We start from the raw sequence: 55216 nt of genomic DNA on the forward strand, positions 1-55216 counted from the left end.
CGGCCGCGTGACGCTGTGTGCGGCGACCCGCGCCAGGTCGAGCACCAGAGCCTCGTCGACCTCGGTGTCCACGTCGAGGACGTCGCTGAGCTCGTCGATCCAGTCGTGGAGGTTCACCTCCACAGATTCGCGGCATCGCCCGGGTGTCGCAACCCCTCGGCGGTCTCACAGGTCGCGCAGGTCGGCCCAGGTGTCCACGTCGCGGCCCTCGTCACCGGCCGGCGACACCAGCCCGAGGTCGAGGGCGGCGAGCAGCGACCGCATCGACATGCCGTGCTGGGCCTCGTGGCCGGGGCGCACCTCGTCGAGCCGGCCGGCGTCGAGCACGCCGGCGAGCTGGCGACGGCCCTCGGCGTCGCAGAGGAACGCCCCGTCGCGTCCGGCCGCCGCCTCGTGCAGCCGGCGGAACGTCCACGGCGTCACCCGCGGCATGTCCACGGCCAGCACGCCGAGGGTCGTCGGTCGCTGTACCAGCGCGTCGTACCCCGTCAGCAGCGCGGCCGCCGGGCCGCCGAACCGGGGGTTCTCGCGGCAGAAGGTCACCGGTCGTGTCGTCCGCACCGGATCGCCCACGACCACCACCTCGTGGGCGTCGAGCAGGGCGCCGATCGCGTGCTCGAGCAGCGACTGCCCGGCGTGCTCGATCGACGCCTTGTCGGCTCCGTCCATGCGCACCGCGCGGCCGCCGGCCAGGACGATCGCCGCAAACGTCATGTGTGGCAGTCTCGCACCGTGGCCACGTTGCGAGTCGCCCTCGTCCAGCACGCCTCCGGCCTGGAGCCGGAGGGCAACCGGGCGCTGCTCGGCGAGCTGGCGCCGACCGGCGCGGACCTCGTGGTCTTCCCGGAGGCGTTCGCCCGCGACTTCGGCGCGGCCGGCTCCGACGTCAGCGCGTACGCCGAGCCGGTGGACGGCCCGTTCGCGACGGAGGTCGCCCGGGTGGCCGGCGACCTCGGGTCGACCGTCGTCGCCGGCATGTTCGAGCGCGGCGAGGACCCCGGTCGTCCCTACAACACCCTGGTCGTCCGGGGCGCCGCCGAGGCGACGTACCGCAAGATCCACCTCTACGACTCGTTCGGCTACCGTGAGTCGGACCGGCTGACCGGCGGACCGACCGCGCCGGTGGTGCTCGACCTGGCGGGCTTCCGGGTCGGCCTGATGACCTGCTACGACCTCCGCTTCCCCGAGCTCGCGCGGGCCCTCGTCGATGCCGGCGCCGAGGTGCTCGTGGTCCCGGCCGCCTGGGTCTCCGGCCCGCTCAAGGTCGACCACTGGCGGACGCTCGTGCGCGCCCGGGCGATCGAGAACACGGCGTTCGTGGTGGCCGTCGGGCAGCCCGGCCCGCGCCACACCGGGCACTCGCTCGTCGTGGACCCGCTGGGCGAGGTGCTCGCGGAGGCCGGGGAGGGGCCCGAGGTGCTCACCGGCGTGCTCGAGCACACGGTCCTCGAGGGGGCCCGCAGGACCAACCCCTCGCTCGCGAATCGGCGAATGTAACGTTCCTGCCCGTGTCGTCCAGGTCCGCTCCCCGCCGTCGTGCAGAGCGCTCGTCGCGGCGTCGGAGCCGGGCCGCCCGCACCACGCCGGACCCGCGGCCGGCGCCGGTCGCGCCGGTCGCGCTGCCTGCCCCCGTCGACGCGCCGGCCCCGGAGCCGGCATCGCCGGTCGTCGCCGAGGACCGGGCGGCCGCGCCGGAGCCGGAGTCGCGGCCGTTGACCCGGCGCGCCCGGTTCGCCCGGACGCGGTGGCCGTTCGTCATCTGGCTGCTGGTCGTCCTCGCCGGCGTCGGGGCGCTCGTGTCGTGCCGCCTCGAGGTCGGCGCCGACTGGGTGTGCGGCGCCGGGGCAGTCGCGGTGTCGACGGCGTACTCGTGGGCCCTGGCGGTCCGCTGCGGCGGCCGCCCGGTCGTGGTCGGGGCGCTCGCCCTGGTCCTGGGTCTCGCCGCCGTGCTCAGCGACGACGACTCGCTGCGCACGGGGGCCGCCGTGCTGACCTGCGTGGTCGCCGCGGTCCTGGCGGTGATGGCGACCGCGCCGACGGTGCGCTTCGTCGGGGCGATCCGCGAGGTGGTCCTCGCCCTGGTGCTCGCGGCGGTCGGCGCGATGGCGACGGTCGGCTTCGAACCGGTGGTCCGGGTGGCGCGCTTCGAGTACGTCACGCTCGGGTTGTCGTTGCTCGGCTCCTTCGCCGTCGTCTACCGCCTCGGCGCGGGCCTGCACGGGCTCGGTCGTCGGGGTGTGGTCATCGTGCTGATCGGCAGCGGCGTGCTGGCGATCACGCTGGCGTACGCCGAGCTGCTCCGCCGCTACGGCACCCCCGGGCTGGTCGGCAACCTGCTCGACGTCGTGGTCTGGTCGCGCGACACCCTCGGCGCCTTCCCCCGCCCGCTCGAGACCGTGCTGGGCATCCCGGCACTGGCCTGGGGCGTGCACATGCGCGCGCGCCGCCGTCAGGGCTGGTGGGTGTGCGCGTTCGGCGTCGCCGCCACCGCACCCGTCGCGCAGGGGCTCGTCAACCCCTCGATCACGCTCGTCGAGAGCGCGCTCGCCGTGACCTACGGCGCGGTCGTCGGGCTGTTGATCGGGTACGCCGTGATCCGCATCGACCTCGCGTTCACCGCGCCGCGCGGGCGCCGTGGCCGACGGGCAGAGGCGGCCGCCGCCCTGCGGCCCGAACCGCCTCGTACCCGGGCGCTCCTCTGAGCCCGGACTCGCGGCCGAGCTCCAGGTCGACGGCGAGCGCGGCGCCGCCGTGCAGGTCGGCCGGCGGCACGATCAGCTCGCGTGCGACCACCACGTCGACGTCGGCGGCCGGAACCACCACGATCCACAGCGAGCCGTGGTGCGCCACCGCGAGCTGGCCGGGGTGGTAGGCCGGGGCGCAGCCGCCGAGGTCCGCCGCGATGATGCTGGTGACGCCGCGGGAGCGGGCCCGGTCGAGGCGCCGGCGCGAAACCGACCGCGGGCCGAGGACCTGCGTCGGCGGGCCTACGGCGAGCCGGACGCCGGCGGTCCACGGGTGGACCACGTCGAGCCGGGTGGAGATCGGGGCGTCGTCATGGCGGTGGTAGGTCTCGTGACCCGCCTCGCGCATCTTGCGCCACCACGCCTCGCGGTGGTGCCGCCGGCCGACAGCGGCGCCGACGTACACGTCCGCCCCGAGCCGGACGGCGGCGTCGAGGTCGTCGCACACGTAGGGCTGCGGCAGCAAGTCGCCGCCGACCGTGGCCAGGGCGGCGCGGAGGCGGAGTGTCGTCACACCGGGAGGAGGTGCGCCCGGCCGGGCCAGATACCGGCGGTGCACGGGGTACGCCGCGGTAACGGCTAGGTTCGCACCATGCCCCGCGAACAGGTGACCGAGGTCGTGGCCGAGATGGTGGCCAACGTGATGAGCGTGGCGGTCGCGCCGGGCGACCGGGTGGCGGCCGGCGACACGGTCGTGCTGCTGGAGTCGATGAAGATGGAGATCCCGGTGCTCGTGGAGGCGCCGGGCGCCGTGCGTGCGGTCAAGGTCGCCCCGGGCGACGTCGTCCAGGAGGGTGACGTGCTCGTGGAGGTCGTCACCGGCTGACGGGCCCCGCGCAGGCGACCGGCGAAGGTCTCGAGACATCCCGTCGCGCGGCTCCTCGACCTCGCTGCAGACTCTCAGCCTTCGCAGGCTCAGGCTGAGGCAGCAGAAGCAGAGGGGGCGGGATTCGAACCCGCGGTGGGTCTCCCCACGACCGCTTTCAAGGCGGTTCCGATCGGCCACTCCGGCACCCCTCCGTGCCCGGACCCAGGTCCGGCACGCGTGCAGTCTATGGCCGCGCGGCCCGTGGTCCCGGACGGGCTACTCGGAGCCGCCGAGCTCGAGCTCGACCTCGTCGTAGGCGAGGTCGCTGAGCCGCTGCGCGTGGTGGCCGACGTCGACCAGCAGTCGCTGCAGCTCCACGTGCACGACGCCCGGGTCGGGGTGCTCGAGCACCTGCGAGCCGAGGGTGCCGATGCGGGCGAGCAGGCTGTTGCGCTCGCGCAGCACGCTGCCCTCGCGGGCGGCGGTCCACCCGTCGGCGCCGGAGCCGGTCTCGGCGACGAGGGCGTCGCGGACGGCGGCCATCTCCTGGCGGACCCGCCAGCGCCACTGCCCCGTGGAGACCCCGGGCCGGCGGCGGGCGTCGAGCACCCGACCGAGGCTCTGCAGCGCGGCCGACAACCCCGTGGTGGTGACGGTCATGACAACCTCCCGGCGGCCCGGAGCGGTGGGGGGACTTCCGAGTGTGAACCTCGCGAGCCCGGGCGACAACCCGCCGTCGGTCCCGAATGCGATGTCTTGTTCAATCAGGTCATGCCTTCCGCCGACCGTCGTCCCGGTCCCGCCGACGTCCCCGCGGTGTCGGAGTACCGGTTCGCGCCCGGGGTCGCCGCCCGGCTGGTCGGCGGGCTGCTCGTGCTGCTCGCCCTCCTGCTGGTCGTCGTCACCGTCGTGGTCGCCGTCGCGGGCCTGCCGGTCCTCGTGCTCGGCGTCGTCGCCGTGATCGGCGTGGTCGGCGTGCTGGCGGCGGGCAACCTCCTCACCCGCCGCGTGCCGGTGGTGCACTTCGGGCCCGACGGCTACCGGGTGCGCCTGGTGCGCGGTGTGGGGGTCTCGTCCGCCGCCTGGACCGACGTGCGGGAGGCGGTGACGGCGTCGCCCGACGGGCTGCCGGTCGTCGTGCTGAGGCTCGAGGACGATCGCGCCACGACGATCCCGGTCACGGTGCTCGACGTCGATCGCGAGCAGTTCGTCCGGGAGCTCCAGGCCCACCTCCAGCGCGGGCAGGGGATCACCCCGCTGTCGTGAGCCCTCGCGAGGCGGCGGTGGGATCGGCTCCGTCCCGGGTGTCGGGAACCGAGCCGGAGTCACCGCCGTCCGTCGCCAGCCCCGTCGGTCGCAGGCAGGTGAGCCCTGATTCGGCGGGTGCCGGTCGGTCCTTGTAGCCTGTGCAGGCTGTCGGGAGGCGTCGCCTAGTCCGGTCTATGGCGCCCGCCTGCTAAGCGGGTTGAGGGCAAACCCCTCTCGCGGGTTCAAATCCCGCCGCCTCCGCCAGTGACACGACCCCCTCCGCGCCTGCGCGCGGAGGGGGTCGCCGCGTTGTAGGGTCGGGTCCTTCACTCATCTCGGGGAGCCCTCGGCCGTTCGTGGCCCCGGCTCTTGCGCGTTCCTGCGGCGCTGCGCATCGTTGCAGGAAGTTGCATTGCACTTATATGAGGCACCGTTTGGTGATGCCGTCGTCCGGCCATGCCGGATCATTGAGGTACCGGGCCAACCGTGGGGCCCGATGAGCACAGAGGTGGGCAAGGATGAAGATTGCGCGCAAGATCGCGTTCGTGGTGGCGACAGCGACCCTGAGTGTCGGCCTGCTGGGGATCTCGGCTCCCGCCCACGCCGACTTCAGTTGGGGCATCGGCTCGGCCCGCCGCTGACGGACAACCAACCTGAGGCGGAGCCGGCCGCACCCCCACGTCGCCAGGCTCCGAGGCTCACCCCCCAGAGCCCGCCTCACTGATTGAGGGCAGTGGTCCGTCGGACCACTGCCCTCAATCATTCTCGCGGGGGTCGTCGTCCGGCCCGCTCCCGTCGACGCCGGGCCCGAGGCGACCCAGCGAGTAGCCGAGCTGGAAGCGGGTCTCCGCGTCGAACTCCTCCTTGAGGTCGGCCACGTAGCCGGCGTAGGTCCGCGGGCTCACCCCCAGCCGCTTCGCCGAGACCGGGTCGGAGTGCCCCTCGATGAGCATCCGCATGGTCATCGCCCGCTGCTCCTCCGCGATGCCCTTGACGACCGACGCCTCCTGGCTGGTGAACGGGCGGGCCCGCTCCCAGGAGCGCATGAAGACGTCGACGAGGTAGGCGACGATGGTCGGCTCCCGGATCGCGAGGGCGGTGCCGCGGTCCTCGGTCGACGGGATGATCGCCGTGCGTCGGTCGACGACGATCATCCGGTTGAAGAACTCGTCCTGGGTCCGCACCTCCGCGCCCAGGGGCGCCAGCGCCTCGACGTACTCCCGGGTGGCGGTGCTGCGCCGGGCGCTGTGCTGGTAGAGGGTCAGGATGCGAACGCCGCGCTCCAGCATCTCCTTCTCCGCCAGCAGCGAGTCCTCCAGCCCCTTGCCGGTGTCGCGACCGGTCTGCGGCTGCGCGGTGAGCACCTCCTCCTCCGCCTCGGGTACGACCGTGTGCAGGTAGGAGCTGATCGAGTCGCCGTGCAGGTAGCGGAAGGGCCCCCGTTCGGAGGTACCGGGAGCCCGTCGCCAGGCGTGACTGACCGTCGCGAACGCCTCGGTCCAGCGCGACGACTCCTGGAGCAGCTCGGCGCCCTGCTGGGTCAGCGGCGCCACGACCCGGGTGTGCACGAGGCCGGGGTCCTCGGCGACCCAGGTCTCCCTCTCCGGATCGAGCCGGACCAGTCCCAGCTCGCGCAGCTGCTCGAACGCGTCGTGCAGCTCACCGCCGGCGACGATCCGCGGCTCGCCGGCGACGATCCCGCCCGCCGTGACGATCTCCTCGTAGAGCGCCGTCCCGGCGGTCTCGAAGAGCGCGCGGTCCTCCGCGTCGGATGTCCCCACATCCCCTCCTGGCCGTACCCCCACGTCCCGTGTGACCCGATGATCCCACAGGGCGCCAACGAGGGGCCCCGTCTGGTCGACGGGGCCCCTCGTGCGTACGGCGTGCGGGGTGCTCGGTCAGCCTCCGAGCCGGGCGCGGAGCCCGTCGAGCTCGGTCCAGAGCACGGCCGGCAGGTCCTCGCCGAACTTCTCGAACCACTCCTGGATCTGCGGCAGCTCGGCCCGCCACTCCTCGACGTCGACGTGCAGCGCGGCGGCCAGTGCCTCGTCGCTCAGGTCGAGGCCGTCGGTGTCGAGGGCGTCGGGCGTCGGCACGAGACCGATCGGGGTCTCCACCCCGGCGGCCCGGCCGTCGATGCGCTCGACGACCCACTTGAGCACCCGGCTGTTCTCACCGAAGCCGGGCCAGAGGAAGTCACCCTCGGCCCCCGAATCCAGCTGAGCGCGGCGGAACCAGTTGACGTAGAAGATCCTCGGCAACAGGTGGGCGTCGTTGTCCTTGCCGACGTTGATCCAGTGGCCGAAGTAGTCCCCGGCGTTGTAGCCGATGAAGGGCAGCATCGCCATCGGGTCGCGGCGCACGACGCCGACCGCGCCGACCGCCGCCGCGGTCGTCTCCGAGGAGAGGGTCGCGCCGAGGAAGGTGCCGTGCGTCCAGTCGCGGGCCTCGAAGACCAGCGGGACGGTGGTCTTGCGGCGGCCGCCGAAGAGGATCGCGTCGATCGGCACGCCGCGCGGGTCGTCGTACTCCGCTGCGAGGATGTCGCACTGCTTGATCGGCGTGCAGTAGCGGCTGTTCGGGTGGCTGGAGAGCTCCGGCGACTCCGGGGTCCAGGGCTCGCCCTTCCACGAGGTGGCCCGGGCCGGCGGGTTCTCCAGGCCCTCCCACCAGACGTCGCCGTCCTCGGTGAGCGCGACGTTGGTGAAGACCGAGTTGCCCTTGTTGATGGTCCTCATCGCGTGGGGGTTGGTGTGCTCGTTGGTCCCCGGCGCGACGCCGAAGAAGCCGTACTCGGGGTTGACCGCCCAGAGGCGACCGTCCTCGCCGATGCGCATCCAGGCGATGTCGTCGCCGAGCGTCTCGACCGTCCAGCCGGGGATCGTCGGCTTCAGCATCGCGAGATTGGTCTTGCCGCACGCGGACGGGAACGCCGCCGCGACGTACTTCACCGTGCCCTCGGGCGAGGTGAGCTTGAGGATCAGCATGTGCTCGGCCAGCCAGCCCTCGTCGCGCGCCATCACCGAGGCGATGCGCAGGGCGTAGCACTTCTTGCCGAGCAGCGCGTTGCCGCCGTAGCCGGAGCCGTAGGACCAGATCGCGCGCTCCTCGGGGAACTGCACGATGTACTTGGTGTCGTTGCACGGCCACGCGACATCGGGCTGGCCGGGCTCGAGCGGGTGCCCGACCGAGTGGATCGCGGGGACGAAGTGCACCTCGGCTCCGGCGGCGTCCAGCTCGGTCATCCGGTCGAGCACCGCGGTGCCCATCCGCGACATCACGCGCATCGAGGCGGTGACGTACGCCGAGTCGGTCAGCTCGATGCCGAACATGGGGCGCTCGGCGTCGAGGTGGCCCATCACGAACGGGATGACGTACATGGTGCGACCACGCATGCAGCCGTCGTACAGGCCGCGCATGATCTGCTTCATCTCCTCCGGCGCCATCCAGTTGTTGGTGGGGCCGGCGTCGCGCTCGTCGACCGAGCAGATGTAGGTGCGGTCCTCGACGCGGGCGACGTCGATCGGGTCGGACGCGGCGTGGAAGGAGTTCGGCTTGATCGCCGGGTCGAGGCGGGTGAAGGTCCCGGTCGCGACGAGGGCCTCGGTGAGCTCGGTCCACTCCTCGTCGGAGCCGGTGCACCAGTGGATCCGGTCGGGCCGGGTCAGCGCGGCGACCTCGTCGACGAAGTCGAGGATGCCCTGGTGGGTGGTGGGGGGAGTGGTCGTCGGATGGGTGGGGGCCTGCGTGTCGGCGGTCATGGCTCGTTCCCTCTCGCGATTCGCGGTCCCGGCGCCGTCGTGGACGCCGTCCCGGCATCGGTGTTGCGGTGACCGTACCGGGCGTCCCGGCCCGCTCATATTGGATCGATCAACCGACGGTGCCGACCGTCACATCCCTTGTTTTGAGCGGGTCTGAGCCTCGAGGATGCGTCCACAATCGCCCATGCTTCCGCCCTTTCGAGGCCTAAGGGAGGCAGCCGCGGGCCCGAGCGCGAGCGGCTCGGTCGATACCGGCCGGATGCCGGACCGTCGGGTCGTCCCGCCTGCGATCGCGGCCCGAGGACCACGCTGATTTCGGGTCCGTCGGAGCGGTCCGCTATCCTCGACCAGTCGCTCGCGAGGGCGGCATGCGCCCGTAGCTCAACGGATAGAGCATCTGACTACGGATCAGAAGGTTTGGGGTTCGAATCCCTACGGGCGCGCAGCGCGATCATGAGTCCCGCACCCGCAACGGTGCGGGACTTTTCACGTTGCCGGGCGCCCTCGTCGTGGGTCAGGAGCGCTTGCCGCCCTTGCCGCCCTTGCCGCCCTTGCCGCCCTTGCCATGCTTCCCGCGCTTGCCGCGCTTGCGCCGGAGGACGGCGACCCTCGCCCGGCCGGACGACGCGTCGAACCCCGGCCCGCCGGAGTAGGTGATCGTAGCCCGGGCCCACCCGGCCTTCACCACCGCGAACCTCGCGACGGCGTTGCCCTTGGCGTTCAGCGTCAGCGTCGCGGTCTGGCGGCGCAGCTTCACCGTCACCGTGCCGCTCGGACGGGCCGAGGTGCCGGATGCGCGGACCTTCACGCCGACCGCGGCCTTGCGCCGGAGCCGCTTGGTCTTGACCACGATCCTGGTCGCGGTCGTCACGGCCGCCGTCGCGGCCGCCGTCGAGGTCGCCGCGGTGTAGCCCGCGCGGGTGGCCGTGACCTGGACGCCGATCGTCGCACCGACGTCGTCGGCCGTCGTGGTGTACGCCGTGCCCGTCGCACCCGGGATCGCGGCGCCGTTGCGCAGCCAGGCGACCGCGACGGCGGCGTCCGCGGGGGTGAAGGTCGCCGGGGTGACGGTGAGCGTCTGTCCGAGCGCGGTCGAGCCGCCGATGACCGACGGCGTCACCTCGGCGATCGGGGGCGGCGGAGCGGTGCCGGCGGCGATGATCTGGCGAGTCGCCTCCCGGATCGCGGGGAGCTGTGCGTAGAGCTGGCTGCCGGGGCAGGCGGTGTCGTTGGTGTCGCGGTGCCCGTCGATGACCGGCAGGGTCACGGTGCGCCGCGCGCGGAACTTGTCACTGCCCTCGGAGGTGACGCTCGCGACGCCGAGCGGGTCGAGCCCGAACGGCGTGATCTTCCACGCGGCGATCGACGCGACCGCGGAGATGATCTCCGGGGTCGGCGCGGCCGCGTCGTAGTTGCCGATCACGCAGATGCCGGTCGACGTCGCGTTGAAGCCGAGGGTGTGGGCACCGCGCACGAGCTTCTGCGGCCCCCCGGCCCGGCCGACCCAGATGCGTCCCCACTTGTCGACGAGGAAGTTGTAGCCGATGTCGGACCAGCCGAGGCTCTTGGTGTGGTAGCGGTAGAAGCCGCGCAGCAGGGCCGGTACGTCGGCCTCGGAGTAGTCGTTGCCGCTCGCGGAGTGATGGACGTGCACCTGCTGGAGCGTCGAGTTGTAGCGCGGCCTGCTGGATCGCCAGCTCTCGTCCGCACCCCACTTCCTGCGGGTCAGCATCGCGGGCTTCGTGACCGCGCGCCGACGCGCCCGGGCGCGTCGGCCGCGGGGTCCCGTCGTCGCCGAGCGCACGTCGGGGTGGACCGTCGCGTCGCCGCGGAGCCGGCGCGGGTGGAGGAGCACCAGGGAGAGGTCGTCGGGACGGTGGCCGTCGACGCGGATGTCGATCCCGTCGGACCGTCCGATCCACAGCAGGTGGGTGCCCCGGGTCGCGGACCGCTCCGCCGCCCCGGCGTCCGGCTCGTCGTGCAGGAGGGGCGCGGGGCGCCACGGGGTCCACGTGCCGCGCACCCGGGAGCGGAGGTGGACCTTCGGGTCGCGACGCCCGGTCCAGGTGAAGCCGACCATGGAGTGGGTCGAGGTGCCGAGCTCGCGGGATCGCCACGTGCCGGCCGCCGTCGCCGGCAGCAGGTCGTCGCCGAGGCGCACGGTCAGCTCGCCGACCGAGGAGTCGGAGGAGAGCTCGAGGCGCGGGGCGCCGGAGGGGTCCTCGTCGGACAGGGTCGCGGCGAGCTTGGTCGCGGCGGTGGCAGCGCCCAGCGCCGCCGCCCCGGCCAGGCCGAGGATGACGGGTCGACGGTGCGTGTGGCTGCGTTCCACCACGACAGTCTCCGTCACTCGCGCACCATCCGCCACACGGACGCGCGGGCGCACCGGCATTCGTTCGGAGCCCGGCGCGTGTGATTGCGGACTCACCCCGTCCGGTGGTGACGGCCTGCGTCTAGGGTTACTCACCGGTTTACCCACTGGTCGCGTCACCCCGCACGCCGCCACCGGATCGTCACGGAAGTCATCAGCTCATGCGCAAGCTCGTCGGCCCGTTCCTCATCGGCCTCGGCACCTTCCTCGTCGTCGCCGCCGTCCTCGCCCAGGTCTGGGCGCCGGGCCAGGTCGAGCGCACGCCGCTGGACACCGACAACACGACGTACCTCTCGGGCGAGGCCGAGGTCGCCGGCGACCCGACGCCCGTGCTCGCGTTCAGCACGAACCGGATCGACTCCGACGTGTCCGACGACGACGTCGCGGTGTGGGCGGCCTCGCTGTGCGTCGTCCGCGACGAGGACGACATCGACGGCTGCGTCGACGCGGAGGACCCCGAGGGCCGGCTGATCAGCGCCGAGGTCGAGGCCTTCGCCACCGACCGGCGCACGGCGCTGACCGTCGTCAACGACGGCTACCTGCCTCCGGACACGCCGCAGACCGAGGGCCTGCAGAACAAGTGGCCGTTCGGCGCCGAGAAGAAGACCTATCCCGTCTGGGACGGCCTGGTGGGCGAGGCGATCGACGCGACGTACGAGGGGGTGGAGGAGATCGACGGCCTCGAGACCTACCACTACGTGGCCGCGGTCGACGCGGACGACGTCGAGGTGCTCGACGGCATCCAGGGCAGCTACGCCGCGACGACCGACTACTACGTCGAGCCGCGCACCGGCGCGATCATCCGGCAGGTCGTGCATCAGGAGCGCGTCGGCGACGGCGTCGGCAAGCTCCTCGAGATGGATCTCGCATTCACCGACGACCAGGTCGCCGACAACGTCGACGAGGCCAACTCGAACGTCGCGAGCCTGCGCCTGATCGAGACCGTCGTGCCGATCGTCGGGTACGCCGCCGGCACCCTCGCGCTGCTCGCCGGCATCGCGATCCTGGTGCTGGGCCGCCGCCGGGCGACCGCCTGAGAGCGACGTGCCGCAGGGCGTCCAGGGAGGCCCTCACTTAGGCCTCCGCAAGACGAAAGACCAGTAATCATTGGGATTTGGAGCACATTGACCCACCCCGCCTCCACGCGCGGCGCGATGTTGGGTACGGTCCCGACATTCGCCGAGGGGATCGAGAGGTTGCGACGGACATGGTCGACGTGGACAGCGCGCTGGACGAGGCAGGACTGACGAACCCGCGGGTGCGGGACTATGTGGCCCAGTGGGCCGCGGTCACGCAGCCCGGCCGCATCGAGGTCGTGAGTGCCGCCGACGACGCCCGGCTGGTGCAGGAGGCGCTCGACGCAGGCGAGCTGCTGCCGGCGGGCGAGGGTCGCTACTACTCACGCAGCTACCACAAGGACACCGCGCGCTCCGAGGAGCGCACCGTCGTCGCCACCAGCAAGGAGGACGACCAGGGCGTCTACAACAACTGGAAGCCCGCGGCCGAGATGACCGAGCTGCTCACCGAGCGCATGCGCGGTGCCTCGGCCGGCAAGACGATGTACGTCATCCCCTACTTGATGGCGCCTCCCGGATCCCCGCTGGAGCCCTACGCCGCCGGGGTCGAGCTCACCGACTGCCGGCCGGTGGTGCTGCACATGATCCGGATGTCGCGCGTCGGCGCGAAGTACCTCAACCAGCTCGACGACCCCGACAGCTTCGTGCGCGCGGTCCACGTCACCGGCGACCTCCCGAACCTCGGCCAGGGCACCCCCGACGACCAGCGCTACTTCGCGACCATCGCCGACGAGCGGACGATCCTCCACTTCGGCTCGTCGTACGGCGGCAACGCGCTGCTCGGCAAGATCGCCCACGGCCTGCGGCAGGCCTGCTACGACGGAAGGGCGTCCGGGGTCTTCCTCGCCGAGCAGTTCATGCTGCTCGGCATCACCGACAACGAGACCGGCAAGCGCTGGCACGTCTGCGGCGGCTTCCCGAGCGCGTCGGGCAAGACCAACCTCGCGATGACCCTCGCGCCGGACGCGCTGGGCGACCGCTACCGCGTGGACTTCTACGGCGACGACATCGCGTGGCTGTGGGTCGGCGACGACGGCCGGGTCTACGGGATGAACCCCGAGTTCGGCGTCTTCGGCGTCGCGAAGGACACCAACGAGAAGACCAACCCGACCGCGCTCGACTCGATCGACGAGGGCACCGGCGTCATCTTCACGAACGTCGCCTACAACGAGACGACGCAGGAGGTCTGGTGGGAGGGCAAGACCAAGCACCAGCCCGAGGACGTCACCGGCTGGCGTGACTGGAAGGGCAACCTGATCTCGGAGCGCGAGGCCGGCGACGACTCGCCGTGGGCGCACCCCAACAGCCGCTTCACCACCACGCTCGCGAACGTGCCCAACGTCGCCGACAACTTCGAGGACCCGGTCGGCGTCCCGATCGACGCGATCATCTTCGGCGGCCGCACCAGCGACCGCGAGCCGCTGGTCCGCGCGATCGCGGACCTCGCCGAGGGCGTGTACGACGGACTCACCCTCGGCGCCGAGGCGACCTTCGCCGCCGACGGCCTCGACGGCCAGCTCCGCTACGACCCCATGTCGATGCGGCCGTTCATGGCCTACTCCGAGGGCGACTACGCCGCGCACTGGCTGAAGATCATCGGCTCGGCCAGCGAGCAGCCGATCTTCGCGCACGTCAACTGGTTCCAGCGCGGCGAGGACGGCCACTTCCGGTGGCCGGGCTACCGCGACAACCTGCGCGCGCTGGTGTGGCTGTGCCGCTTCAAGGACGGCGACGTCTCCGGACGCCCGACCCCGGTGGGCGTCCTGCCGACGGTCGAGGAGCTCGAGCTCGAGGGCGTCGAGATCACGCCCGAGGACCTCGAGGCGATCCTGACCATCGACGTCGAGCGGTGGCGCCAGGAGATGGGCTTCCGCTCGGAGCACCTCCGGCAGTTCGACCGGCTGCCCGAGGAGATCTGGGCGGCGCACCGCCGGGTCGCGGAGGCGCTCGACGCCGAGGGCTGAGTCGGGGTCGGAGGTGTAACGGTGGCTCGTGGGATCTGCTGACCCGTCATAACGGGGGAGAAGATCCCACGATCCACCGTTACAGCCGCGTCCGCGGCCGCGTCAGCCACAGCGCGCCGAGCACGAGCGCGGTGCCGGCCAGCCCGTCGAGCCAGTAGTGGTTGGCGGTGCTGACGACGACGAAGAGCGTCGCCAGCGGGTGCAGGAGCCACAGCCAGCGCCACCGGGTGCGGCACGCGGCGACCAGCGCCACCGCCAGCAGCAGCGCCCAGCCGACGTGCAGGCTCGGCATCGCGGCGTACTCGTTGGACAAGCTGGCGAGCACCGGTGCCTGGTAGATCGACATCCCACCGGCGTGGCCGGTGTCGGTCATGCCGAGCGACGACAGGAGTCGCGGCGGCGTCACCGGCACCAGCACGTGGAAGACCAGCGCGGCGCCGGTGGCGACCAGCAGTGCCCGCTTGGCCCAGGTGTACGTCGGGCGCCGGTAGCGGAACAGCCACACCAGCACCGCGATCGTCAGTGGGAAGTGGACGGACACGTAGTAGCGGTTCGCGAGGTCGATCAGCCAGTCGTGGCCGAGCGCCCAGGCCTGCAGCGACGCCTCGGTGGGCAGTCGGAGCCAGCGCTCCGCGTCGACGATGCCGCGCCCGTGTGCGTCGGCCCTGCCGAGGTCGTCGGCGGCGAGCATCCGGCCGAGGTTGTAGAGGAGGAACGCGCCGAGCACCTGCGCGAGCTCGCGGACCACGTCCGCGCCGACGATGCGGCGGGACGCCGGGGGCGCGATCGTGCTCACCGCCATCGCGTCGTACCGATCCTCTCCGACGAGCCTGCATCCGTGGTGAGTCCGACCCGTGGACGGATCGGACTCATCGGGAGGAGCGACGGGGGCCGGCGCTGATACGTCGCCCGGGCGCCTCCGCCCGTCGGGGCCTACCCTGCTGCCATGAAGACGCGGTTGAGCTGTCCCTGCGGTGAGCAGATCGTGGGCAAGGACGAGGACGAGCTGGTCGAGCTGACCCAGCGGCACCTCGCCGACGCCCACCCGGGCATGTCCTACGGTCGCGACGAGATCCTCTTCATCGCGACCTGAGCCGGGTCAGGTCGCGGCGCGTGGCGCGGCCGTGCTCGCGCGGACGACGAGCTCGGTCGGCAGCCGCACGTCCTCGGGCTGCTCCTGGCCGCGCATCGTGGCGAGGAGGGCGGCGACGGCGAGCTCGCCCTTGCGGGCGACGTCCTGGCGGACGGTCGTCAACGGCGGGCGCGTGACCTCGGCGACGGGGCTGTCGTCGAAGCCGACGACCGAGAGGTCGCCGGGCACGTCGAGGCCGAGCTTCTCGGCGGCGCGGATCACGCCGAAGGCGAAGGCGTCGGAGAAGCAGAGCACCGCGGTCGGCCGGCCGGGGGCTTCGAGCAGCCCGACGGCGACGTCGTACGCCGTCGCGGCCGGCCGATAGGGGGCGGTCACGATGCGCGGCCCGATCCCGGCGGGGTCGAGGGCGTCGCGCCACCCGAGCATCCGCTGGGTCGCCGGGTAGCTCTGCGACAGCGGGCCCGCGATGCTCTCCAGGGTCAGGATGCCGATCGAGGTGTGGCCGAGGTCCACGAGGTGCTGAGCGGCCGCCCGGGCGCCGCCGCGGTCGTCGACGTTGACGCTCGTGACGCTGCCGCGCTTGTTCTGGTCGATCGACACCTGCGGCAGACCGCGCCGGTCGAGCCACGCGAGGTCCACCGAGTCGGGCTCGCAGATGTAGACGAGGGCGCCGTCCATCGCCACGTCGCGCGACGGCACGAAGTCGGCGGAGGTGCGTGGCGTCAGCAGCGTGAGCGCGAACCCGCTGTCGGCCAGGCGGTCCGCGACCGAGGCGAAGAACTCGGCCGCGATCGGGTCCTCGAAGGCCTCGCTGATCCGGTCGTTGAGCATGAGGCCGACCGATCCGGTCCGGCCGCGCGCGAGCGCTCGGGCCGCCGGGTCGGGCCCGACGTACCCGAGCTCGTCGGCGGCGGCCAGGATCCGCTCGCGCAGCTCCGCGGAGAGCTGGTCGGGTCGCGAGAACGCGTTGGACACCGTCATCCGGCTGACGCCGACGCGGTCCGCGATCGACTGGAGGGTCACCTTGGCCATGGGAGAGCCATTATCGCCGGTCCTCCCAGCCGCGGTGGGCGGCACCCGGTCAGCCCGGCTGGCAGGTGCGACGCGGGGTCGGCTCGACCCAGCGGGCGAGACCGTGGAGGCGGGCGGCCAGGCGGGTGCGGGTGGCGGCGGCGCGCGGGGCACGCGGGGTCGGGTCCGGCAGGACCGGCGCGTCGGGTCGGGCGCTGCCGGCCTGGGCGCGGGCTGCCCGGACGGCCAGGTCGGCGGCGATCGGGTCGAACGTCATGGCTCCTCCTCGGGCTCATGGACTGGGCTGTACCGGTACAGTACGCCCGACGGCTTTACCGGTCAAGTGACCGGTAAAGCCGCCGTCCCGGGGCGCCGCTCAGTCCTTCCAGGCCCCGGCGAAGGAGACCATCGAGTTGGCCGTGCCGACCACGCCGTTGAGCTCGTCGTGCCAGACGAGCAGCTCGGCGTACGGGCCCAGGGCGAGGAAGGGGACCTCCTCGTCGATCTGCTCCTGGATCTCCTGCATCACCGCGTGCTGGGCGTCGAAGTCGGGCGCGACCTGGAACTCGTCGAGCAGGGCGTCCATCTCCGGGCTGGTGTGCGCGTCGTAGGTCTGCGAGCCGCCGCTGTGCAGCAGCGCGTACATCTTCGGGAGCGGGTCGGCCTCGCGGAAGGAGTGGCCCCAGGCGACCACGTCGTAGTCGCGCTCGACGGCGACGGCGGTGATCATGTCGGCGACGCTGCGGAAGAGGTGGGTCTCGACCTCGAAGCCGACCGACTCCCACAGCGCCTTCAGCGCCAGCGCCGTGGCGCGCGACCCGGGATCGCTCATGTCCTCGTAGCGGATCCTGCCGTCGAACCCGTCGGCCCTGGCCTCCTCGAGCAGCTGCTTCGCCCGCTCCGGGTCGTAGGGGAGACCGGAGGCGTCCCCGTGCCACCGGGAGTACTCCGGGAAGACCGTCGAGGAGCCGCCCTCCGCGACCCCGAACGCCCGCTCGGTGACGACCTGCGGGTCGATGGCGAGCTGGAGCGCCTGGCGCACCCGGACGTCGGCGCCGGGGCGCCCCTTGCTGGCGTTGATCAGGGCGCTGTTCTGGACCGCGGTGAAGTTGACGTACCCGTGCGGCCGGCCCGCGAGCATCTCCTGCACCTGGTCGGGCTCGCGGACGAAGATCATGTCGACGCTGTCGGAGTCGAAGGAGTCCATGGCGGCGTCCGGGCTCGGCAGGAAGACGACCTCCAGCGAGTCCAGCGCCGGCTTCCCTGCCCAGTAGTCCGCGTTGGCGGCCAGCCGGATCGACTCCTGCGGGCGCCACTCCTCCAGCGTGAACGGACCGGCGCCGACCGGTTCGAAGGACTCCCCGTCGCCGGCGCTCGCGGCGACGATCATGCCGGGACCGGTCGTCAGCATGCCGGGGAACTGGGCCCACGGCTTCTCGAGCGTGTAGACCACCGTCTGGTCGTCCGGGGTCTCCACGGACCGCACGTTGGCGTTCCACAGCGCGGACTCCGGTCCGCCGTCGGCGTACCGCTCCTGGCTCGCCTGCACCGCGGCCGCGTCGAGCGGGGTCCCGTCGGAGAACGTCACGTCGTCGCGGAGCGTCAGCGTCCAGGTCCGGTTGTCGTCGCTCTCGATGCCCTCGGCGAGCTGGGGCGCGAAGTCCTGGGTCTCGGTGTCGTAGCGCAGCAGGGTGTCGTAGATGTTGAGCATCTCGACGCCGCCGGTGGTCAGCGCGGCGATGGTGACCTTCGGGTCGAGCGACGCCGGCTCGGCGAACGCCGCCCACTTCACCGAGCCGCCGGCGACCGGCTCGGCGTCGGGGTCGGGGACGGATCCGGGCAGGTAGCCCTCCTTCAGGTTGCTGAGGTCGACGCCGGCGGACTCGGACGAGTCCGGGTCCGGGTCGCCGCCGCAGGCGGCGAGCGTGGTCAGCAGCGCGAGCGCGGCCAGGACGGCCGTGGAGCGGGCCAGCCTGCGCGACGGTCTGAGCGGGCGTGGGGTGGTGCGGGTCATTGGACCCTCCTCGGGAGTGGGTGGTCGAGCGGTCGGGCGGTCGAACAGGTCAGGCGGGCACGGCGTCGACCGGAGCCTCCGCCGGGTAGGAGGTGGGGCTGACGGCGTACGCGTCGGCGAGGGTGCGCACGAACGCGGGGTCGTCGAAGGGGTCGTCGGGGACCTCGAGGTCGAGGCCGTGGCCGCGCAGGTCGTCGACGATCAGGCCGAGCGCGCGGTCCATCGTGAGGTCGTCGGTGTGGTCGTAGTAGGCACGGACCTCGTCGAGGTCGTCGAAGACGCGGGCGCCGTAGTGGAAGAGGAAGCGCATCGCGCTCGCGTCGTGGCGGGCGATGACCTCGTCGCCGTTGCGCAGCACCCAGTCCTCGCCATCCGCGGCGATCACGGTCTCGAGGCTCATCCCGGTCGGGTTCGCGCGCAGGGCGACCGGCCCGCTCGCCTCACCGCGGTGGTACATCCGGGGGTTGTGCACGACCACGGCGTCGTTCCAGAAGGGCGCCGGGAAGCGTGCGGGCGGCTGCGCCGGCCCGTCGGGCCAGTAGGTGAAGCCGCCATCCTCGGGCGAGCGGTAGAAGTACGTGATCACCTGGCCCGTGCGCACCTCCCACCGGTCGAAGAGGCCGGACTTGGCCATCACCGTCGAGAACCAGACCGGCACCTTGACCATGTCCATGCCGCGCCAGACCTGCGGGTCGAAGTGGCCGGCGTCGAGGCTGCGGGCGGGCGCGCGCAGGTTGAAGAAGAACTGGGCGGGCAGGCCGTAGCGCGCGCCGAACATCTCCTTCACGCGTTCGAGCAGCTTGGTGCTGTAGAAGACCTCCTGGACCTCGTCGTAGAGGCACACGGCCTGCTGGGCGAAGTAGCCGCGGAAGGTCGGGGTGATCAGGTCGGCCAGGCTCACGTCGCCGCGGGCACCGCCTCCGCCGGCGACGGCCAGGAACTCCTCGGCGCTGGCGAAGGTCTGGGCGGCGATCAACGACCACGGGCCGTGGTCGCGCAGCACGCCGAAGAGGCGGCCGACCTCGTCCGGCGAGTAGAGGTCGCGGACTAGCTCGGGGCGGGCGACGGGGGTGAACGCGCGACGGACGCGGTCGGGGTCGACGTGCATCGGGGCTCCTCGGGACGGCTGTGGTGCGCGTCACGCTAGGGAGCGCGGGCGCGGCGCTCGGCCCCAGTTCCACCCACAGGAACCGGTGCGACGCCGGGTCAGCCGTCGGCGGGCCAGACCGGAGCCCGGCGCTCGAGGAACGCCGCCGCACCCTCACGCGCGTGGGGGCCGGAGAGCGCCTGCGCGGTGACCGCGTCGATCTCGTCCCAGAGCGCCACGGGGTCGCCGGCGTACGCCGAGCGGAGCAGTCCGCGGGTCCGGCGCACCGCCCAGGGGCTGTTGGCCCCGACCTGGCCCGCGAGCTCGATCGCCGCGGGCAGCACCTCGGAGGCCGGCAGCACCCGGTTGACCAGTCCGGCGTCCCGGGCCCAGGCGGCGGAGAACATCGCGCCGGTGAGGGCGAGCTCGCGGGCGAGCGCGGCCGGGATCCGCTGCGGCAGCAGGGTGCCGCCCGCGCCGGGCACCAGGCCGCGCGCGACCTCGGGGAGGGCGAACCGGGCGTGGTCGGCCGCCACGACGAGGTCGCACGCGAGCGCGAGCTCGAGTCCGCCGGCGACGGCGGCGCCGTTGACCGCGGCGACGATCGGCTTGGGACCACCGTCGCGGAGCAGCTGGAGATAGCGGCTGCGCCCGGGGCGCGGCGGCGCGCTCGTCGGGCCCGTCGGGCCGACGCCGGTGAGGTCCATGCCCGCGCAGAAGGCCCGGTCGCCCGCACCGGTCAGCACGACTGCCCGAATCGCGGCGTCGGCGGCGGTGGCGTCGATGGCCGCGACGAGCGCGTCGACGGTCGCGGGGTCGAGGGCGTTGCGGCGCTCCGGGCGGTCCAGGGTCAGCACCGCGACGGCGCCGTGCAGCTCGGTGCGGACCGTCACGGGAGGCGCTCCATCAGCTCGATGCAGGTGCCGTCGGGGTCGGCGAGGGTGCAGACCAGCGTCGGGCCGATGGTGGTCGGCGGCATGACCGTCGTGGCGCCGGCACGGGTGCAGGCGGCGTGGCGTGCGGCGAGGTCGGTGACCTCGAGCCCGACGTACCGGATCCCGCTCGCACCGCCGCGGACGCCGCCCGGCACGACCTGGTGCGGGGGCGGGTCGGTGAGCCGGACCAGCCGGAGCCGGCTGCGGCCGGCCTCCAGGGCGACGAGCTCGCCGACTCCGGGGACGTCCATGCGCGCGGCGACGGGGAGTTCGAGCGCGTCGCGGTAGATCGCGAGCGCGTGGTCGAGGTCGGAGACCACGATGCCGACGTCCAGGACCCCGCGCACCAGCGTCATCGGGCACCGTCCGGGGCGGGCATCCGGGCGTCGCGGATCGCCGACCGGCGTACCTTGCCGGCGTCGTCGCGCAAGGACTCGGTGACGAGCTCGATGGTCCGGGGCGCCTTCGGCCCGGCGATGAGGGTGCGCACGTGGTCGCGCAGCTCCTCGGGATCGACGGCACCCGGTGTCTCGACCTGCACGACGGCGTGCACGCGCTGGCCGAGGTCGTCGTCGGGGAGGCCGACCACGACGGCACCGACGACGGCCGGGTGCGCCTCGAGCGCGCTCTCGACCTCGGCGGGGTAGACGTTGACGCCGCCGGACACGATCAGGTCGGTGCGACGGTCGGCGAGGTGGACGTACCCGTCGGCGTCGACGTGGGCGAGGTCGCCGTACCCGCGCCAGGCCGCGTCGGACGCCTCGGCGCCCACGTAGCGGTGGCCGGCCGTCTCCCGGCGGCGGAAGACGAGCTCGCCGACCTCGCCGGCGGCCGCCGGGCCGCCGTCGGGGCGGACGACGCGGACCCCGTCGTGGGCGTGGCCGACCGCGCCGGGGTGGGCCAGGCTCTCCCGCCCCGTGATGCTCAGGCCGCCCTGCTCCTCGGTGCCGCCGTACATCTCGAGGACCCGGTCCGGCCCGAGCCACTCCAGCCAGGCTCGCTTGAGCCAGCCCGCCCAGGGCGCCCCGGTACTCACCAGCAGGCGCAGCGAGTCGAGCCGGGCGGCTTCGCGTACCGGTGCCGGCAGTCGCCAGATCCGGTGGGTCATCGTCGGCACGAGATAGGCCCAGGTGACGCCGTGCCGCTCGACGAGCTCGAGCGTGCCGGCCGCGTCGAAGCTTGGCTGGGTGATCACCGTGTTGCCGAGGAACAGCCCGGCGGTGGTGAAGATGAACGGCCCCTGGTGGTAGAGCGGGCCGGGGGCGAGCACGACGTCGCCCGGCCGGATCGTGTACTGCTCCTGCTCGGGGTCGGTGCGCGCCGGGCGACCGGCGACGATCAGCTTCGGTCGACCCGTGCTCCCGCCGGAGCCGATGACCTTCCACGGCTGCTCGCCGGTGCGCGCGGGCAGCGGGGTCGCGCCGGTCGGCCCGGTCCGCGCGCGGGCGGCGAGCTCGTCCGCGGTGACCGCGGTCCGGTCGGTCGCCGGGAGCCCGACGACCACGGACGGGCTCGCCAGCGCGATCAGCGCGTCGCGCTCGGGTGCCGGCAGCGCGCTGGAGAGCGGCAGGGGTACGGCGCCCGCCTTCCAGGTCGCGAACGTCGCGACGAAGAAGTCGACGCCGTTCGGTAGGCCGATCACCACCGTGCTCCCGGGCGCAGCGCCGCGCTCGACCAGCAGCTCGGCGACGGCCGTCGAACGGCGGTCGAGCTCGGCGTAGTCGACGCCGTCCTCGCCGCAGACGACGGCCGTCCGGTGGGGGTGCCGGTCGGCGTGGTGGCCGAGGACCGCGCCGAGGGGGACGTGGCCGGCGGTCGGTGGGGCGACCTGGGGCGCCGCGCTCATGGGTGCTCACCCTCCGGGTCGGTGACGGGTCGCGGCGATCGTCGCGAACCCGAGCGCGCGCGGTCGCGTCGGTTCCGCCCGGTGGGACCGACCCGCCCGAAAGTTTCGGGCGGGTCGGCGATCAGACGGGCGCGGCGTGCCGGGACGAGCGGGGGACGAAGCCGAGGGTGCGCGAGACCGTGCGGGCGGCGACGACCACCAGCGGGGCGAGGTCGCGGGCCGGGGCGCCGTCGCGCGAGGCGAGCGAGATGCTCCCGACGAGACCGCGGGACCCGTGGACCGGTGCGGCGACCGCGGTGATCCCCATGCCGCACTGCTCGGCGGCGTCGATGGCGAGCCCGCGCCGGGTGCGGATCTGGTCGAGCTCCCGGTGGAGCTCGGCGAGCTGGGCGGTGCTGCGCTCCCTCCCGGCCTCGATCGTCAGCAGGGTGTCGACGTCCTCGGGCGGCAGCTCGGCCAGCAGGCACTTGCCGCTCACGGTCCGGTCCGGCGACAGCCGGGCGCCGACCCGGCTCGGCATGCTGGAGGACGCGGCGCCGCCGATCTTGTCGAGGTACCGGACGACCGGGCCTTCGAGGACCGAGAGGTGGGCGACCGCCCGGGTGCGCAGGTGCAGCTCGTTGAGCACCGGCGCCGCGGCGCAGCGCAGCTCCTCGGAGTCGGGGGCGCGCAGCGCGCGCGCCCGCACTCCGGTCCGGTAGCCCCGGTCGGTGTGCTCGAGCCAGTGCAGCTCGACGAGCTGGCTGAGCATCCGGAACGTCGTGGACCGCGGCAGGCCGGTCGCGAGGCTGACGTCGTCGAGCAGCAGCCGGCCCTCGTGGGTGAAGAAGACGTCCAGGATCTGGGTCATCCGGTCGAAGACGCCCGGGCGGGGCCCCGGTCGCGCGGCCGCGTCGATGCTCATCGAAACCTCCCAAGCGCTTGCTCAAGTTTCGACACCGTAGCAGGACCCGCGCGGTCGCGGCGCCGCTCGGGACGTCCCGGGCGGCCGGTCAGGGGTGATCGGGCATGTTCGTCCAGCCCTTGCCGTCCTCACGCGCGTACCACCCCGACGCCGCGAGCGTCCCGCCGTCGACGGGGACGGTGTGACCGGTCACGAAGCGCGCGTCGTCGGAGGCGAGGAAGGCCACGACGTCGGCGTAGTCCTCCACCCGGCCGAAGCGGCCCAGCGGCACCCAGAGCGGCACCTGGCCCGCGTCCCGACCGCGCAGCATCGCCGCCGCCGGGGTCTGCTCGGTGTCCGCGAGGTCGGGTGCGATGGCGTTGACGCGGACGCCGTACCTGCCCACCTCGATCGCCAGGCTGCGGGTGAACGCCGAGACCGCGGCGTTGTAGCCGGAGTACGTCGCATGGCCCGGGATGCCGCGGAACGCCTCCACGGTCGAGCTGTTGACGATCGCGCCCCCGCCCTGCTCGACCATCCGCGGGAGGAGCGCGTGCGTCACGGCCAGCACGTGTCCGAAGTTGAGGTCGTGCAGCCGTTGCCACTGGGCGGGCGTGCTGTGCAGGAAGGTCTTCGACGCCGGCCGGAAGTCGCCGACGTTGTTGACCAGCACGTCGACGCGTCCGAGCCCGGCGACGACGGCGGCGATCCGGTCCACGGTGTCCTGGTCTGTGACGTCGCCGACCAGCGCGGTGGCGGTCCCGCCCGCGGTGCGCACCTCGTCGGCGGTCTCCTGGGCGGCCGTCTCGTCGACGTCGACCAGCACGACGTGGTCGCCGTCGCGCGCGAGTCTCCGGGTGATCGCGCCCCCGATGCCGAGGGCCCCGCCGGTGACGACGCTGATCCTCGCCTGGTCCTCAGCCATCTGCTGCTCCTTCCGGCGGCTCGTGGCCGCGAGCCTGTCGCACCGGGACGGTCTCGAGGGCGAGCACGGTCACGGCCCGCCTCGCGATCCGCCAGCCGCGCTCGGTGCGGACGTAGCGGTCGTCGTAGCGCACCCGCCACCGGATGTCGGTGAGACCGTCGGCACGCTCGAGATAGTGGTGGGCGACCCCGGTGACCCGGCCCGTGGCGGTGTCCGCGGCGACCGCGTCGACGACCACGCCCGTCACCTCGTGCACCGTGCGGCGGAAGGGAGCGAGCGCGGCGAGCGCCGCGCGTACGCCGTCGCGCCCGTGGTGCTCGGTGACCGGGTCCAGGTGCCGGGGTGGGTCGGGCGCGACGAGCACCGCGTCCGGGGTGAAGAGGTCGGCCACGGCGTCGGGGTCGAGGTCGTCCACGCCGGCGGCGTACCGGTGCGCCAGCTCGGTCACCGCGAGTCGGTCGGCGGGGTCGAGACCGGCGGTCACGCCGGGGTCAGCCCCAGACGCTCGGCGCACGCGGACAGCTCGTCCTTCGCCTGGTCGAGGTCGGCGTGCGGCGAGGCGGCGAGCACGACGCGGGTGGCGCCCTGCGCGGCCAGCCGCTCGGCCCGTCCCGCGTCGATGCGCGGGACGAGGTGGCCGAGCGAGAGCTCGAGGTCGTCGGGGTCGCGCCCGGCGCGGTCGGCCTCCTCGCGCATCAGCCGGACCAGCGCCGCGAGGTCGTCACCGGCCACGCCGAGCGGCTGCAAGCCGTCGCCGTACCGTCCGGCCCGCCGCGCGGCGGCCCGGCTGTGCCCGCCGATGTGGATCGGGACGCCGTCCGCCTGCGTGGGACGGGGTCGGCACACCGCCCGGTCGAAGTCGAAGAACTCGCCGTGGTGGTCGACGCCCTCCGGGCCGCCGGTCCACAGGGTGCGCAGCACCTCGAGCTGCTCGTCGGCCCGGCGTCCGCGGGAGTCGAAGTCGGTGCCGCAGGCCTCGATCTCCTCCCGCATCCAGCCCATGCCGACGCACAGCCGGAGTCGACCTCCCGAGAGCGCGTCGAGGGTGGCCGCCCGCTTGGCGAGCACGACCGGGTGGTGGTTCGGGAGCACGAGGACGCCGGTGGCGAGCCCGAGCGTGGAGGTGCGAGCGGCGAGGAACGCCAGCAGGTCGAGCGGGTCGGGCACGTCGACGTCGTCGGCGAGCTCCATCTTCCCGGACGGGTCGTAGGGGTAGGTGCTGTCGTAGCGGCGCACCACGACGGCGTGCTCGACGACCACGACGGACTCGAACCCGCAGGCCTCCACGTGCTCGACCCAGGCCGACATCCAGGCGGGGTCGGCGGTCGTGCCGGCGGCGGTCGGGGCGATGACGGCGTACTTCACGAGTGCGACCGTAGGACGCGAGGACCCCTCGTGGTCCGCTCCTTCCGGTGGCCGGGAGCGCGGCCCGCGGGACCCGAAGCCGTGGAGCCCCGGTGTCCCGAACCCATGCCATATGACGAACCTCACTGTTACGGTTCGAAATACCCAGGGAGTCGCGAGGACCCTGCTCGCGCCGTCACCGAGGAGGCAGTCGATGGTCGCCACCGAGCCCGAGCGCGTCGTCGAGCCCCGTCCGTCGCCGTCGATGATCGAGCGGATGACGTCGATCATCGACGCCTTCGACGGCATCCACGACCGGCTGTCGCTCGAGGCCGTGTGCACCCGCACCGGCCTCGCCCGGTCGACCGCGCACCGGATCCTCGACCACTTGATCAAGCTCGCCTGGGTCGAGCGCGACGAGCTCGGCTACCGTCTCGGCTCCCGCACGCGGAGTCTCGCGACCTGCGACCACGACCACCTCGACCTGCGTGGGGTCTCGGCACCGGTCCTCCACGAGCTGGCGATGCGCACCGGCATGGTCGTGCACCTCGGGGTGCACGAGGGCGCCGACGTCGCGTACCTCGACAAGGTCGGCGGCCGCTTCGCGTTCGCGGTGCCCTCCCGGGTCGGTGGCCGGATCCCGGCGCACACGACGGCGCTCGGGAAGGCGTTGCTCGCCTGGCTGCCCGCCGAGGAGGTGGACATCCGGCTGGCGGGGGCGCTGCGCCGCAACACCCACCGCACCATCGCCGACGGCGCCGTGCTGCACCAGGAGCTGCACCGCATCCGGCAGCGCAACGGCATCGCCTTCGAGCGCGGGGAGTGCTTCGAGCAGATCGCGTGCGTCGCCAGTGCCGTGCGCACCTCCGAGGGACCGCTGGCGGCGGTCTCGGTGGTCGGCGACCGGCAGGCGCCGCTCGAGCAGCTCGCGCCGCTGGTGCGGGCGGCGGTCGATCGGGTCGCCGCCGACATCGCGACCGCGCGGCGGGCGTGCCGGGCCGACGACCCGGTCGACGGCTGGTCGCCCGAGGTGCTCGACCAGCTGCTCGCGAACCACACGGGGGCCTGGTTCTGACCCTCCGCCGACCCGCCCGAAACTTCGCGCCGACCCGCCCGAAAGTTTCGGGCGGGTCGGCGTCGGGGACGGACTCCCACTGAGTGGGCCGCGCCGTTCGGCGGGCCGGCCCGTCCCTACGTTGCAGCGCATGAGGCATGGAATCTCCCTCTTCACCAGCGACCGCGGGATCCGTCCCGCCGTGGCGGCGGCGGCCGCCGAGGAGCGTGGCTTCGACACGTTCTACGTCCCCGAGCACACCCACATCCCCGTGCGTCGCAGCGCACCCCACCCCGCGACGGGCGGTGAGTCGCTGCCGGACGACCGCTACCTGCGCACGCTCGACCCGTGGGTCGCGCTGGGGACCGCGGCCGCCGTCACGACGCGCATCCAGCTCGGTACCTCGGTGGCGCTCCCGGTCGAGCACGACCCGATCACGTTGGCCAAGGCGATCGCGAGCCTCGACCACCTCTCCGGTGGTCGGGTGTGCCTGGGTGCCGGCTTCGGCTGGAACCTCGACGAGCTCGCCGACCACGGCGTACCCCCCGAGCGACGACGCACCGTGCTGCGCGAGTACCTCGGCGCGATGCGGGCGCTGTGGGAGCAGGAGGAGGCGTCGTACGACGGCGAGTTCGTGTCGTTCGAGGCCAGCTGGGCCTGGCCGAAGCCCGTGCAGCCCCGGCTGCCGGTGCTCATCGGCGCCCAGGCCGGGCCGAAGACCTTCGCCTGGATCGCGGCGAACGCCGACGGCTGGCTGACGACGCCGCTCGACACCGACCTGCCCGCCCAGGTGGACCGGTTGCGCGCGGCCTGGGCCGAGGCCGGCCGGGACGGCGCGCCGGAGGTGCGCGCCCTCAAGCCGAGCCCGGAGGTTCTCGACGCCTGGGCGGAGAGCGGCATCACGGAGGCGGTGTGGTCCCTCCCGGACACCGACGAATCCGGTGCGCTCGCGCACCTCGACGACCTCGCCGCCCGCCTCCTGCGCTGACCGGCCCCGAGCACTCCCAGCCACTGGGACATCAGGCCCCTGCGCGGGCTCGGACGCGGACCATCCAACTGCCCCGGCGTGACGGGGCGCACCAGCCCGATCGGGCGGGCACGGCCCGGGCCCCCGACCCGGCCTACCGACAAGGAGCCCTGCAGTGAAGCGAACAGCAATCGCGCTCGTCGTCTCGTGCCTCGTACTTCTCGGCGCCTGCGGCGGCACCAGCGACGGCGGCGACAACGGTGACGGCGGGAGCGCGGACGTCGACACCTCGCGCGTCCTGCGCTACGTCACCTCGGGAGGCGTCATCTCCTTCGACCCGCACAAGACGGTGTCGAGCTCGGACTTCATCCTCCTCAACTACGTCTACGACCGCCTCGTCCACACCAACACCGAAGGCGAACCCGTGCCCGGCCTGGCCGAGTCGTGGGAGTACTCCGACGACCTGACCCAGCTCACCCTGCACCTGCGCACGGGCCTGACCTTCGGCGACGGCACGGCATTCGACGCCGATGCGGTCAAGGCCAACCTCGAGCGCGCCACGGAGCCGGACTCGATCGCGGCGGCGCAGCTCGCCACCATCTCCGGGGTCGAGGTCGTCGACGACGAGACCGTCCGCATCGACATGTCCCAGCCGGGCGCGGAGATGCTGCTCACCCTCTCGGACCTGGCCGGCATGATGGTCAACCCGTCCGCGTTCGCCACCCAGGACAAGGCCGCCGGCCTCGCCACCCAGCCCGACGGCATCGGCCGGTTCACGCTGGGCGAGGTGCAGCCGGGCTCGAGCTACCAGTTCGTCGCCGTCGACGACTACTGGGACCCGGACGCGCTCCCGGTGGCCGGCATCGACGTCTCGGTGATCACCGACCCGCAGACCGCCCTCAACACGCTCAGCTCCGGCCAGTCCGACTGCGCCCTGGTGAGCCCGGGGATGATCGACCCGGCCGGGCAGATCCCCGACGCCGAGGTGAAGTCCCGCTCGGTGCTGACGCAGACCATCCTCTTCTTCAACCAGGGCAAGGGCGCGCTCGCCGATCCGCTCGTGCGGCAGGCGATCAACCACGCCATCGACCGCGACGCCGTGCTGCAGGCGGCCCAGGAGGGTCACGGCGAGGCGTCGGAGGGTCTCTTCCCGGCGGACTTCTTCGTGCCGAACGACGAGACCGCGCACCTGCTCTCCTACGATCCCGACAAGGCCGAGGAGCTGCTGGCCGAGGCGAACGCCGACGACGTGTCCTTCACGGCGCTGACGCTCACGATCCCGCAGTTCGTGACGACGGCCGAGGTGGTCAAGGACCAGCTCGCCAAGGTCGGGATCACGATGGAGATCAAGGCGCTGCCGCCGGCCGACCTCAGCATGACGTTCCTCAAGGGTGAGGGCGACGCCGTCATCACCGGGTGGACCGGTCGGCCGGACCCGTCGATGCTCTTCACGTCGTACTTCGCCGCCGACGCGGTGCAGAACGTCTCGCACGTCTCGCCCGACGGGTTCGAGCAGGCCCTGGCCGCGGCGAACGCGATCGACGACCGTGCGGAGCGCGGGACGGCGCTCGACGCCGTGCAGGCCACGGTCCTCGAGGCCGGCGCGGTGGCCCCGCTCACCTTCAACGAGGTCGGCACCGTGTGCACCTCCGAGGTGGTCGGCTACGAGCCTCCGGTGATCGGCATCAGCGAGTTCCGCGGCGTCGGGCTCGTGGGCTGACCGAAGGGGTTCGTGATGGCGTCAGCGGTGCGCAGCCGACGGGTGCTGCAGCTGGTCGGTCGCCGGCTGCTGACGATCGTCCCGCTGCTCGTCATCGTCTCGCTGCTCACCTTCAGCCTGGTGTTCCTGATCCCCGGCGATCCGGCTCAACGGATCGCCGGGGAGAGCGCCAGCCCCGAGCAGGTCGAGGCCGTGCGCACGCAGCTCGGCCTCGACCTCCCGGTCCACGAGCAGTTCTGGAACTACCTCTCGGGGCTGGCCCACGGTGACCTGGGGACCAGCTTCACGTTCCGTACGCCGGTCACCGAGCTGCTCCTCGACCGGCTGCCGGTGACCCTGTCGATCACGGTCGTGGCGATGGTCTTCGCGCTGCTGATCGGCATCCCGGCGGGCGTGCTCGCCGGCCGGCGGGCCGGCCGCTGGCAGGACCGGGCCGTGACCGTGGGCAGCACGCTCGGCCTCGCGACACCCAACTTCGTGCTCGGCCTGCTGCTGACCCTGGTGGTCGGCATCCAGCTCGGCTGGTTGCCCGCGACCGGCTACCAGCCGCTCGCCGACGGGTTCTGGCCCTGGTTGCAGCACCTGCTGATGCCCGGGTTCGCGCTCGGCGTCGTCGCCGCGGCCGAGATCGCCCGTCAGCTGCGCGCGTCGCTGGCCGACGTGCTGCGGCAGGACTACGTCCGCACGGCCACGGCGAAGGGGATGCTGCCGGGGTCGGTCGTCTGGAAGCACGCCCTGAAGAACGCGATGATGCCGGTCGTCACCGTGGTCGGCCTCCAGGTCGGCTACCTGCTCGGCGGGACCGCGGTGATCGAGACGGTCTTCGGCGTCAAGGGCCTCGGCGACTTCGCGGTCCAGTCGGTGCTCGCCGGTGACCTCCCCGCCATCCAGGGCATGGTCGTCTTCGCGGTGCTGATCGCCGTGACGGCGAGCCTGCTGGTCGACATCACCTACGGCTACCTCAACCCGCGCGGAGGCGACGCCTGATGTCCCTGGTCGACAAGCCCGACGGCCTCCTCCCCCCGGCCGTGGAGTCGGCTCCGGTCGAGGAGCACGGGCCGGCGCTCGTGCCCGCCCGCCACGAGTCGCCGGGCCGGCGCTTCCGGCGCCGGTTCCTGCGCTCGTGGGTGACCCGGCTCGCGCTGCTCGTGCTCGCGGCCTGGCTGGTGACGGCGATCGCCGCGTCGTGGCTGGCCCCGCACGACCCGCTGGCCCAGGACCTGCAGGCCCGTCGGCTGCCGCCGGGCTCGCCCGACCACCTCCTCGGCACCGACACCCTCGGCCGCGACACGCTCTCGCGGCTGATCTTCGGCGCCCGCGTCGCCGCGCAGGCCGCGATCACCTCGGTGACGGTCGGCCTGGTCGTCGGCGTCGTGCCGGCCCTCGTGGCCGGGCTCCTCAAGGGCTGGTGGGACGCGGTCTTCTCCCGCGCCGCCGACGCGCTGCTCAGCTTCCCGCCCCTGCTGCTGGCGCTGGCGATCGTCGGCGTCATGGGCCCCAACCTCACCAACGCGATGCTCGCCATCGGCATCGTCTTCGTGCCGCGCTTCTACCGCATCGTGCGGGCCGCGACCCTCTCCGTGCGCGAGGAGACCTACATCGAGGCCTCACGCAGCATCGGCACGCCGACGCACTGGCTGCTGCGACGGCACGTGCTGCCCAACGTGCTCGCTCCGCTGGCCGTGCAGATCAGCATCGCCTTCGGCTTCGCGATCCTCGCCGAGGCGTCGCTCAGCTTCCTCGGCCTCGGCGTGCAGGCGCCGGACCCTAGCTGGGGCAGCATGCTCTCGGAGGGACGGGCCGCGTGGTTCTACACGCCGTGGCCGCTCATCGTCCCGGCGACGACGATCGTGCTCTGCGTGCTCGCCTGCAACGTGACCGGCGACGGGCTGGCCGACTCGGTCGGCCGCGAGAGGGGACGCGCGTGACGACGGACGACGAGCCGCTGCTGTCCGTGCGAGACCTCGCGGTCGAGTTCCGGGTCGACGGGGTCTGGCAGCCGGTCGTGACGGGGGTGTCCTTCGACGTGCGCGCCGGTCAGACGGTGGCGCTGGTGGGGGAGTCCGGCTCCGGCAAGACGGTCACCTGCTTCTCGCTGCTCCGCCTCGTCGGCGGCGACAACGGCCGGATCGCGTCCGGGGAGATCCGGCTCGACGGCCGCAACCTCATGGAGCTCGACGAACGGCAGATGGCCGACGTGCGCGGCAACGACGCGGCGATGATCTTCCAGGAGCCGATGACGAGCCTGAACCCGGCGTTCACCGTCGGCACCCAGCTCACCGAGGTCGTCCGGCGGCACCGCGGGTGGTCGAAGGCGCGGTCGAGAGCGCGCGCGGTCGAGGTGCTCGACCTCGTCGGCATCCCGCGGGCGGCGCAGCGGCTCGACGACTACCCGCACGAGTTCTCCGGCGGCATGCGGCAGCGCGTGATGATCGCGATGGCCCTGGCCACGGAGCCCAAGCTGCTCATCGCGGACGAGCCGACGACGGCGCTGGACGTCACGATCCAGGCGCAGATCCTGGACCTGGTGCGGGACTTCGCCACGGAGCTCGGCATGGGCGTCCTGCTCGTCACCCACGACCTCGGCGTCGTCGCCGAGGCGTGCGACGACGTCGTCGTCATGTACGCCGGTCAGGTCGTCGAGCACGCCGAGTGCTTCACGCTCTTCGACCGGCCACGGCACCCCTACACCGCCGGCCTGATGCGCTCGCTGCCCCGCGTCGACCGCGTCGGCGAGCTCCAGGTGATCCCGGGCTCGCCGCCGCTGCCCAGCGAGTTCCCGACCGGCTGCCGCTTCGCGTCGCGCTGCCCGCACCGGCAGCCGGACTGCTCGCGGCCGGTGCCGTGGCGGGCGGACGGCGCCCGCGGCGTACGGTGCGTCCGGGCCGACGAGCTCGACCTGCGCGAGGGTGACGTGGCGGTGGCGCGATGAGCAGGCCGGGGAGCGAGACGCCGCTGCTGAGGGTCCGTGGCCTCGAGGTGAGCTACCGCGTCGGCGTACGCCGCCACATGGCGGCCGTGCGCGGCATCGACCTCGACGTCCGGGCCGGGGAGGTCGTCGCGCTCGTCGGCGAGTCCGGGTCGGGCAAGTCCAGCGCCGCCCGGGGCATCCTCCAGCTCACGCGCCCGTCGGCCGGCACCGTCGAGCTGTCCGGCCAGGAGCTGACCGCGATCCGCGGACGCGAGCTGCGGCGGGCGCGGCGCGACGCGCAGATGGTCTTCCAGGACCCCTACTCCTCGCTCGACCCGTCGATGACGATCGGGGAGGCGATCGCGGAGCCGCTGGTCGTCCACACCCGCGACCGCGGCGACGAGCGACGGCGCAAGGTCGTCGAGATGCTGGAGCGGGTCGGCCTGCACGCCCATCACGCCGACCGCTACCCCCACGAGTTCTCCGGCGGGCAGCGGCAGCGGATCGCGATCGCGCGGGCCCTCGTGCTCCGGCCCCGACTCCTCGTCGCCGACGAGTCCGTCAGCGCGCTCGACGTGTCGAGCCAGAACCAGGTCCTGTCGCTGCTCTCGGAGCTGATCGCCGACCTCGGCCTCGCCTGCCTCTTCATCACCCACGACCTCGCCGTGGTGCGCAGCGTCGCCGACCGGGTGGCGGTGATGTACCTCGGCACGCTGGTCGAGCAGGCGCCGACCGAGGAGCTCTTCGCCGCCCCTCGGCACCCCTACACCGCGGCGCTGCTCTCGGCGGCGCTCGTCGCCGACCCGCGCATCCAGCGGACCCGGGAGCGGATCCGGCTCTCCGGCGAGCTGCCGGACCCGCGCCACCCACCGACGGGCTGCGCGTTCGCCGGTCGGTGCCCGTACGCCGCCGAGGTGTGTGGCGACGTGCCGGCCCTGCGGGCGCTCGACGACGGCCGGGCCGTCGCCTGCCACCGTGCGGAGGAGGTCGTCGTCGAGCTCGGCGCCTCCGCGTTGCGGACCACCACCATCACGAGAGAGAGGTAACCGTGGAGCAGACCCTGGAGGAGCGCGTCGCCCGGCTGGAGGCGATCGAGGAGATCCGCCGCCTCAAGCACCGCTACCTGCGCGCCTGCGACCTCAAGGAGCCCGAGACCTTCCGCGACTGCTTCGTCGCGCGGGGCGCGTCGATCGACTACGGCCCCCGGGTCGGCCGCTTCGAGGACGCCGACGGCATCGCCGAGGTCTACCGCCGCATCGCGCTGGAGAAGGTCGACGGCCACTACAACGTGCTCGACATGCACCACGCGCTGCAGGCCGACATCGACGTCGTCTCCACGACCGAGGCGACCGGGCAGTGGACGCTGCGCTTCCGCCAGGTCGACCGCCGGGCCGGCACCGAGCGGGTCAGCGCCATCGAGTACGACGACCGCTACGAGATCGAGGACGGCAGCTGGCGGATCCGGTCCTGCCACGTGCGGGTGCTGTGGGCGATCGTGAAGCCGCTGCCCGAGGGGCACGAGATCGTCGAGACGCTGTCGTGACCGCACCGGGCGTCGCCCTGGTCACGGGCGGGTCCCGCGGGGTCGGGCAGGGGATCGCGGTCGGGCTGGCCGAGGCCGGCTGGACCGTGCACGTCACCGGCCGGAACGCCGCCGGGCTCGCCGAGACCGTCGCACGGGTCGAGGACGTCGGCGGCACGGCGTACTCCTGGACCTGCGAGCACACCGACGACGCCGACGTGGCGCGCGTGGTCGAGGCCGCCTGGGAGGCGGGCGACCGGATCGACGTGCTCGTCAACAACGCGTGGGCCGGCCCGCGGATGAACCACGCCCGCCCGGAGCGCTTCTGGGAGCGACCGCTCGACGACTGGGACACGCTCATCGGCGTCGGGCTGCGGACGCACTGGGTGGCCGCGCACGCGATCGCCCCCCGGATGATCGACCGGGGCTCCGGGGTCGTCGTCAACGTGTCGTCGGTCGGCGCGCGCGCCTACCTGCACTCGGTGCTCTACGGCATCTCCAAGGCGGGGCTCGACAAGATGACCCACGACGCCGCCCTCGAGCTGCGCGCGCACGGGGTGACCGTGCTGTCGCTGTGGCCCGGGCTCGTGCGCACCGAGCAGCTGCTCGCCAGCGGGGTCGCCGACATCGCCGGCGTGCCGGTCTCCGACGCGGAGACACCCGAGCTGCAGGGCCGCGTCCTCGCCGCACTGCTGGCCGACCCCGACCTGCACCGGCGCACCGGCTCCGCGCTGATCACCGCCGAGCTCGCCGAGGAGTACGCCGTGTCCGAGCCGGACGGCGGGCGCCCGGTGTCGCCGCGGCTGATGTTCGGCGGCGGGCCGGTGTTCCCACCCCTTCCCCCGGGCTGAGCCCCAGTCACGAGCCCCAGTCACGAGCCCCAGTCCCAGCCGTGGGTCCAGGCCCACGCCGGCGTCTCGGGCTGGGCCTCCAGACCGAACCGGCCGCGGAAGAACACGAGCGGGCGTCCCTCGTCGCGGGTCTCGAGCTCGAGCACCCGGCCGACGACGATGTCGTGGTCGCCCGTGCGATGCACCGTCTCGACGTCGCAGTGGGCGCGCATCAGCACGCCGGGGAGCGCGGGGGTGTCCCACCGCGAGAGCGTCCAGTCGAGGTCGGCGAACCGGGCGCCGACGCTGGAGCCGAAGCGGGCGCAGACGTCGTGCTGGTGCTCGCCGAGCACGTTGACCGTGAACCGGCCGACCCGCCGGATGCGCGACCAGGAGCGGCCGCGGTGGTCGGCGCAGAAGAGCACCAGCGGCGGGTCGAGCGACACCGACGCGAAGGCCTGGCATGCGAAGCCGACCGGCTCCCCCTCGTCGAGCGCGGAGACCACCGTGACCCCGGTGCCGAAGGCGCCCATCGCGCGGCGCATCGCCAGCGCGGACGGCTCGGTCGCCTCGAGGTCGCCCGGCGCGCGCGGCAGGTCGGCGAACGGAGCGGGCATGCGGCGACGCTAGGAGCGCGGTCGTCGACCGCGCGGACGTCTCCCGGTCACCGGGAGCGGCCGTCGGGGCCGGCCGCTGCGTTCCTAGCGTGCGACCCGTGAGCACACCAGTGAGCGAGACCCTGCGCACCTTCGACCCCGACGAGACCCGGCGTGAGCTCGCCACGGAGCACGGCGTGCTGCGCTACCACGACGTCGGCGACGGCCCACCGCTGCTGATGCTGCACGGGTCCGGCCCCGGCGTGACCGGCTGGCGCAACTTCGCGGGCAACCTGCCGCTCTTCGCCCGACACTTCCGGTGCCTGGTGCTGGAGTTCCCGGGATTCGGCGTCAGCGACCCGACCGACCAGCACCCGATGCAGGCGGCGCTGCCGGCGGTGTCGACGCTCCTCGACGGGCTCGGCCTCGATCGGGTCGACGTGATCGGCAACTCGATGGGCGGCATCGTCGGCGCGCGCTTCGCCATCGCCGAGCCGGACCGGGTCCGTCGCCTCGTCACGGTCGGCGGCCTCGGCCGGCAGATCTTCAGCCCCTCGCCCGGTGAGGGGATCAACCTGCTGGTCGAGTTCACCGAGGACCCCACCCGCGAGCGCCTCGTCGAGTGGCTCAACTCGATGGTCTTCGACCGGTCGATGGTGACCGAGGAGCTGATCGAGCAGCGCTGGGCGCACGCCACCGATCCCGACACGCTGGCCAGCGCGAGGAGGATGTACGGCCGCGGGGTCCTCGAGGCCGCAGCGCGGGCGGCCGCGGCGTCCCCGGAGCCGCCGTACTGGGCCCTGCTGCACCGGATCACCGCGCGCACCCTCGTCACCTGGGGTCGCGACGACCGCGTGAGCCCGCTCGACATGGCGCTGGTCCCGATGCGCACGATCCCCGACGTCGAGCTGCACGTGCTCCCCAACTGCGGACACTGGGCGATGATCGAGCAGAAGGCGGCCTGGGAGAGCGCCGTGCTGGCCTTCCTCACGCGCGAGGACTGAGGTTTCCCGGTCAGTGGGAGAGGCGATCGGGAGGGTCGGATCCGGTGCCAGCGTGGCCGACATGTCCGATCCGCGCACCAGCACCTGTCCCGAGCTCGCCGCCGTCGAGGACCATGCCGAGGAGCTCGCCGCTCTCGGCCCGGCCAACGAGGAGCTCGGCAGGCTGCACGACCGAGCGGCCAAGGTGCTCCGCGACTCCGGCGTCATCAGGATGCTGCAGCCGGCGGAGTACGGCGGCGCCGAGGCACACCCGCGGGACTTCGCCGAGACCGTGATGCGCGTGGCGTCGTTGGACGGCTCGACCGGCTGGGTCGCCGGCATCGTCGGCGTGCATCCCTGGGAGATGGCGCTGGTCGACCCGCGGGTCCAGGCGGAGGTGTGGGGCGAGGACCACGACGTGTGGATGGCCTCGCCGTACGCGCCGATGGGCGTGCTGCGTCCCGTGGACGGCGGCTACCTCTTCTCCGGGCGGTGGCAGTTCTCCTCCGGCACCGACCACTGCGACTGGATCTTCCTCGGCGCCTTCCTGGGCGACACCGACGGCGTGCCGCTCGAGCCGAGGGAGAACTACCACGTCATCCTGCCGCGGTCGGACTACACGATCGTCGACGACACCTGGGACGTGGTCGGGCTGCGCGGCACGGGCTCCAAGGACATCGTGGTGCAGGACGCGTTCATCCCCGACTACCGCGCGCTGCCCTTCTCGTCGATGGTCGACGGCTCGGCGCTCGCGCGCTCGGGCCGCACGAACCCGACGTACGGCGTGCCGTTCACAACGATCTTCCCGCTCGGGATCACCTCCGCGGTGATCGGCATCGCCGAGGGTGCCCTGGCCGCCCACCTCGCCTACCAGCGCGAGCGCGTGCAGATCACCGGCACGAAGGTGCGCGACGACCCGTACGTCCTCTCCGCGATCAGCGCCGCCGCCGAGGAGATCAACGCCTCGCGCACCGCGCTCCTCGACAACGTCTCGCACTTCTACGACATCGCGGCCGCGGGCGGCGAGGTGAGCCTGGCCGAGCGCGCCGCGTCGCGTCGTACGCAGGTCGCCGCGGCGTGGCGGTCGGTGCGCGCGATGAACGAGATCGTGGCCCGCAGCGGCGGCAACGGCCTGCGGATGGACAGCCCGATCCAGCGGTTCTGGCGCGACGCGCAGATGGGGCTGGCCCACGCGATCCACGTGCCCGGGTCGGTCTTCCACGCCTCGGCGCTGCTCGACCTCGACGTCACGCCCCCGCCCGGGCCGATGCTCTCCATGATCTGACCCGCGGACCGGACTCTCGACGAAATCGGAAAGGACCGACATGACCCACCTCCGCGGACTCGGCTACCTCCGGGTCCAGACCCAGGACGTCACGCGCTGGCGCGAGCTCACCGTCGAGTGCCTCGGCCTCGTCGAGACCACCGGCCCCGTCGACGACGGCCTCTACCTGCGCATGGACGAGCGGGAGGCGCGGCTGATCGTGCTGCCCGGCGACGTCGACAAGGTGCTCGCGGTCGGGTGGGAGGTGCGCGACCAGTTCGGTCTCGCGGCCGTGGCCCGCACCGTCGAGGCGGCCGGCGTGGCCGTCAAGGAGCTCACCGCGGCCGAGTGCGCCGACCTCAGGATCGAGGCGGGCGTCCGCTTCGACGACCCCGCGGGCACGCCCGTCGAGGTGTTCTACGCGCCGGTGCTCGACCACGACCCCGTGCGCACGAAGTGGACGCAGCGCTTCGTGACCGGTGACCAGGGCATGGGTCACGTGGTGCTGCCGACGACGGCGTTCGAGGACAGCTACACCTTCTACAGCGAGGTGCTGGGCTTCCTCCCGCGCGGTGCGATGAGGGTCGGGCCGCCCGACCCGGCCGCGCCGCCGCGCCGGGTCCGCTTCCTCGGCATCAACGAGCGGCACCACAGCCTCGCCCTCTGCCCGGCCCCGCACGGCGAGGCCCCCGGGCTGGTGCACCTGATGGTGGAGGTCGACTCGCTCGACGCCGTGGGCCGGGCGCTCGACGAGATCGGCAGCCGCGGCTTCTCGATCTCCTCCACGCTGGGTCGGCACACCAACGACAAGATGGTGTCGTTCTACGTCCGGGCGCCCGGCGGCTGGGACATCGAGTACGGGTACGACGGCATGCACGTCGACGAGACCTACTACACGGCCGAGGAGATCACCCGCGACTCCTACTGGGGCCACGACTGGTCGGGATCCGAGCCGCTCGCGGCGTTCGTGCCCCCCGCGGACTGAGGTCCCACTCAACGGAAGGTCCGCCCGCGACGGCGTACCCGTGCCGGATCCTGACCCCATGCCGAGAGCCCGCGCGGTCGAGCCCGAGGCGCAGCCGGGCCACGTGCTCGAACGCGTCCGGGCGCTGCTGCCGGGGTTCGTCGCACGCGCCGACGCCGTCGACGAGGCCCGCGTGCTCCCGGAGCAGACGATCGCCGAGATCCGCGACGCCGGCGTCTTCCGGATGCTGCAGCCGGCGCGGTGGGGCGGCCTGGAGGCCGACCCCGTCGAGTTCCTGCGCGTGGTGCGCGCGATCGCCGGGGCCTGCGGGTCGACGGGCTGGGTGGCGAGCATCGTGGGAGTCCACCCCTGGCAGCTGTCGCTCTTCCCGGCCGCGGCGCAGGAGGAGGTCTGGGCGGGGAACGCCGACGCGCTGATGTCGTCGGCGTACGCGCCCGTCGGGCGCCTCGTCGACGTCGACGGCGGCTTCCGGCTCAGCGGCCGCTGGAGCTTCTCCTCCGGCTGCGACCACGTCGACTGGGTGCTGATCGGCGCGATGCGCTCGGGGGAGGACGGCCGGCCGGTCGACTTCGTCACCTGCCTGGTCCCGCGCCGCGACCTCGAGGTCGTCGACGTCTGGAACCCCGTCGGGCTGCGCGGCACCGGCAGCAACGACCTGGTGGTGCGCGACGTCTTCGTGCCGACCCACCGGGTGCTGCGCAACTTCGAGCACCGGCTGCTCAGCGGCCCCGGTCAGGCGATCAACCCCGGCCCGCTCTACAAGCTGCCCTTCGGTGCGATCTTCACCTCGGCCGTCGCGATGCCGGTGATCGGGGCCGTCGCCGGCTGCTACGACGCCTACGTCACCACCATGCGCGACCGCACCCGGCTCAGCCTGGGCGGCGGCCGGTTCGTCGAGGACCAGTTCGCCCAGGTCTCGGTCGCGCGCGCGGCCACCGAGATCGACGCGGCCGTGCTGCAGGTGGAGCGCAACCTCAGCGAGCTCTACGCGCACGCGGTGGCGGGCCGGGAGATCCCGACCGAGCTGCGACTGCGCGCGCGCCGCGACCAGGTGCGCGGCACCGAGCGCGCGCTGGAGGCCGTCGACATGCTCTTCAAGACCGCGGGCGGGACCTCGCTCACCCGCGGCAACCCGATCGAGCGGGCGTGGCGGGACGCGCACGCCGGCTCGGTGCACGTCGCGAACGACGTCGAGCGCACCCTCGCGCTCTACGGCAAGGGCGAGTTCGGACTGACCGTCGAGGACACGTTGGTCTGAGCATCCAGGCCAAGGATCGGAGGCACGATGCGCACGGTGACACCGGCCGAGACGACCCCCGTGGTGGTGGGCCACGACGGGCGGCGCTACACGATGACCGACTACCTCGGCCGGCATGCCGGGGAGCGCGCCGACGCCGGTGACGACCACGGCCGGCAGGCCTACCTCGTGCGCCAGGAGGCCCCCGAGCTGCGCGCGCACTTCCACGAGGTCGACCAGTTCCAGGTGGTCCTCGACGGCGAGGGGACGCTCGGCCGGGACCGAGCGGTCCGCGGCGTCGTCCACTACACCGACGCGTTCACCAGCTACGGCCCCATCCGCACCGATCCCGCCATCGGGCTCGCCTACTTCACGCTCCGCCGCCGCGCCGACGTCGGCATCCACTACATGCCCGACGAGCGGGAGCGCCGGCGTCTGGCGGCGAGCTCGGGCCAGCACTTCACCGTCGCGCTCCGGACCGACGACCTCCCGGCCGCACGACTCCACGAGGTCGCGCGCACCGGTCGTGGCGCCGCGGCGTACGGCGTCCGGCTGCCGGCGGGGCGGCCGCTCCGGCCGGCGGCCGGCGGCGGCGAGGGCTACCTGGTCGTGCTCGACGGCGCGCTGGTGCGCGACGGCGTCGAGCTGCCGACCGGCAGCCTGGTCAGCTTCGACGGGTTGGGGGACCTGTCCGGCCTCGCCTCCGTGCCGGCGCCCGATGACGGCGCGGCGCTGGCGGCGGTCGTGACGTTCCCGCCCCGGCACGACTGACCGGGACCATTCGCGATCCGCGGACACGGCACCTTGGCCGATGTCCCGGTGAGCGGGAATCCGCGCGTGCGTTGAGACGCCGATCACCCTTACTGACGTTTGACCTCCTCGGGTAGGAGACAGCGATCGCGGGCCAGAGGCCCCTCACGAAGGGACACCACGATGATGCGACGACGTGCAGGCGGGGTCGGGTTGGCTGCGGCCACGGCGATCTGCCTGGCCGCCACGATGGCCGGCTGCTCGTCCTCGGCCGACGGGGACCCGAACGACTCCCCCGAGATCACCTCGATCTCCTTCTCGGAGGGCTACATCAACGGCGGCGAGGAGGCCGAGGGCGACCCGGTCGACGGAGGCACGCTGACCATCAGCGACTACTCCGAGGCGCGCAGCCTGGACCCGTCGGCGACCGTCGGACACGGCAGCGCCGGAGGCAACGCGCTGGCGGCGGTCTACGACCTCCTGGTGCGCTACAACACGGACTCCGGCGAGTTCGAGCCCTGGCTGGCCGACTCGATCGAGAGCAACGACGACCACACCGTGTGGACCCTGGGGCTCAAGGACGACGTCACGTTCTCCGACGGAACGCCCGTCGACGCCGCCTCCGTGCTCGGCAGCATCGGCTACTACATGAAGAACGGCGGCTCCGACGCCGGCATGCTCTCGACCTTCCTCACGGGCATGGAGCCGGTGGACGGGAGCACCGTGAAGTTCACCCTCAACCAGCCGTGGACGACGTTCCCGTACATGCTGGCGCGGGGCGCCGGCATGATCATGGCGCCGGCGGCGTACAGCGGCGCGGAGTTCAAGCCGATCGGTGCCGGTCCCTTCGAGCTCGAGAACTACGCCCCCGCCGAGGAGCTGGTGCTCACCCGGCGCGACGACTACTGGAACGGCACCCCGCACCTCGAGAAGGTCCGCTTCACCTGGATCGACAGCGACGACGCCCGGGAGGACGTGCTCGACAGCGGACAGGCCGACCTGGTGAGCGTGCGCTCGGCCGGCCCGGTCAACGCCCTCGCCGCGGAGTCCCCGGGCTACGTCTCGATGTCGAACCTCGGTGAGATCGTGTCGATCAACGACCGCGAGGGCCGTCCGGGCGCCGACCCGCGGGTGCGCAAGGCGATCGCGCTCGCGATCGACGTCGAGGCCTACTACCAGCGGACCGCGGACGGCAAGGGCCTGCCGCTGAAGAAGATCTACGGCGAGAGCTCGCAGTGGTCCGACGCGGACGTCGCACCGATCGCGGACGACGTCGAGGAGGCCAAGTCGCTGGTGGAGGAGGCGAAGGCGGACGGCTTCGACGGCAAGCTCCAGTACGTCGGGAACTCCAGTGCGAGCGGCCGCACCCAGGCGCTGGCCCTCCAGGCGATGCTGGAGACCGTCGGGTTCGAGGTCGAGACCAAGCTGCTGCGCAGCGTGGCCGACCAGATCGAGCGTCTCTACGTCACCCACGACTACGACCTGGCCCGCTCCGGCGCCTCGTCGACCGAGATGAGCCCGTTCGAGGGCCTCTTCGCGGCGCTGTCGTCGAAGTCCTACATCAACACCAGCGGCTACGCGAGCCCGAAGATGGACAAGCTGCTCGACCAGCTGCAGGCCGCCGACACCGACGAGTCGCGCGCGGCCGCGCTCGCCGAGATCGAGACCCTCTTCGTCGAGGACGTCCCGGTGGCGCCCCTGGGGACGACGGCCGCGGTCTACGCCTGGCAGGACGACGTGCACGGCGTCAGCGTCTCGGCCGACGAGCTGCTGATGCTCGGTGGCGCCTGGAAGGACGGCGAGTGACTCGAGCAGGCGACGCGATCGAGCTCGCGGGACGGATCCGTCGCGGGGAGGTGACGGCGCGGCAGGCGGTGGAGGAGTCCATCGCCCGGATCGAGAAGCGCAACCCGGAGCTCAACGCCGTCGTCAACCAGCGGTTCGAGGCCGCCCTGGACGAGGTCGACGCGGGGCTCCCGGACGGGCCGCTGCGCGGCGTGCCGGTGCTGGTCAAGGACCTGCACGCCGACGTGGCCGGGATGCCGTCCACCCGGGGCAGCCGGCTGTGGGCGGACGCGGTGGCGGCGCACGACAGCGAGCTGGTCGCGCGCTACCGTCGGGCGGGCATGGTGGTGCTGGGCACCACCAACACCCCCGAGCTCGGCAAGAACGCCAGCACCGAGCCGGCGCTCTTCGGTCCGGCCCGCAACCCATGGGCGCCGGACCGATCGCCCGGCGGCTCCAGCGGCGGGTCGGCGGCGGCGGTCGCGTCCGGGATGGTGCCGGTCGCGCACGGCAACGATGGAGGCGGATCGATCCGGATCCCGGCGTCGATGTGCGGTCTGTTCGGACTCAAGCCCACTCGGGGGCGGGTCTCGCCCGCGCCGTACGCGACCGCGCTCTCCTCGCCGGTGTCCATCCATCATGCCCTGACGACCTCCGTGCGCGACAGTGCACTCCTCCTCGATGTCGCCTCGGGACCCGTGCGCGGTGACGCGTACGGCGCTCCGGGTGGGGGCCCGTTCCTCGACGAGGTGGGGCGCGACCCGGGACGGCTCCGGATCGGCGTGGTCGCCAGCCTGCCCGTCGGGCTGCCCACCCACCCCGACTGCGTGGCCGCGGTCGAGCGGGCGCGCGCGGTGTGCGAGAGTCTCGGCCACCGGACCGTCGAGGTTTCGCTCGAGTACGACGCCCCGGCCATGATGGCGGCGTCCGGCCTCATCATGGGTGCCTCGCTGGTGAGAGCGGTCGACGCACGACTGGTCGAGCTCGGCCGGCCGCTGGCCGACGACGACCTCGAGCCGTTCACCCGGACGATGCTGGAGCACTACCGAGCGTCGAGCGCGGCGGAACTCTGCGGCGCGTTGCAGGTCGCGGAGACGACGGGCTGGCAGGTCGGTCGCGTCTTCGGCGAGGTCGACGTCCTGCTCATGCCGGTCCTCTCCCAGCCGGCGCCGGCGTTGGGCACGCTCGACACGTCCCGACCGGAGGTGATGTACGAGTTGGGGACCGTCTACTCGTACTACACCTCGCTGTTCAACGTCACCGGGCAGCCGGGGATGTCGGTGCCGTTCGGCACCGACGCGACCGGGGTCCCGACCGGGGCGCAGTTCGTCGCCGACATCGGTCAGGAGGCGCTCCTGCTCCGGCTCGCCGGGCAGCTCGAGCGGGCCGCGCCGTGGCCGACCGTGGCGCCCGGCTACGAGGTCGAGCCAGACGCCGGGTGAGCATCGCCGTCGCCGGGGCGGTCGCCGCGATCTGTGGGATCGCGGCGACCGCGCAGGCGGTGACCGGCTTCGGGTTCGCGCTGGTCGCGATCCCGCTGCTGAGCCTGCTCATCGGGCCGGCGCCCGCGGTGGTCCTCGCCACGCTCGCAAGCCTGGTCCTCACCACGATCGCCGCGTGGCGCGAACGCGCCGTGGTAGCAGTGGCACCCGCGCGGCGGATGACGTTGGCCGGGGTGCTCGGGATGCCGGTCGGCCTGCTGGCCCTGACCCGCTTCGACGCCGACGCCCTGCAGCTGCTGATCGCGGCGACGCTGGTCGCGCTGGTCGCGCTGTCGCTGCTGGGCCTGGAGCTGCCCGGCGGTCGTCGTGCGCAGTGGGCGGCCGGCGCGACGAGCGGGGCGCTCCTCACCGGAACCGGCATGAACGGGCCGCCGCTGGTGCTCGCGCTCCATGGGGCCCGTCTGCCGCCGCGCGCCATGCGCGGCACGCTGCAGGCGGTCTTCTGGTGGCAGGACCTGGTCGCCGTCGCGGCGTTCGCGGTCGTCGGCCTGATCGGCGGCGACGTCCTGCTACTGGCCGCCGTGGGCTGCCTGGCCATCCCGATCGGTTGGCGGGTCGGCAACGCGGTCTTCATCCGGATCCCGCCCGCCCGGTTCCGGGGAGTGGTCCTCGTCGCTCTGACCGTCACCGCTCTGGTCGCTGCCGTCAGCGCCGTGGCCTGACCCGGTGCCTTCCGGCCGTCGGCTTCCGGCCACCGGGAGCGACGCCCCGTACGGACGTCCGGCTGTCTAGCCTCCGAATCCCAGCACCGCCACAGGAGGTCCACCCGTGTCCACCGCCGTGATCGTCGATGCCGCCCGCTCTCCCTTCGGACGACGGGGCGGACCCCTCGCCGCGATGCACCCCGCCGAGCTCCTCGGACACGTGCAGCGCGGCGTCCTCGAGCGTGCCGGGGTGGCACCGGAGGAGGTCGGCGAGGTCGTCGGCGGGTGCGTCACCCAGGCCGGCGAGCAGTCCGGGGGCATCGCCCGCGTGGCCTGGCTGCACGCGGGCCTGCCGGAGGGGGCCGGCGTGACGACGATCGACGCCCAGTGCGCCTCGGGCCAGCAGGCCGCCCACCTGATCGCCGCCCAGATCGCCGTCGGCGCCATCGACGTCGGTGTCGCGTGCGGCGTCGAGGTGATGTCGCGCGTCCCGCTGCTCGCGAACATCGGCGAGGGTGCGCCGTACGGACGCCCCCGCCCGGAGGGCTGGACGATCGACATGCCCACCCAGTACGTCGCGGCCGAGCGGATCGCCGAGCGGCGCGGCTTCACCCGGGAGCAGGTCGACGCCTTCGGCCTCCGTTCGCAGCAGCGGGCCCGCGCGGCGTGGGACGAGGGCCGGCTGGCCCGTCAGGTGCTGCCCGTCAAGCTGCCGGACGGCACGCTCGTCGAGCGCGACGGGGGCCTGCGCGAGACCAGCGCCGAGGCGCTCGCCGCCCTGAAGCCGGTCGTCGACGGCGGCCTGCACACCGCGGGCACCGCCTCGCAGATCTCCGACGGCGCCACCGCCGCGGTGCTGATGTCCGAGCGCCGGGCCGACGACCTGGGCCTGCGGCCACGGGCGCGGATCCGCCACCAGTGCCTGGTGGGCGGCGAGACCCGCTATCTGCTCGACGGCCCGATCCGGGCGGCCGACACGATCCTCGCCCGCGCGGGGATGACCGTCGACGACGTCGACCTCTTCGAGGTCAACGAGGCCTTCGCATCGGTCGCGATGTCCTTCGCGCAGGTGCACGGCGTGCCCGACGACAAGCTGAACGTCAACGGCGGCGCGATCGCGCTCGGTCACCCGGTCGGCGCGACCGGGGTGCGCCTGCTGGCGACGGTGATCGACGAGCTCGAGCGCACCGACAAGACGTTCGGCCTGATCGCCACCTGCGCCGGCGGCGCCATGGCGGTGGGCACCCTGGTGGAGCGGCTGTGACGGCCCTGGTGGAGACCGCCGACCCGGCGGAGCTCCCCGCGCTGGCCACGCTCACCGACGAGGTGCGCGCGCTGGTGCTGGCCGCCGGCACGACCGACGTCGGCGACGAGGAGCTCGTCGCCGTGGCGGGCCTGGTCTCCGACCTGCGCGAACGGCTCGAGTCCCGGTCGCGGGACCGGATCGTCCGGGCGCCGTTCGACGGCCCGGCGCAGGCTTCGGTCACCGGTGCGCCGTACCGGCTCTCGGCCTTCAACCCGTTCGGCATCCCCGTGGTCCTCACGTTCGACGCCGACGGAAGCGGGGCCACGGCCGAGCTCCGGGCGGACGCCCGGCACGAGGGCCCGCGCGACCACATGCACGGCGGGATCTCCTCCTGGCTGATGGACTGCATGCTCGGCATCCTGATCCAGGCCCGCGGCCGCCGGGGCGTCACCGCCACCCTCGACATGCGCTACCTGCGTCGTACGCCGCTCGACGTGCCGCTGTTGCTGCGCTCGCAGATCACCCGGACCGAGGGCCGCAAGGTCTGGGCCGAGGGCTGGATCGAGGTGGAGGGCGAGCGGACCGTGGTCGCGGAGGGCCTGTTCATCGAGGTCCCGGCCGATGTCCGCTGACGGAGACGCACACCGGGCGGCCTGGGGGCCGCTGCTCGACGACCTCGGAGCCCGGCGGGCGCACGGCCGCGCCATGGGCGGCGAGGACAAGCTCGCGCGACGGCGCGCGCCCGGCCGCCTCGACGCCCGCGGGCGGGTCGCCGCCCTCTGCGACCCGGGCAGCTTCCGCGAGATCGGCGTGCTCGCCGGTGACGGCACCACGCCGGCCGACGCGTTCGTCGCGGGCCTGGGCCTCGTGGACGGGCGACCGGTCTACGTCGGCGCCGAGGACGTCACCGTCGCCGGGGGCTCGATCGGCACCGCCGGGGCGACCAAGCGGGCCCGTCTGCTCGCCCTCGCCCTCCAGGAGCGCGCCCCGGTCGTGCTGATGCTCGAGGGCGCGGGCCACCGCGCCACGAACGCGCTCTCGCCGCACCGACCCGCCCCCAACGATCTTCAGGCGATGGTGGACCTGGCCGGCGTGGTGCCGGTCGTGGTGCTGGTCGCCGGGCCGGCCGCCGGCCACAGCGCGTTGGCGGCGCCCCTGGCCGACCACGTCGTGATGGTGGGGTCGCGCGGCTGCCTCTTCGCCGCCGGTCCGCCGCTGGTCGCGGCCGCGACCGGCGAGCAGACCACGAAGGAGGACCTCGGCGGTCCCGAGGTCCACGCCGTGGCGTCGGGGCTCGTGCACCAGGTGGTCGCCGACGACCGGGCCGGCACGGACGCGATCCGGCGCTACCTCTCCTACCTGCCCTCGAACGCCTGGCAGCACCCACCGGGTCCCCCCGACGAGGGCGGGGACGTCGGCGAGCGGACCCTCGAACGCCTCCTGGACCTCATCCCGCCGAACCCGCGGCGTCCCTACGACATGGGCGCGGTGCTGGCCGAGCTCGTGGACGCCGGATCCTTGCTCGAGGTCGGGGCGCGGCACGGCGCCTCGCTGATCACGGCGTACGCCCGGCTCGGCGGCCACAGCGTCGCGATCCTCGCCAACCAGCCCGCGGTGCTGGGCGGTGCGCTCGACGTGTCGGCGGCGGAGAAGGGGGGCCGGTTCGTCGAGCGGGCCACCGCCTTCCACCTGCCGCTGGTCCAACTCGCCGACAACCCCGGCGTGCTGGCCGGGAGCGCGTCCGAGCGCGCCGGCATCCTGCGGGCCGGCGCGCGGCTCTTCGCGGCGCAGCGGCGCGCCGACGTACCCAAGCTGCACGTGACGCTTCGCAAGGCCTTCGGCTTCGGCAGCTCGGTGATGGGCCAGAACGCCTTCGACCACCAGACGGTCTCGCTGGCCTTCCCGGGCGTGACCCTCGGCGGCATCCCGGCCGGCGTCGGCGCCGCCACCTCGGGCGCCGACGCCGAGACCCGCGAGGCGCTGGTGACCGCCGAGGGATCCGGCCCATGGCGGCTCGCCTCGACCGTCACGTACGACGACATCATCGATCCCCGCGAGCTGCGCAACGCCCTGCTCGCGGGCCTGCGCACGCTCTCCGCCCGCCGGGCGGAGACGCCCGCGCCCGCGCAACGGACCGGGTACCTGCCGTGAGATGAGATGGTGGCCAACCATGCATGTCGACGAGCTTCGCGAGCAGCCGCGGCGAGTCACCGCGCCCCGGTCGAGGTCGTCGGTCCTCGAACGCGCGACCGGCATCCTCGAGATCTTCCTGGACGGACCCGAGACCTGTCTTCTCGACGACGTCGTCGGCCGCACCGGTTTGCCGCGGTCCACGGCGTTCCGGCTGATGTCGCAGCTGGTCGACCTCGGCTGGCTCGTGCACGATCCCCGCGGCGGCTACCGCCTCGGGGAGCGCCTGAGGTCACCGGGCGAGCGCGAGTCTGCGGCGCCGCGCGAGCTGCCCTTCCCGGGACTGCGCGGGGCGGCGCAGGAGGTCCTCGGCGAGCTGCACCGGCGCACGCGGGCCGCGGTCTACCTCGGCGTGCTGGACGGCGGGCGCGTCCGCTACCTCTACGACGTCGGCGGCACCTCGTTCGACCAGCTCAGCTGCCCGGTCGGGCGCGGCTTCCTCGCCTACCACACCGCGCTGGGGCGGGCCATGCTCGCCGGGCTGCCGCCCGAAGAGGTCGACCGGCTCTACGCCGACGACCCGCCGACCGGCCCCGTCGGGGACCTCGTCCGCCTGCACCGGGAGCTCGCGACGATCCGTCGCCGCAACGGCGTGGTGATCGTTCAGTCCGAGGGCTCCCCGCTGGGCGTCGCGACCGTCGCGGCGCCGATCCCCGGGCTGCAGCGGGTCAGGGCCGCGATCGGTCTGGTCGCGCCCGAGCCCTTCCAGCCCGAGCGCTGCGCCGAGCTGCTGCTCGCCGCGTCGCGGAGGATCGCCGAACGGACGGTCTCGAACAGCCGCTGCTAGGTTGCTCATCCGTAGATGCCGGCCGGGTCAGCACACGTCGGGGTGGGGCGCGTGACCGGCGGGCGTCGGGTCTGGGGTGGCGCAGCCGGGTCGAGCGGTGGACTTTGCGGGGATACCCGGTGCACCGGGTATCCCCGCACCTCCGAACCCTGCCCGGCGTCAGGCCGCGCACGGTTCGGGAGGCGGCGGAGCTACTCGACCCACGCCTTCGAGAAGAGCACCATCGACGAGATCGTGCCGACGACGCCGTGGACGCCGGGGCGCCAGGCGTTCAGCTCGGCGATCGGACCCCAGGTGAGGATGGGGACCTGGGTGTCGAGCTGCTGCTGGATCCGGTCCATGACGTCCAGCTGGGCGTCGGCGTCGGGAGCGGCCATGAGCTCGGAGAGCAGGCCGTCGAGCTCGGGGCTGGTCGCCATGCCGAAGGTCGAGGAGCTGGAGCTGTCCAGTGCGGCGTACAGCGGGGAGAACGGGTCTCCCTCGCGCAGGTTGAGGCCCCATCCGGTGACGTCGTAGTCGCGGTTGACCGCGACCGCGGTGATCTGGTCGGCGACGCTGCGCTTGAGGTCGAGGTCGACGGTGAAGCCCACGGCCTCGAGGCTGGCCTTCACGGTGAGCGCCACGGCGCGCGAGGCGGGGTCGGACCCGTCGACGTAGTGCACCGTGCCGTCGTAGCCGTCCGCCTTCGCCTCCTCGAGCAGCGCCTCGGCCCGGTCGGGATCGTGGTCCGGACCGGTGGTCGTGGTGTGCCACCGGGAGTAGTCGAGGAAGAGCGTCGAGCCGGCCAGCCCGTGGCCCTGGAACGCGCGCTCGTTGATCGCGGCCGGATCGATAGCGAGGGCCATCGCCTGCCGGACCCGCGGGTCGGCGCCGGGCCTGCCCTCCTCGGCGTTGATGAGCGCGACGTTGCCGCCCGCGAGCAGGTTGAGGTAGCCGCCGGTCTCGTCGTCGAGCAGGGCGTCGACCTTGTCCGGGTCGCGGATGAGCGCCATGTCGACCGAAGCGGACGCGAGGGAGTCGACGGACGCCTCCTGGTCGTTGAGGAAGACCGCGCGCAGCTGGTCGAGGTGGGGAGGGCCGTCCCAGTAGTCCTCGTTGGCGCGGTAGACCAGCTCCTCCTGCGGAGCCCAGTGGTCGAGCACGAACGCGCCGGCTCCGATCGGCGTGAACGCGGAGCCCTCGTCGACCGAGGGCGCCACGATCATCCCAGGACCCGTGCTCAGGATGCTCGGGAAGAGCGACCACGGGCCGGCGAGCTCGTACACGACGGTGCGGGGGTCGGGCGCGCGGATCGCGGCGACGGCCGTGGACCACAGCGCCGACTCCGGGCCGGGCTTCGCGACGTAGCGCTCCTGGCTGGCCTTGACCGCCGCCGAGTCGAGCGGGCTGCCGTCGGAGAAGGTCGCGCCGTCTCGCAGGGTCAACGTCCAGGTGGTGAAGTCCTCGTCGGGCTCCAGTGACTCGGCCAGCTGTGGCACGAACGTCTCGGACTCGGCGTCGTAGCGCACCAGCACGTCGTAGAGCGCGATCAGGAGCGACCCGCCCGCCGGTCCGCCGGCGACCGTGACCGCAGGGTCGAGCGACGCGGGTTCGGCGTACGCCGCGAAGGTCAGCTCCCCGCCGTCGACCGGGTCGCCGCCGTCGGCGGGGCCGACGAAGCCCTCCTGGTACGACGGACCGGCACCGGCCGGCGCCGGATCGGCGGGCTCGTCACCGCCGGAGCTGCACGCACCGCCGAGGGTGAGAGCCGCGGCCGTCGCGGTCGCGACCAGGAAGCGCGCACGGATCCTCTGTCGGGCACTGGCTCGCTGCGTCGCTGTCATGACTCTCCCCTCGACCGGACTCCCCGGACTGCCTCGGCCGGAACGTAGCCCCGGCCGCGGCGGCCGGGCCCGCTTCCCGATGCCATCCAGTGGGACCTGCCGCAGGTCGGTGCCGCCAGGCGGGAGCGCGCAGGTTCCCCCTCCCGTTCGGCGCCGCTAGCTTCGCCGCATGCCGCTCGAGCCAGCCGACATGCTCTCCGACCTCGCGCAGCAGGGACCCGCCAGCTACTTCCCGCGTCCCGAGACGCCCGTGACGTTCAACTTCGACCAGGGCCTCGCCGCGGAGGAGACCTTCCCGATCGCCGACCTGCAGCGCGTGATGACGACCGTCCTCGACCGGGACCGAGGGCGGGCGCTGGAGTACGTCTCGCTCGGGTACGACGCCGAGCGGGACAAGATCCTCTACCCGCCGACCCAGGGCGAGCTCGCGCTCGGCTATCCCGGTCTGCGGGCCGAGGTCGCCCGGTGGATCGGGCGCACGCAGGGCGTGGCGGGACTCGACGCCGATCACGTCATCCTGACGTCCGGGTCGGTCCAGGCGATCGCGCTCGCGGTCAGCGCCCTGCTGAACCCCGGCGAGGGCGCGCTGGTCGAGAAGGCGACGTTCCCCTACGCGATGCGGTTCATGCAGATGCGGGGCGCCGACGTCCGCGCCGTGGAGATCGACGAGCACGGGCTGGTCCCCGACTCCCTCGTGCAGCGTCTCGGCGAGCTCGAGCGCGACGGTGTCCGGCCCAAGCTCCTCTACGTGATCCCGACCTTCCAGCTGCCGACCTGCGTGGTGATGCCCGAGGACCGTCGCCGGCGGCTCCTCGAGATCGCCGAGGAGTGGAACCTCGTCGTCCTCGAGGACTCCATCTACGCCGACCTCAGGTACGGCGGCGAGCCGGTGCCGTCCCTGCTGAGCCTGGACACCGGCGGCCGCGTCCTGCAGTCGCACGGCTTCTCGAAGAACCTCGCGCCGGGCCTGCGTCTCGGGTGGATCAGCGCGGCGCCGGCGCTCGTCCGCGGCCTCGCCGCCGTCCGCCAGGACCTCGGGGTCAGCCAGTGGACCTCGCGCGCGATGGAGCTCTTCCTCGTCGAGGGGCTCCTCGACCCGCACATCGCGGCCGCCAACCAGGTCTACCGCCGCAAGCGCGACGTCGCCGTGACCGCCGTACGCCGCCACTGCGGCGACCTGGTGACCTTCGACGTGCCGGACGGCGGGTTCTACCTGTGGCTGCGGATGGGCGACGACGTCGACTGGGTGAAGGCGCAGCACGAGGCCGCCGAGCGCGGGGTCTTCTGCCGACCCGGCGAGCGGTTCCTGGGCGAGCGCGACGGCCAGGCCTTCCTGCGGCTGGCCTACAGCCACGCGGCCGACGACGAGATCGAGCGCGGCATCGCGGTGCTGGGCGAGGCCATCACGTCCAACGTCCGGTAGCGGTCGCCGGCGACACGAGGAGAGAAGTGGAGACAAGCATGTCCTTGACGGGGAAGACGGCACTGGTGACCGGTGCCGCCCGGGGCCAGGGCCGGGCCCACGCCGTGGCGCTCGCGCAGCGCGGGGCGAACGTGCTGCTGCTGGACCGCTGCCAGGACCTGGAGTCCGTCGCCTACCCGCTGGCCTCCAGCGCCGACCTCGACGACACCCGTCGGGAGATCGAGGCTGCCGGCGGCCGCTGCCTCGCGTTCGAGGTCGACGTCCGCGACACCTCCGGGCTCGACGAGGTCGTGCGGGCGGGCGCCGCCGAGTACGGCGGCATCGACATCTGCGTCGCCAACGCCGGGATCTGCGGCTTCGGCCGGGTCCACGAGCTCACCGACCTGCAGTGGGAGGAGATGATCGGCGTCGACCTGACCGGCGTCTTCAAGACGCTGCGCGCGGTGACGCCGGGCATGATCGACCGGGGCTGGGGCCGGGTCGTCGTGACCTCGTCGATGGGCGGCCGGATGGGCACCCGCAACCTGGCTCACTACGTCGCCGCGAAGTGGGGCGTCATCGGCCTGGTCAAGACGCTCGCGCTCGAGGTGGCCGAGCAGGGGATCACGGTCAACGCCATCTGCCCGGCCACCGTAGACACCCCGATGGTGCACAACGACGCCTTCTACCGACTCTTCACCCCGGACGTCGAGCGCCCCACGCGCGACGACGTACGACCGCGGCACACCGCCAGCAACCCGATGCGCGTGCCGTGGCTCGACACCTCCGACATCACGAACGCGCTCCTCTACCTCGTCTCCGACGAGGCGCGCTACGTCAGCGGCAGCACCCTCGACGTCTCGCTCGCGACCGCCGCCGGGATGCCCTGATGCGCACCGGCATCGCCTCGCCGATCCTCGCGCTGTCGGGCGAGCGGCCCGACTGGGAGCACCGGGCGGGCCTGGCCGAGGTCGTGACGGTGGCGCGGGAGGCCGACCGGCTGGGCTACGAGTTCCTGACCTGCCCCGACCACGTCGCGGTGCCGCGCGGAGTCGAGCGGGGCGAGCAGTTCTATGATCCGCTGTCGACCTTCTCCTACCTCGCCGCCCTGACCGAGCGGATCCGCTTCCTGCCGTTCGTGCTGGTGCTGCCCTTCTACCACCCGCTCGAGCTGGCCAAGAGGTACGGCGGACTCGACCACCTCAGCGGCGGTCGGCTCACGCTCGGTGTCGGGGTGGGCAACCTGCGCGAGGAGTTCGACGTGCTCGACGTCCCCTTCGACGACCGCGGGGCGCGGGCCGACGACGCGTTGCGCGCGCTGCGGGCGGCCTGGGGCACGCGGGTGGTGTCGTACGACGGGCCCTTCTACGCGTTCGACGACCTCGTGGTGCAGCCGCACGCGGCGCAGGTGCGGCTGCCGGTGTGGGTGGGCGGCCACAGCGCCCGGGCCCTGCGTCGCGCGGTCACGCTCGGCGACGGCTGGGCTCCGGCGCCGGTCGCCTTCCGCGGCCCGGATCCCCAGCGGCTGCGGGAGATGCTGGCGACGGTGGACCTCCCGGCCGGCTTCGACGTGCTGCTCGGCGCGGCCCATCCGCTCGATCCGGTCGGCGACGCCGATCGCGTGCGCGCCGTGGTCGCCGAGGCTGCGGACGCCGGCGCCACGGTCCTCCGGCTCACCGTGGTCCATCGCTCGCTCGAGCACTACCTCGAGCAGTTGGCCGCCTACGCCGAGATCGTGGGGCTCGCGTCGGAGCGATGACGCCGGCCGCCGGGTCGACGGGCCTGCTCCATGTGGTGGCCGATGCGCCGCGCCGCGGCCAGCACGAGCGGAGCGCACGCCTCGGGACGGAACGGCTCGGGTGCGGTCAGCCCGATCGCGGCCCGCGCCTCGTCGAGACCGGGGACGGGCGCGGCGACGGCGGCGACCTGGATGGGCGACGAGTCGGCGTGCACCAGCATCACGCCCTTGCGCGCGCGGGCCGTGGCCAGCTCCTGGTGGAGCCGGGTGAGGTCCCGCAACGGTCCGCGCGGCGGGTCGGCCGCGTAGAGCGAGTCGACCTGCTCCGGCGGCAGCGTCGCGAGCAGCGCCCGCCCCATGGCGGTGTGGTGGGCGACCACCCGCGATCCGACGCGCGAGGGCAGCTGGTCGGCCTCGATGCCGCCGATCTTGTCGAGGTAGTAGAGGTAGCCACCCTCCAGGACGCCGAGATGGACGGCGGCCCGGGTGTGCCGGTGCAGGTGGGTCAGCAGCGGTGCGGCGACGCTGCGCAGCTCGGCGTACTCGTGTCCGCCGGCGCCCGACATCGTCCGGGCTCCCAGGGCGTGGGCACGGGTGCCGAGCCGGTAGCCGCCGCGGCTGTCGTGCACGAGCCAGCCGAGATCGACCAGCTGGGTGACCAGCCGGAAGGCGGTCGAGCGCGGCAGCCCGGTCTCGCGGGCGATGTCCTCGAGCAGGCTGACCTCCGAGCCGCTGAGGAAGAGGTCCAGGATCCAGGTGGCGCGCTCGAGGACCGACGCGCGGCTGCCGCCGGACTCATCCGCGACCAGATGCATGACAGAACTCCTCCCACGGCCGTCTTGTGAGGCAACCTAACATTTGCTTGGTTAGAGCGGGAGGGATCGTCGCACCTTGACGACCACCCCGCCGTCGGCTTGGATTGCATATGCCGATTAGGAATAGTCCGAATGGAGGAACCATGGAGTTCGCCCTCGACGCCGAGCAGCGCGCCTGGCTCGAGGAGGTCCGCGCGTTCCTCGCCGAGCACGTCACGCCCGAGCTGCGCGCCGAGCTCGCGGAGCACGACCTGGAGCTCCCCGGCGGCGAGGTCGCGGCGTTCCGCCGCAGGATCGGTGAGAAGGGCTGGTTCGGCCTCAGCTGGCCCGTCGAGTACGGCGGCCTCGGGCTCGGACCGGTCCACCAGCACCTGCTGATGAGCGAGTTCGAGTACTGGGGCGTGCCGGGCCCGGACCTGACGGTCACCTCGGTGGCGCCGATGCTCATGCGCCACGGCACCGAGCGCAACAAGCAGGAGTTCCTGCCACCGATCGCGCGCGGCGAGATGATCTGCGCGGTCGGCTACTCCGAGCCCGGCGCCGGCACCGACCTCGCGAGCCTGCGCACGCGGGCGGTGCTCGACGGCGACGCCGAGACCGGCGCGTGGGTCATCAACGGCTCGAAGATCTGGAACAGCGGCGCTCAGCGCTCGACCCACGAGTGGCTCTGCGTGCGCACCGACCCCGAGGCGCCGCGGCACAAGGGGATCTCGGTGATCATCGTGCCGATCGACCACCCCGGCGTGACCGTGCGCCCGCTGATCGCGTGGTCCGGCTACCGCACCAACGAGGTCTTCTTCGACGACGTCCGGGTGCCCGCGACCAACCTGGTCGGCGAGGCCAACCACGGCTGGCGCTACATCACCGGCGCGCTCGACCTCGAACGCGGCGCCCTCACGAACGCCGGCGACCTGCGTCGGGCGGTCGACGACCTGCTCCGGCTCGCCCGGTCGCCGCGCGAGGACGGCGTCGTACCCGCCGACGACCCGCAGGTGCGCCGCGACCTGGCCCGCCTCGACGCCGACGTGGAGGCCGCCACGCTGATGGGCTACGAGGCGGCGTCGATGCTGGCCGAGGGGATCATCCCCAGCGTCGAGGTCAGCGTCGAGAAGATCTTCACCAGCGAGCTGCGCCAGCGGATCGCGGTCGCGGCGCTCGACGTGCTGGGCCCGGAGGGCCTGCTGGCGCACAACAGCGCCGGGGCGCCGCTGGCCGGTCGCTTCGAACGGCTCTACCGCGCGGCGCCGCTGCTCCGGTTCGGGGCCGGCGCCAACGAGGTGCTGCGCGACGTCATCGCCCAGCGCGGGCACGCGATGCCGTCGTACGGCCGCTGACCGCGGACCAGACCGAAGGGC

The 55216-nt window shown here is 73.2% G+C and carries 55 protein-coding genes and 3 tRNA genes (1 of these 58 running past the window's edge); 35 read left to right on the top strand and 23 right to left on the bottom strand.

The genetic code is table 11. The annotated features are described in order from the left end of the window. Together PZ894_RS13755 and PZ894_RS13760 are read right to left on the bottom strand one after the other, a co-directional pair. Positions 1 to 117, bottom strand: the 5' portion of a protein-coding gene (locus PZ894_RS13755) for a DUF6457 domain-containing protein (RefSeq protein ID WP_275745584.1). 210 nt of this gene lie to the left of the window's left edge; only the first 117 of its 327 coding nucleotides appear in the window; the start codon lies at positions 115 to 117; its stop codon lies off the left edge, out of view. 48 nt (positions 118 to 165) lie between these two features. Then, complete coding sequence (locus tag PZ894_RS13760; protein WP_275745586.1) at positions 166 to 714, bottom strand: NTP transferase domain-containing protein; 549 nt, start codon at positions 712 to 714, stop codon at positions 166 to 168. Positions 715 to 732: 18 nt separating this feature from the next. Here PZ894_RS13760 and PZ894_RS13765 point away from each other — a divergent pair, with 18 nt between their 5' ends. Further along, positions 733 to 1497 carry a carbon-nitrogen hydrolase family protein gene (locus PZ894_RS13765; protein WP_275745588.1) on the top strand — a complete coding sequence of 255 codons (765 nt, stop codon included), beginning with the start codon at positions 733 to 735 and terminating at the stop codon, positions 1495 to 1497. 11 nt (positions 1498 to 1508) lie between these two features. Beyond that, positions 1509 to 2702 carry a hypothetical protein gene (locus PZ894_RS13770; protein WP_275745590.1) on the top strand — a complete coding sequence of 398 codons (1194 nt, stop codon included), beginning with the start codon at positions 1509 to 1511 and terminating at the stop codon, positions 2700 to 2702. On the opposite strand, the gene PZ894_RS13775 is transcribed toward PZ894_RS13770, so the two are convergent. Beyond that, positions 2614 to 3258: a hypothetical protein gene (locus PZ894_RS13775; protein WP_275745592.1), complete on the bottom strand. Its 645-nt coding sequence runs from the start codon at positions 3256 to 3258 to the stop codon at positions 2614 to 2616. The genes PZ894_RS13770 and PZ894_RS13775 overlap by 89 nt on opposite strands. Before the next feature lie 78 nt (positions 3259 to 3336). On the opposite strand from PZ894_RS13775, the gene PZ894_RS13780 reads away from it, so the two are divergent. Then, entirely contained in the window at positions 3337 to 3570 is a 234-nt protein-coding gene (locus tag PZ894_RS13780; protein WP_275745594.1) for a biotin/lipoyl-binding carrier protein, read from the top strand. Between the two features lie 109 nt (positions 3571 to 3679). On the opposite strand, the gene PZ894_RS13785 is transcribed toward PZ894_RS13780, so the two are convergent. Then, a tRNA-Ser gene (locus PZ894_RS13785) sits at positions 3680 to 3764 on the bottom strand. 64 nt (positions 3765 to 3828) lie between these two features. After that, a complete protein-coding gene (locus PZ894_RS13790) occupies positions 3829 to 4212 on the bottom strand; it encodes a hypothetical protein (protein WP_275745596.1) in 384 nt (127 codons plus the stop codon). A gap of 111 nt (positions 4213 to 4323) precedes the next feature. On the opposite strand from PZ894_RS13790, the gene PZ894_RS13795 reads away from it, so the two are divergent. The 3 genes from PZ894_RS13795 (at position 4324) to PZ894_RS13805 (ending at position 5441) form a co-directional block, all read left to right on the top strand. After that, the gene (locus PZ894_RS13795; protein WP_275745598.1) at positions 4324 to 4818 is read left to right on the top strand and encodes a hypothetical protein; all 495 of its coding nucleotides are present in this window, start codon (positions 4324 to 4326) and stop codon (positions 4816 to 4818) included. Positions 4819 to 4971: 153 nt separating this feature from the next. Next, positions 4972 to 5064: transfer RNA gene (locus PZ894_RS13800), tRNA-Ser, on the top strand. A gap of 254 nt (positions 5065 to 5318) precedes the next feature. Next, on the top strand, positions 5319 to 5441 hold the full coding sequence (locus PZ894_RS13805; protein ID WP_275745599.1) for a hypothetical protein: 123 nt from the start codon (positions 5319 to 5321) through the stop codon (positions 5439 to 5441). A 114-nt stretch (positions 5442 to 5555) separates the two neighbouring features. On the opposite strand, the gene PZ894_RS13810 is transcribed toward PZ894_RS13805, so the two are convergent. Beyond that, a complete protein-coding gene (locus tag PZ894_RS13810; protein ID WP_275745601.1) occupies positions 5556 to 6581 on the bottom strand; it encodes a LuxR family transcriptional regulator in 1026 nt (341 codons plus the stop codon). A 117-nt stretch (positions 6582 to 6698) separates the two neighbouring features. Beyond that, on the bottom strand, positions 6699 to 8561 hold the full coding sequence (locus PZ894_RS13815) for a phosphoenolpyruvate carboxykinase (GTP) (RefSeq protein WP_275745603.1): 1863 nt from the start codon (positions 8559 to 8561) through the stop codon (positions 6699 to 6701). A gap of 370 nt (positions 8562 to 8931) precedes the next feature. Between PZ894_RS13815 and PZ894_RS13820 the strand changes: the two genes are divergently transcribed. After that, positions 8932 to 9004 (top strand) — tRNA-Arg (locus PZ894_RS13820). 71 nt (positions 9005 to 9075) lie between these two features. On the opposite strand, the gene PZ894_RS13825 is transcribed toward PZ894_RS13820, so the two are convergent. Then, positions 9076 to 10911: an N-acetylmuramoyl-L-alanine amidase gene (locus PZ894_RS13825; RefSeq protein ID WP_275745605.1), complete on the bottom strand. Its 1836-nt coding sequence runs from the start codon at positions 10909 to 10911 to the stop codon at positions 9076 to 9078. 182 nt (positions 10912 to 11093) lie between these two features. Between PZ894_RS13825 and PZ894_RS13830 the strand changes: the two genes are divergently transcribed. Continuing rightward, positions 11094 to 11969, top strand: coding sequence for a DUF3068 domain-containing protein (locus PZ894_RS13830; RefSeq protein WP_275745607.1), 876 nt, complete (start codon positions 11094 to 11096; stop codon positions 11967 to 11969). Between the two features lie 170 nt (positions 11970 to 12139). Further along, positions 12140 to 13972, top strand: a complete 1833-nt coding sequence (locus tag PZ894_RS13835) for a phosphoenolpyruvate carboxykinase (GTP) (protein WP_275745609.1) — start codon at positions 12140 to 12142, stop codon at positions 13970 to 13972. A gap of 79 nt (positions 13973 to 14051) precedes the next feature. Here the strand turns inward: PZ894_RS13835 and PZ894_RS13840 are convergent, their stop codons facing one another. Continuing rightward, entirely contained in the window at positions 14052 to 14774 is a 723-nt protein-coding gene (locus tag PZ894_RS13840) for a phosphatase PAP2 family protein (RefSeq protein WP_275745610.1), read from the bottom strand. Between the two features lie 144 nt (positions 14775 to 14918). Between PZ894_RS13840 and PZ894_RS13845 the strand changes: the two genes are divergently transcribed. Continuing rightward, a complete protein-coding gene (locus PZ894_RS13845; RefSeq protein ID WP_275745612.1) occupies positions 14919 to 15065 on the top strand; it encodes a hypothetical protein in 147 nt (48 codons plus the stop codon). Between the two features lie 6 nt (positions 15066 to 15071). On the opposite strand, the gene PZ894_RS13850 is transcribed toward PZ894_RS13845, so the two are convergent. From PZ894_RS13850 to PZ894_RS13900, 11 genes are all read right to left on the bottom strand, one after another. Then, the gene (locus PZ894_RS13850) at positions 15072 to 16097 is read right to left on the bottom strand and encodes a LacI family DNA-binding transcriptional regulator (protein ID WP_275745614.1); all 1026 of its coding nucleotides are present in this window, start codon (positions 16095 to 16097) and stop codon (positions 15072 to 15074) included. Positions 16098 to 16146: 49 nt separating this feature from the next. Beyond that, complete coding sequence (locus PZ894_RS13855) at positions 16147 to 16353, bottom strand: hypothetical protein (protein WP_275745616.1); 207 nt, start codon at positions 16351 to 16353, stop codon at positions 16147 to 16149. A 99-nt stretch (positions 16354 to 16452) separates the two neighbouring features. Then, positions 16453 to 18090 carry an ABC transporter substrate-binding protein gene (locus tag PZ894_RS13860; RefSeq protein ID WP_275745618.1) on the bottom strand — a complete coding sequence of 546 codons (1638 nt, stop codon included), beginning with the start codon at positions 18088 to 18090 and terminating at the stop codon, positions 16453 to 16455. Between the two features lie 49 nt (positions 18091 to 18139). Continuing rightward, the gene (locus PZ894_RS13865; protein WP_275745620.1) at positions 18140 to 19198 is read right to left on the bottom strand and encodes a hypothetical protein; all 1059 of its coding nucleotides are present in this window, start codon (positions 19196 to 19198) and stop codon (positions 18140 to 18142) included. Positions 19199 to 19296: 98 nt separating this feature from the next. After that, positions 19297 to 20070, bottom strand: a complete 774-nt coding sequence (locus PZ894_RS13870; RefSeq protein ID WP_275745621.1) for an enoyl-CoA hydratase-related protein — start codon at positions 20068 to 20070, stop codon at positions 19297 to 19299. Continuing rightward, entirely contained in the window at positions 20067 to 20468 is a 402-nt protein-coding gene (locus tag PZ894_RS13875) for a VOC family protein (protein ID WP_275745622.1), read from the bottom strand. Before PZ894_RS13875 ends, PZ894_RS13870 begins: the two co-directional genes overlap by 4 nt. Beyond that, positions 20465 to 21958, bottom strand: a complete 1494-nt coding sequence (locus PZ894_RS13880) for an AMP-binding protein (protein ID WP_275745624.1) — start codon at positions 21956 to 21958, stop codon at positions 20465 to 20467. The genes PZ894_RS13875 and PZ894_RS13880 overlap by 4 nt, the downstream gene beginning before the upstream one ends. Positions 21959 to 22079: 121 nt before the next feature. Then, on the bottom strand, positions 22080 to 22862 hold the full coding sequence (locus tag PZ894_RS13885; protein ID WP_275745625.1) for an IclR family transcriptional regulator: 783 nt from the start codon (positions 22860 to 22862) through the stop codon (positions 22080 to 22082). An 88-nt stretch (positions 22863 to 22950) separates the two neighbouring features. Continuing rightward, positions 22951 to 23766 (bottom strand): SDR family NAD(P)-dependent oxidoreductase, encoded by an 816-nt coding sequence (locus PZ894_RS13890; protein WP_275745626.1) that lies wholly within the window; start codon positions 23764 to 23766, stop codon positions 22951 to 22953. Beyond that, positions 23759 to 24250, bottom strand: coding sequence for a nuclear transport factor 2 family protein (locus PZ894_RS13895; RefSeq protein WP_275745627.1), 492 nt, complete (start codon positions 24248 to 24250; stop codon positions 23759 to 23761). The genes PZ894_RS13890 and PZ894_RS13895 overlap by 8 nt, the downstream gene beginning before the upstream one ends. Next, positions 24247 to 25131, bottom strand: coding sequence for an LLM class F420-dependent oxidoreductase (locus PZ894_RS13900; RefSeq protein WP_275745628.1), 885 nt, complete (start codon positions 25129 to 25131; stop codon positions 24247 to 24249). The genes PZ894_RS13895 and PZ894_RS13900 overlap by 4 nt, the downstream gene beginning before the upstream one ends. Before the next feature lie 193 nt (positions 25132 to 25324). Here PZ894_RS13900 and PZ894_RS13905 point away from each other — a divergent pair, with 193 nt between their 5' ends. The 9 genes from PZ894_RS13905 to PZ894_RS13945 all read left to right on the top strand — a co-directional run bounded on the left by PZ894_RS13905 (position 25325) and on the right by PZ894_RS13945 (position 34135). Continuing rightward, complete coding sequence (locus tag PZ894_RS13905; RefSeq protein WP_275745629.1) at positions 25325 to 26185, top strand: IclR family transcriptional regulator; 861 nt, start codon at positions 25325 to 25327, stop codon at positions 26183 to 26185. Positions 26186 to 26315: 130 nt separating this feature from the next. Further along, the gene (locus PZ894_RS13910) at positions 26316 to 27152 is read left to right on the top strand and encodes an LLM class F420-dependent oxidoreductase (RefSeq protein WP_275745630.1); all 837 of its coding nucleotides are present in this window, start codon (positions 26316 to 26318) and stop codon (positions 27150 to 27152) included. 154 nt (positions 27153 to 27306) lie between these two features. Beyond that, positions 27307 to 28851 carry an ABC transporter substrate-binding protein gene (locus tag PZ894_RS13915; protein WP_275745632.1) on the top strand — a complete coding sequence of 515 codons (1545 nt, stop codon included), beginning with the start codon at positions 27307 to 27309 and terminating at the stop codon, positions 28849 to 28851. Between the two features lie 15 nt (positions 28852 to 28866). Further along, on the top strand, positions 28867 to 29838 hold the full coding sequence (locus PZ894_RS13920) for an ABC transporter permease (RefSeq protein ID WP_275745633.1): 972 nt from the start codon (positions 28867 to 28869) through the stop codon (positions 29836 to 29838). Further along, positions 29838 to 30779 carry an ABC transporter permease gene (locus PZ894_RS13925; protein ID WP_275745635.1) on the top strand — a complete coding sequence of 314 codons (942 nt, stop codon included), beginning with the start codon at positions 29838 to 29840 and terminating at the stop codon, positions 30777 to 30779. Before PZ894_RS13920 ends, PZ894_RS13925 begins: the two co-directional genes overlap by 1 nt. Continuing rightward, positions 30776 to 31783 (top strand): ABC transporter ATP-binding protein, encoded by a 1008-nt coding sequence (locus tag PZ894_RS13930; protein WP_275745636.1) that lies wholly within the window; start codon positions 30776 to 30778, stop codon positions 31781 to 31783. Before PZ894_RS13925 ends, PZ894_RS13930 begins: the two co-directional genes overlap by 4 nt. Beyond that, entirely contained in the window at positions 31780 to 32808 is a 1029-nt protein-coding gene (locus PZ894_RS13935) for an oligopeptide/dipeptide ABC transporter ATP-binding protein (protein ID WP_275745638.1), read from the top strand. The genes PZ894_RS13930 and PZ894_RS13935 overlap by 4 nt, the downstream gene beginning before the upstream one ends. 2 nt (positions 32809 to 32810) lie before the next feature. After that, the gene (locus PZ894_RS13940) at positions 32811 to 33305 is read left to right on the top strand and encodes a nuclear transport factor 2 family protein (protein WP_275745640.1); all 495 of its coding nucleotides are present in this window, start codon (positions 32811 to 32813) and stop codon (positions 33303 to 33305) included. Then, positions 33302 to 34135, top strand: a complete 834-nt coding sequence (locus tag PZ894_RS13945; protein ID WP_275745642.1) for an SDR family NAD(P)-dependent oxidoreductase — start codon at positions 33302 to 33304, stop codon at positions 34133 to 34135. Before PZ894_RS13940 ends, PZ894_RS13945 begins: the two co-directional genes overlap by 4 nt. A gap of 20 nt (positions 34136 to 34155) precedes the next feature. On the opposite strand, the gene PZ894_RS13950 is transcribed toward PZ894_RS13945, so the two are convergent. Next, positions 34156 to 34731 carry a flavin reductase family protein gene (locus PZ894_RS13950; protein ID WP_275745643.1) on the bottom strand — a complete coding sequence of 192 codons (576 nt, stop codon included), beginning with the start codon at positions 34729 to 34731 and terminating at the stop codon, positions 34156 to 34158. A 98-nt stretch (positions 34732 to 34829) separates the two neighbouring features. Between PZ894_RS13950 and PZ894_RS13955 the strand changes: the two genes are divergently transcribed. The 12 genes from PZ894_RS13955 to PZ894_RS14010 all read left to right on the top strand — a co-directional run bounded on the left by PZ894_RS13955 (position 34830) and on the right by PZ894_RS14010 (position 48083). Next, complete coding sequence (locus tag PZ894_RS13955) at positions 34830 to 35714, top strand: alpha/beta fold hydrolase (RefSeq protein ID WP_275745645.1); 885 nt, start codon at positions 34830 to 34832, stop codon at positions 35712 to 35714. Positions 35715 to 35775: 61 nt separating this feature from the next. Beyond that, positions 35776 to 36978: an acyl-CoA dehydrogenase family protein gene (locus tag PZ894_RS13960; RefSeq protein ID WP_275745646.1), complete on the top strand. Its 1203-nt coding sequence runs from the start codon at positions 35776 to 35778 to the stop codon at positions 36976 to 36978. Positions 36979 to 37018: 40 nt separating this feature from the next. Beyond that, a complete protein-coding gene (locus PZ894_RS13965; RefSeq protein WP_275745648.1) occupies positions 37019 to 37942 on the top strand; it encodes a VOC family protein in 924 nt (307 codons plus the stop codon). Between the two features lie 58 nt (positions 37943 to 38000). Beyond that, positions 38001 to 39200 carry a 3-hydroxy-9,10-secoandrosta-1,3,5(10)-triene-9,17-dione monooxygenase oxygenase subunit gene (hsaA, locus tag PZ894_RS13970; protein ID WP_275745649.1) on the top strand — a complete coding sequence of 400 codons (1200 nt, stop codon included), beginning with the start codon at positions 38001 to 38003 and terminating at the stop codon, positions 39198 to 39200. A 27-nt stretch (positions 39201 to 39227) separates the two neighbouring features. Beyond that, positions 39228 to 39950 carry a hypothetical protein gene (locus tag PZ894_RS13975; RefSeq protein ID WP_275745651.1) on the top strand — a complete coding sequence of 241 codons (723 nt, stop codon included), beginning with the start codon at positions 39228 to 39230 and terminating at the stop codon, positions 39948 to 39950. A gap of 162 nt (positions 39951 to 40112) precedes the next feature. After that, positions 40113 to 41735, top strand: coding sequence for an ABC transporter substrate-binding protein (locus PZ894_RS13980; protein WP_275745653.1), 1623 nt, complete (start codon positions 40113 to 40115; stop codon positions 41733 to 41735). Beyond that, positions 41732 to 43156: an amidase gene (locus tag PZ894_RS13985; protein WP_275745655.1), complete on the top strand. Its 1425-nt coding sequence runs from the start codon at positions 41732 to 41734 to the stop codon at positions 43154 to 43156. Before PZ894_RS13980 ends, PZ894_RS13985 begins: the two co-directional genes overlap by 4 nt. Next, complete coding sequence (locus PZ894_RS13990) at positions 43153 to 43878, top strand: sulfite exporter TauE/SafE family protein (protein ID WP_275745656.1); 726 nt, start codon at positions 43153 to 43155, stop codon at positions 43876 to 43878. The genes PZ894_RS13985 and PZ894_RS13990 overlap by 4 nt, the downstream gene beginning before the upstream one ends. A gap of 106 nt (positions 43879 to 43984) precedes the next feature. Beyond that, positions 43985 to 45124, top strand: coding sequence for a steroid 3-ketoacyl-CoA thiolase (locus tag PZ894_RS13995; RefSeq protein ID WP_275745658.1), 1140 nt, complete (start codon positions 43985 to 43987; stop codon positions 45122 to 45124). Beyond that, positions 45121 to 45738: a PaaI family thioesterase gene (locus PZ894_RS14000; RefSeq protein ID WP_275745659.1), complete on the top strand. Its 618-nt coding sequence runs from the start codon at positions 45121 to 45123 to the stop codon at positions 45736 to 45738. Before PZ894_RS13995 ends, PZ894_RS14000 begins: the two co-directional genes overlap by 4 nt. Continuing rightward, positions 45728 to 47257: a carboxyl transferase domain-containing protein gene (locus PZ894_RS14005; protein WP_275745660.1), complete on the top strand. Its 1530-nt coding sequence runs from the start codon at positions 45728 to 45730 to the stop codon at positions 47255 to 47257. The genes PZ894_RS14000 and PZ894_RS14005 overlap by 11 nt, the downstream gene beginning before the upstream one ends. Positions 47258 to 47276: 19 nt before the next feature. Then, entirely contained in the window at positions 47277 to 48083 is an 807-nt protein-coding gene (locus tag PZ894_RS14010) for an IclR family transcriptional regulator (protein ID WP_275745662.1), read from the top strand. 191 nt (positions 48084 to 48274) lie between these two features. Here the strand turns inward: PZ894_RS14010 and PZ894_RS14015 are convergent, their stop codons facing one another. Further along, positions 48275 to 49906 (bottom strand): ABC transporter substrate-binding protein, encoded by a 1632-nt coding sequence (locus tag PZ894_RS14015; protein WP_275745664.1) that lies wholly within the window; start codon positions 49904 to 49906, stop codon positions 48275 to 48277. Positions 49907 to 50075: 169 nt separating this feature from the next. Here PZ894_RS14015 and PZ894_RS14020 point away from each other — a divergent pair, with 169 nt between their 5' ends. From PZ894_RS14020 to PZ894_RS14030, 3 genes are read left to right on the top strand one after another with little or no spacing between them, the layout of a single operon-like run. Then, a complete protein-coding gene (locus PZ894_RS14020) occupies positions 50076 to 51329 on the top strand; it encodes a PLP-dependent aminotransferase family protein (RefSeq protein WP_275745666.1) in 1254 nt (417 codons plus the stop codon). Between the two features lie 38 nt (positions 51330 to 51367). Next, the gene (locus tag PZ894_RS14025) at positions 51368 to 52198 is read left to right on the top strand and encodes a mycofactocin-coupled SDR family oxidoreductase (protein ID WP_275745668.1); all 831 of its coding nucleotides are present in this window, start codon (positions 51368 to 51370) and stop codon (positions 52196 to 52198) included. Then, positions 52198 to 53067, top strand: a complete 870-nt coding sequence (locus PZ894_RS14030; protein ID WP_275745670.1) for an LLM class F420-dependent oxidoreductase — start codon at positions 52198 to 52200, stop codon at positions 53065 to 53067. The genes PZ894_RS14025 and PZ894_RS14030 overlap by 1 nt, the downstream gene beginning before the upstream one ends. Here the strand turns inward: PZ894_RS14030 and PZ894_RS14035 are convergent. Next, positions 53031 to 53861, bottom strand: coding sequence for an IclR family transcriptional regulator (locus PZ894_RS14035; RefSeq protein ID WP_275745672.1), 831 nt, complete (start codon positions 53859 to 53861; stop codon positions 53031 to 53033). The two genes, PZ894_RS14030 and PZ894_RS14035, sit on opposite strands and share 37 nt — an antisense overlap. Positions 53862 to 54004: 143 nt before the next feature. Between PZ894_RS14035 and PZ894_RS14040 the strand changes: the two genes are divergently transcribed. Next, complete coding sequence (locus tag PZ894_RS14040; RefSeq protein ID WP_275745674.1) at positions 54005 to 55195, top strand: acyl-CoA dehydrogenase family protein; 1191 nt, start codon at positions 54005 to 54007, stop codon at positions 55193 to 55195. Positions 55196 to 55216: the final 21 nt, after the last annotated feature.

The sequence above is a fragment of the Nocardioides sp. YIM 152315 genome, from assembly GCF_029210375.1.
GTDB lineage: Bacteria > Actinomycetota > Actinomycetes > Propionibacteriales > Nocardioidaceae > Nocardioides.

Excerpts from the sequence above, each read along its gene's own strand:
- PZ894_RS13760 (WP_275745586.1), bottom strand. The coding sequence starts at position 714 with ATGACGTTTGCGGCGATCGTCCTGGCCGGCGGCCGCGCGGTGCGCATG.
- PZ894_RS13780 (WP_275745594.1), top strand. The coding sequence starts at position 3,337 with ATGCCCCGCGAACAGGTGACCGAGGTCGTGGCCGAGATGGTGGCCAAC.
- PZ894_RS13790 (WP_275745596.1), bottom strand. The coding sequence starts at position 4,212 with ATGACCGTCACCACCACGGGGTTGTCGGCCGCGCTGCAGAGCCTCGGT.
- PZ894_RS13795 (WP_275745598.1), top strand. The coding sequence starts at position 4,324 with ATGCCTTCCGCCGACCGTCGTCCCGGTCCCGCCGACGTCCCCGCGGTG.
- PZ894_RS13805 (WP_275745599.1), top strand. The coding sequence starts at position 5,319 with ATGAAGATTGCGCGCAAGATCGCGTTCGTGGTGGCGACAGCGACCCTG.
- PZ894_RS13815 (WP_275745603.1), bottom strand. The coding sequence starts at position 8,561 with ATGACCGCCGACACGCAGGCCCCCACCCATCCGACGACCACTCCCCCC.
- PZ894_RS13830 (WP_275745607.1), top strand. The coding sequence starts at position 11,094 with ATGCGCAAGCTCGTCGGCCCGTTCCTCATCGGCCTCGGCACCTTCCTC.
- PZ894_RS13835 (WP_275745609.1), top strand. The coding sequence starts at position 12,140 with ATGGTCGACGTGGACAGCGCGCTGGACGAGGCAGGACTGACGAACCCG.
- PZ894_RS13840 (WP_275745610.1), bottom strand. The coding sequence starts at position 14,774 with ATGGCGGTGAGCACGATCGCGCCCCCGGCGTCCCGCCGCATCGTCGGC.
- PZ894_RS13845 (WP_275745612.1), top strand. The coding sequence starts at position 14,919 with ATGAAGACGCGGTTGAGCTGTCCCTGCGGTGAGCAGATCGTGGGCAAG.
- PZ894_RS13850 (WP_275745614.1), bottom strand. The coding sequence starts at position 16,097 with ATGGCCAAGGTGACCCTCCAGTCGATCGCGGACCGCGTCGGCGTCAGC.
- PZ894_RS13855 (WP_275745616.1), bottom strand. The coding sequence starts at position 16,353 with ATGACGTTCGACCCGATCGCCGCCGACCTGGCCGTCCGGGCAGCCCGC.
- PZ894_RS13860 (WP_275745618.1), bottom strand. The coding sequence starts at position 18,090 with ATGACCCGCACCACCCCACGCCCGCTCAGACCGTCGCGCAGGCTGGCC.
- PZ894_RS13865 (WP_275745620.1), bottom strand. The coding sequence starts at position 19,198 with ATGCACGTCGACCCCGACCGCGTCCGTCGCGCGTTCACCCCCGTCGCC.
- PZ894_RS13875 (WP_275745622.1), bottom strand. The coding sequence starts at position 20,468 with ATGACGCTGGTGCGCGGGGTCCTGGACGTCGGCATCGTGGTCTCCGAC.
- PZ894_RS13880 (WP_275745624.1), bottom strand. The coding sequence starts at position 21,958 with ATGAGCGCGGCGCCCCAGGTCGCCCCACCGACCGCCGGCCACGTCCCC.
- PZ894_RS13885 (WP_275745625.1), bottom strand. The coding sequence starts at position 22,862 with ATGAGCATCGACGCGGCCGCGCGACCGGGGCCCCGCCCGGGCGTCTTC.
- PZ894_RS13890 (WP_275745626.1), bottom strand. The coding sequence starts at position 23,766 with ATGGCTGAGGACCAGGCGAGGATCAGCGTCGTCACCGGCGGGGCCCTC.
- PZ894_RS13905 (WP_275745629.1), top strand. The coding sequence starts at position 25,325 with ATGGTCGCCACCGAGCCCGAGCGCGTCGTCGAGCCCCGTCCGTCGCCG.
- PZ894_RS13910 (WP_275745630.1), top strand. The coding sequence starts at position 26,316 with ATGAGGCATGGAATCTCCCTCTTCACCAGCGACCGCGGGATCCGTCCC.
- PZ894_RS13920 (WP_275745633.1), top strand. The coding sequence starts at position 28,867 with ATGGCGTCAGCGGTGCGCAGCCGACGGGTGCTGCAGCTGGTCGGTCGC.
- PZ894_RS13925 (WP_275745635.1), top strand. The coding sequence starts at position 29,838 with ATGTCCCTGGTCGACAAGCCCGACGGCCTCCTCCCCCCGGCCGTGGAG.
- PZ894_RS13935 (WP_275745638.1), top strand. The coding sequence starts at position 31,780 with ATGAGCAGGCCGGGGAGCGAGACGCCGCTGCTGAGGGTCCGTGGCCTC.
- PZ894_RS13950 (WP_275745643.1), bottom strand. The coding sequence starts at position 34,731 with ATGCCCGCTCCGTTCGCCGACCTGCCGCGCGCGCCGGGCGACCTCGAG.
- PZ894_RS13960 (WP_275745646.1), top strand. The coding sequence starts at position 35,776 with ATGTCCGATCCGCGCACCAGCACCTGTCCCGAGCTCGCCGCCGTCGAG.
- PZ894_RS13965 (WP_275745648.1), top strand. The coding sequence starts at position 37,019 with ATGACCCACCTCCGCGGACTCGGCTACCTCCGGGTCCAGACCCAGGAC.
- hsaA (WP_275745649.1), top strand. The coding sequence starts at position 38,001 with ATGCCGAGAGCCCGCGCGGTCGAGCCCGAGGCGCAGCCGGGCCACGTG.
- PZ894_RS13975 (WP_275745651.1), top strand. The coding sequence starts at position 39,228 with ATGCGCACGGTGACACCGGCCGAGACGACCCCCGTGGTGGTGGGCCAC.
- PZ894_RS13980 (WP_275745653.1), top strand. The coding sequence starts at position 40,113 with ATGATGCGACGACGTGCAGGCGGGGTCGGGTTGGCTGCGGCCACGGCG.
- PZ894_RS14005 (WP_275745660.1), top strand. The coding sequence starts at position 45,728 with ATGTCCGCTGACGGAGACGCACACCGGGCGGCCTGGGGGCCGCTGCTC.
- PZ894_RS14010 (WP_275745662.1), top strand. The coding sequence starts at position 47,277 with ATGCATGTCGACGAGCTTCGCGAGCAGCCGCGGCGAGTCACCGCGCCC.
- PZ894_RS14015 (WP_275745664.1), bottom strand. The coding sequence starts at position 49,906 with ATGACAGCGACGCAGCGAGCCAGTGCCCGACAGAGGATCCGTGCGCGC.
- PZ894_RS14020 (WP_275745666.1), top strand. The coding sequence starts at position 50,076 with ATGCCGCTCGAGCCAGCCGACATGCTCTCCGACCTCGCGCAGCAGGGA.
- PZ894_RS14025 (WP_275745668.1), top strand. The coding sequence starts at position 51,368 with ATGTCCTTGACGGGGAAGACGGCACTGGTGACCGGTGCCGCCCGGGGC.
- PZ894_RS14030 (WP_275745670.1), top strand. The coding sequence starts at position 52,198 with ATGCGCACCGGCATCGCCTCGCCGATCCTCGCGCTGTCGGGCGAGCGG.
- PZ894_RS14035 (WP_275745672.1), bottom strand. The coding sequence starts at position 53,861 with ATGCATCTGGTCGCGGATGAGTCCGGCGGCAGCCGCGCGTCGGTCCTC.
- PZ894_RS14040 (WP_275745674.1), top strand. The coding sequence starts at position 54,005 with ATGGAGTTCGCCCTCGACGCCGAGCAGCGCGCCTGGCTCGAGGAGGTC.